At 55.8% G+C, this 57,671-nt stretch carries 45 protein-coding genes, 4 tRNA genes and 1 CRISPR repeat array (2 of these 50 only partly in view); of the genes, 24 read left to right on the top strand and 25 right to left on the bottom strand.

The genetic code is table 11. The features are described from left to right. Together LNA76_RS11625 and LNA76_RS11620 are read left to right on the top strand one after the other, a co-directional pair. Positions 1 to 1,522 carry the 3' portion of an ABC transporter ATP-binding protein gene (locus LNA76_RS11625; protein ID WP_094195879.1) on the top strand. 323 nt of this gene lie to the left of the window's left edge, so the window shows 1,522 of its 1,845 coding nt (coding positions 324–1,845); its start codon lies off the left edge, out of view; the stop codon is at positions 1,520 to 1,522. A gap of 131 nt (positions 1,523 to 1,653) precedes the next feature. Then, on the top strand, positions 1,654 to 2,418 hold the full coding sequence (locus LNA76_RS11620; RefSeq protein WP_094195878.1) for a glucosamine-6-phosphate deaminase: 765 nt from the start codon (positions 1,654 to 1,656) through the stop codon (positions 2,416 to 2,418). Here the strand turns inward: LNA76_RS11620 and LNA76_RS11615 are convergent. The 5 genes from LNA76_RS11615 to LNA76_RS11595 all read right to left on the bottom strand — a co-directional run bounded on the left by LNA76_RS11615 (position 2,371) and on the right by LNA76_RS11595 (position 10,617). Further along, positions 2,371 to 3,801, bottom strand: a complete 1,431-nt coding sequence (locus LNA76_RS11615) for an efflux transporter outer membrane subunit (protein ID WP_230019115.1) — start codon at positions 3,799 to 3,801, stop codon at positions 2,371 to 2,373. The two genes, LNA76_RS11620 and LNA76_RS11615, sit on opposite strands and share 48 nt — an antisense overlap. Before the next feature lie 2 nt (positions 3,802 to 3,803). Further along, positions 3,804 to 5,762, bottom strand: a complete 1,959-nt coding sequence (locus LNA76_RS11610; RefSeq protein ID WP_230019114.1) for an ABC transporter permease — start codon at positions 5,760 to 5,762, stop codon at positions 3,804 to 3,806. Next, complete coding sequence (locus LNA76_RS11605) at positions 5,756 to 6,934, bottom strand: efflux RND transporter periplasmic adaptor subunit (RefSeq protein WP_230019113.1); 1,179 nt, start codon at positions 6,932 to 6,934, stop codon at positions 5,756 to 5,758. Before LNA76_RS11605 ends, LNA76_RS11610 begins: the two co-directional genes overlap by 7 nt. A gap of 362 nt (positions 6,935 to 7,296) precedes the next feature. Beyond that, positions 7,297 to 9,492, bottom strand: coding sequence for a TonB-dependent receptor (locus LNA76_RS11600; protein WP_230019112.1), 2,196 nt, complete (start codon positions 9,490 to 9,492; stop codon positions 7,297 to 7,299). A gap of 12 nt (positions 9,493 to 9,504) precedes the next feature. Further along, entirely contained in the window at positions 9,505 to 10,617 is a 1,113-nt protein-coding gene (locus LNA76_RS11595) for a YncE family protein (RefSeq protein ID WP_230019111.1), read from the bottom strand. Positions 10,618 to 10,835: 218 nt separating this feature from the next. On the opposite strand from LNA76_RS11595, the gene mutS reads away from it, so the two are divergent. The 7 genes from mutS (at position 10,836) to bioD (ending at position 22,125) form a co-directional block, all read left to right on the top strand. Next, entirely contained in the window at positions 10,836 to 13,472 is a 2,637-nt protein-coding gene (gene mutS, locus LNA76_RS11590) for a DNA mismatch repair protein MutS (protein ID WP_230019110.1), read from the top strand. 371 nt (positions 13,473 to 13,843) lie between these two features. Further along, on the top strand, positions 13,844 to 15,034 hold the full coding sequence (locus LNA76_RS11585) for a JmjC domain-containing protein (protein WP_230019109.1): 1,191 nt from the start codon (positions 13,844 to 13,846) through the stop codon (positions 15,032 to 15,034). 466 nt (positions 15,035 to 15,500) lie between these two features. Continuing rightward, the gene (locus LNA76_RS11580) at positions 15,501 to 16,745 is read left to right on the top strand and encodes a benzoate/H(+) symporter BenE family transporter (protein ID WP_230019108.1); all 1,245 of its coding nucleotides are present in this window, start codon (positions 15,501 to 15,503) and stop codon (positions 16,743 to 16,745) included. 254 nt (positions 16,746 to 16,999) lie between these two features. Beyond that, a CRISPR array of direct repeats spans positions 17,000 to 17,387; the repeat unit is 28 nt; unit sequence TTTCTAAGCTGCCTACTCGGCAGCAAAC. Between the two features lie 342 nt (positions 17,388 to 17,729). Next, entirely contained in the window at positions 17,730 to 18,926 is a 1,197-nt protein-coding gene (locus LNA76_RS11575; RefSeq protein ID WP_230019107.1) for a cytochrome P450, read from the top strand. Beyond that, positions 18,923 to 20,089: an aminotransferase class I/II-fold pyridoxal phosphate-dependent enzyme gene (locus LNA76_RS11570; RefSeq protein WP_230019106.1), complete on the top strand. Its 1,167-nt coding sequence runs from the start codon at positions 18,923 to 18,925 to the stop codon at positions 20,087 to 20,089. The genes LNA76_RS11575 and LNA76_RS11570 overlap by 4 nt, the downstream gene beginning before the upstream one ends. A gap of 6 nt (positions 20,090 to 20,095) precedes the next feature. After that, positions 20,096 to 21,436 (top strand): adenosylmethionine--8-amino-7-oxononanoate transaminase, encoded by a 1,341-nt coding sequence (bioA, locus tag LNA76_RS11565; RefSeq protein WP_230019105.1) that lies wholly within the window; start codon positions 20,096 to 20,098, stop codon positions 21,434 to 21,436. Next, positions 21,433 to 22,125, top strand: a complete 693-nt coding sequence (gene bioD / locus LNA76_RS11560) for a dethiobiotin synthase (protein ID WP_094195866.1) — start codon at positions 21,433 to 21,435, stop codon at positions 22,123 to 22,125. Before bioA ends, bioD begins: the two co-directional genes overlap by 4 nt. Before the next feature lie 16 nt (positions 22,126 to 22,141). On the opposite strand, the gene LNA76_RS11555 is transcribed toward bioD, so the two are convergent. From LNA76_RS11555 to LNA76_RS11530, 6 genes are all read right to left on the bottom strand, one after another. Further along, on the bottom strand, positions 22,142 to 22,510 hold the full coding sequence (locus LNA76_RS11555; protein ID WP_159086133.1) for a FecR/PupR family sigma factor regulator: 369 nt from the start codon (positions 22,508 to 22,510) through the stop codon (positions 22,142 to 22,144). A 10-nt stretch (positions 22,511 to 22,520) separates the two neighbouring features. Beyond that, on the bottom strand, positions 22,521 to 22,841 hold the full coding sequence (locus tag LNA76_RS11550) for a sigma factor-like helix-turn-helix DNA-binding protein (protein WP_108727977.1): 321 nt from the start codon (positions 22,839 to 22,841) through the stop codon (positions 22,521 to 22,523). A 430-nt stretch (positions 22,842 to 23,271) separates the two neighbouring features. Continuing rightward, positions 23,272 to 24,405, bottom strand: coding sequence for an outer membrane protein assembly factor BamC (gene bamC, locus LNA76_RS11545; RefSeq protein ID WP_094195863.1), 1,134 nt, complete (start codon positions 24,403 to 24,405; stop codon positions 23,272 to 23,274). After that, on the bottom strand, positions 24,402 to 25,307 hold the full coding sequence (dapA, locus tag LNA76_RS11540; protein ID WP_108727978.1) for a 4-hydroxy-tetrahydrodipicolinate synthase: 906 nt from the start codon (positions 25,305 to 25,307) through the stop codon (positions 24,402 to 24,404). The genes bamC and dapA overlap by 4 nt, the downstream gene beginning before the upstream one ends. Positions 25,308 to 25,386: 79 nt before the next feature. Next, complete coding sequence (locus LNA76_RS11535) at positions 25,387 to 26,037, bottom strand: site-2 protease family protein (RefSeq protein WP_094195861.1); 651 nt, start codon at positions 26,035 to 26,037, stop codon at positions 25,387 to 25,389. A 153-nt stretch (positions 26,038 to 26,190) separates the two neighbouring features. Further along, positions 26,191 to 26,817 (bottom strand): L-threonylcarbamoyladenylate synthase, encoded by a 627-nt coding sequence (locus LNA76_RS11530; RefSeq protein ID WP_094195860.1) that lies wholly within the window; start codon positions 26,815 to 26,817, stop codon positions 26,191 to 26,193. 195 nt (positions 26,818 to 27,012) lie between these two features. On the opposite strand from LNA76_RS11530, the gene LNA76_RS11525 reads away from it, so the two are divergent. The 6 genes from LNA76_RS11525 to paaX all read left to right on the top strand — a co-directional run bounded on the left by LNA76_RS11525 (position 27,013) and on the right by paaX (position 32,440). Further along, positions 27,013 to 27,088 (top strand) — tRNA-His (locus LNA76_RS11525). Between the two features lie 318 nt (positions 27,089 to 27,406). Next, entirely contained in the window at positions 27,407 to 28,063 is a 657-nt protein-coding gene (gene darT / locus LNA76_RS11520) for a type II toxin-antitoxin system toxin DNA ADP-ribosyl transferase DarT (protein WP_230019104.1), read from the top strand. Next, the gene (gene darG, locus LNA76_RS11515) at positions 28,060 to 29,136 is read left to right on the top strand and encodes a type II toxin-antitoxin system antitoxin DNA ADP-ribosyl glycohydrolase DarG (RefSeq protein ID WP_230019103.1); all 1,077 of its coding nucleotides are present in this window, start codon (positions 28,060 to 28,062) and stop codon (positions 29,134 to 29,136) included. Before darT ends, darG begins: the two co-directional genes overlap by 4 nt. Positions 29,137 to 29,616: 480 nt before the next feature. Further along, the gene (locus LNA76_RS11510) at positions 29,617 to 29,847 is read left to right on the top strand and encodes a hypothetical protein (RefSeq protein ID WP_094195859.1); all 231 of its coding nucleotides are present in this window, start codon (positions 29,617 to 29,619) and stop codon (positions 29,845 to 29,847) included. Positions 29,848 to 29,851: 4 nt separating this feature from the next. Further along, positions 29,852 to 31,321, top strand: a complete 1,470-nt coding sequence (locus tag LNA76_RS11505; protein WP_230019102.1) for a phospholipase D-like domain-containing protein — start codon at positions 29,852 to 29,854, stop codon at positions 31,319 to 31,321. Between the two features lie 159 nt (positions 31,322 to 31,480). After that, positions 31,481 to 32,440: a phenylacetic acid degradation operon negative regulatory protein PaaX gene (gene paaX / locus LNA76_RS11500; RefSeq protein ID WP_094198276.1), complete on the top strand. Its 960-nt coding sequence runs from the start codon at positions 31,481 to 31,483 to the stop codon at positions 32,438 to 32,440. Between the two features lie 166 nt (positions 32,441 to 32,606). On the opposite strand, the gene LNA76_RS11495 is transcribed toward paaX, so the two are convergent. The 3 genes from LNA76_RS11495 to LNA76_RS11485 form a co-directional block, all read right to left on the bottom strand. Beyond that, positions 32,607 to 34,325 (bottom strand): cation acetate symporter, encoded by a 1,719-nt coding sequence (locus LNA76_RS11495; protein WP_108727979.1) that lies wholly within the window; start codon positions 34,323 to 34,325, stop codon positions 32,607 to 32,609. Then, on the bottom strand, positions 34,322 to 34,630 hold the full coding sequence (locus tag LNA76_RS11490; RefSeq protein ID WP_108727980.1) for a DUF485 domain-containing protein: 309 nt from the start codon (positions 34,628 to 34,630) through the stop codon (positions 34,322 to 34,324). Before LNA76_RS11490 ends, LNA76_RS11495 begins: the two co-directional genes overlap by 4 nt. Before the next feature lie 214 nt (positions 34,631 to 34,844). Beyond that, positions 34,845 to 34,921: transfer RNA gene (locus tag LNA76_RS11485), tRNA-Arg, on the bottom strand. A gap of 267 nt (positions 34,922 to 35,188) precedes the next feature. On the opposite strand from LNA76_RS11485, the gene LNA76_RS11480 reads away from it, so the two are divergent. After that, positions 35,189 to 36,490, top strand: coding sequence for a phospholipase A (locus LNA76_RS11480; RefSeq protein ID WP_094198275.1), 1,302 nt, complete (start codon positions 35,189 to 35,191; stop codon positions 36,488 to 36,490). A gap of 5 nt (positions 36,491 to 36,495) precedes the next feature. Here LNA76_RS11480 and LNA76_RS11475 read toward each other — a convergent pair whose 3' ends face one another. Then, positions 36,496 to 37,449: a LysR family transcriptional regulator gene (locus LNA76_RS11475; protein ID WP_376913301.1), complete on the bottom strand. Its 954-nt coding sequence runs from the start codon at positions 37,447 to 37,449 to the stop codon at positions 36,496 to 36,498. A gap of 127 nt (positions 37,450 to 37,576) precedes the next feature. On the opposite strand from LNA76_RS11475, the gene LNA76_RS11470 reads away from it, so the two are divergent. The 4 genes from LNA76_RS11470 (at position 37,577) to LNA76_RS11455 (ending at position 43,689) form a co-directional block, all read left to right on the top strand. Then, positions 37,577 to 41,134 carry an indolepyruvate ferredoxin oxidoreductase family protein gene (locus tag LNA76_RS11470; protein WP_230019100.1) on the top strand — a complete coding sequence of 1,186 codons (3,558 nt, stop codon included), beginning with the start codon at positions 37,577 to 37,579 and terminating at the stop codon, positions 41,132 to 41,134. Between the two features lie 241 nt (positions 41,135 to 41,375). Further along, positions 41,376 to 43,265 (top strand): LTA synthase family protein, encoded by a 1,890-nt coding sequence (locus tag LNA76_RS11465; RefSeq protein WP_230019099.1) that lies wholly within the window; start codon positions 41,376 to 41,378, stop codon positions 43,263 to 43,265. A 59-nt stretch (positions 43,266 to 43,324) separates the two neighbouring features. Continuing rightward, positions 43,325 to 43,401: transfer RNA gene (locus LNA76_RS11460), tRNA-Pro, on the top strand. A gap of 211 nt (positions 43,402 to 43,612) precedes the next feature. After that, positions 43,613 to 43,689, top strand: a tRNA-Pro gene (locus LNA76_RS11455). A gap of 88 nt (positions 43,690 to 43,777) precedes the next feature. Here the strand turns inward: LNA76_RS11455 and LNA76_RS11450 are convergent. Next, a complete protein-coding gene (locus LNA76_RS11450) occupies positions 43,778 to 44,215 on the bottom strand; it encodes a PACE efflux transporter (protein WP_230019098.1) in 438 nt (145 codons plus the stop codon). A 98-nt stretch (positions 44,216 to 44,313) separates the two neighbouring features. Between LNA76_RS11450 and LNA76_RS11445 the strand changes: the two genes are divergently transcribed. After that, positions 44,314 to 45,219: a LysR family transcriptional regulator gene (locus LNA76_RS11445; RefSeq protein ID WP_230019097.1), complete on the top strand. Its 906-nt coding sequence runs from the start codon at positions 44,314 to 44,316 to the stop codon at positions 45,217 to 45,219. On the opposite strand, the gene LNA76_RS11440 is transcribed toward LNA76_RS11445, so the two are convergent. Then, positions 45,203 to 45,928: a transporter substrate-binding domain-containing protein gene (locus LNA76_RS11440; RefSeq protein WP_094195850.1), complete on the bottom strand. Its 726-nt coding sequence runs from the start codon at positions 45,926 to 45,928 to the stop codon at positions 45,203 to 45,205. The genes LNA76_RS11445 and LNA76_RS11440 overlap by 17 nt on opposite strands. 82 nt (positions 45,929 to 46,010) lie before the next feature. Here LNA76_RS11440 and LNA76_RS11435 point away from each other — a divergent pair, with 82 nt between their 5' ends. After that, positions 46,011 to 46,412, top strand: a complete 402-nt coding sequence (locus LNA76_RS11435) for a DoxX family protein (RefSeq protein WP_094195849.1) — start codon at positions 46,011 to 46,013, stop codon at positions 46,410 to 46,412. A gap of 173 nt (positions 46,413 to 46,585) precedes the next feature. Here the strand turns inward: LNA76_RS11435 and LNA76_RS11430 are convergent, their stop codons facing one another. From LNA76_RS11430 to LNA76_RS11420, 3 genes are read right to left on the bottom strand one after another with little or no spacing between them, the layout of a single operon-like run. Next, on the bottom strand, positions 46,586 to 47,947 hold the full coding sequence (locus tag LNA76_RS11430; protein WP_108727987.1) for a sensor histidine kinase: 1,362 nt from the start codon (positions 47,945 to 47,947) through the stop codon (positions 46,586 to 46,588). Then, on the bottom strand, positions 47,944 to 48,609 hold the full coding sequence (locus LNA76_RS11425; protein ID WP_094195847.1) for a response regulator transcription factor: 666 nt from the start codon (positions 48,607 to 48,609) through the stop codon (positions 47,944 to 47,946). Before LNA76_RS11425 ends, LNA76_RS11430 begins: the two co-directional genes overlap by 4 nt. A 1-nt stretch (position 48,610) precedes the next feature. Continuing rightward, entirely contained in the window at positions 48,611 to 49,159 is a 549-nt protein-coding gene (locus LNA76_RS11420; protein ID WP_094195846.1) for a PepSY domain-containing protein, read from the bottom strand. Between the two features lie 223 nt (positions 49,160 to 49,382). On the opposite strand from LNA76_RS11420, the gene LNA76_RS11415 reads away from it, so the two are divergent. Then, positions 49,383 to 49,784: a hypothetical protein gene (locus LNA76_RS11415; RefSeq protein WP_094195845.1), complete on the top strand. Its 402-nt coding sequence runs from the start codon at positions 49,383 to 49,385 to the stop codon at positions 49,782 to 49,784. 270 nt (positions 49,785 to 50,054) lie between these two features. Continuing rightward, positions 50,055 to 51,680, top strand: coding sequence for an acyl-CoA synthetase (locus LNA76_RS11410; RefSeq protein WP_230019096.1), 1,626 nt, complete (start codon positions 50,055 to 50,057; stop codon positions 51,678 to 51,680). 354 nt (positions 51,681 to 52,034) lie between these two features. Here LNA76_RS11410 and pstB read toward each other — a convergent pair whose 3' ends face one another. From pstB to ppk1, 5 genes are all read right to left on the bottom strand, one after another. Then, the gene (pstB, locus tag LNA76_RS11405; protein ID WP_009463840.1) at positions 52,035 to 52,814 is read right to left on the bottom strand and encodes a phosphate ABC transporter ATP-binding protein PstB; all 780 of its coding nucleotides are present in this window, start codon (positions 52,812 to 52,814) and stop codon (positions 52,035 to 52,037) included. 33 nt (positions 52,815 to 52,847) lie between these two features. After that, a complete protein-coding gene (gene pstA / locus LNA76_RS11400; protein ID WP_094195843.1) occupies positions 52,848 to 53,711 on the bottom strand; it encodes a phosphate ABC transporter permease PstA in 864 nt (287 codons plus the stop codon). A 12-nt stretch (positions 53,712 to 53,723) separates the two neighbouring features. Then, on the bottom strand, positions 53,724 to 54,662 hold the full coding sequence (pstC, locus tag LNA76_RS11395; protein WP_094195842.1) for a phosphate ABC transporter permease subunit PstC: 939 nt from the start codon (positions 54,660 to 54,662) through the stop codon (positions 53,724 to 53,726). A 220-nt stretch (positions 54,663 to 54,882) separates the two neighbouring features. Continuing rightward, positions 54,883 to 55,926, bottom strand: a complete 1,044-nt coding sequence (gene pstS, locus LNA76_RS11390; RefSeq protein ID WP_108727991.1) for a phosphate ABC transporter substrate-binding protein PstS — start codon at positions 55,924 to 55,926, stop codon at positions 54,883 to 54,885. A 97-nt stretch (positions 55,927 to 56,023) separates the two neighbouring features. Then, positions 56,024 to 57,671: the 3' portion of a polyphosphate kinase 1 gene (gene ppk1, locus LNA76_RS11385; RefSeq protein ID WP_094195840.1), read on the bottom strand. Its footprint extends 425 nt past the window's final position; 1,648 of the gene's 2,073 nt are visible here — the last part of the coding sequence; its start codon lies beyond the right edge, outside the window; its stop codon occupies positions 56,024 to 56,026.

Below are 57,671 nucleotides of genomic sequence, written 5' to 3'. Positions count from 1 at the left end.
GGCCATCAACTTTCCCATGCGTCTGCGCTGGCTGTTTCACAAACTGATGCTGAACCAGAGCATGTCTTTTTACGCCGACGAGTTTGCCGGTCGTATCACCACCAAAATCATGCAAACCGCTCTGGCGGTACGCGAGACCCTGTTCATGGCTGTGGAAGTGGTTGTGGGCATGAGCGCCTACCTGATCGGTATTCTGATCCTGGCCGGCAGCTTTGACCGTTTGCTGATTCTGCCCTTTCTGTTCTGGCTGCTGGGCTACGCATTAGCCTGCGTCTACTTTGTGCCCCGTCTGGGCAAAGTCGGGGCGGAGCAGGCCGATGCCCGCGCCTTGATGACAGGCCGCATTACCGACGCCTACACCAATATCAATACCGTCAAGCTGTTTGCCCACACGCGTCGTGAAGCAGATCACGCCAAGAACGCAATGCGCCGTTTCCAGGAAACTGGCCACGCCCAGATGCGCCTGATCAGCCTGTTTGAAGTGACCAACCACGTCCTGGCCACAGTCTTGCTGATCAGCTCGGCGGGCCTGGCCTTGTATTTGTGGTCGATTGATCAATCCACTGCCGGTGTCGTGGCGGCCGTCATTGCCATGGCATTACGGCTGTCGGGCCATTCCCATTGGCTGATGTGGGAGCTGACCAACCTGTTCGAGAACGTGGGTACGATTCAGGACGGCATCAACACCTTGACGCAAAAACCCACCGTGGTGGATGCACCCGATGCCAAGCCCCTGCAAATCGAGCAAGGCCGTATCGAGTTTCAGGACGTCAGCTTTGCTTACCGCGATAAAAGCCGTCAGGTTATCGACAAACTCAATCTGGTGATCAAACCGGGCGAACGTGTTGGCCTGATTGGCCGTTCAGGCGCGGGCAAATCCACGCTGGTCAATCTGCTGCTGCGTTTCCATGATGTCGATAGCGGCACCATCCGCATTGATGGCCAGGACATTGCCCATGTCACGCAAGACAGTTTGCGTGCTGCCATTGGCATGGTGACGCAGGATACCTCCCTGCTGCACCGTTCCATGCGCGATAACATTCTGTATGGCCGCCCCGATGCCAACGACGAGTTGCTGCATATGGCGGTAGAGCGTGCCGCCGCTGCCGACTTCATCCCGCAACTGCACGACCGCCAGGGCCGTGAAGGTCTGGACGCGCATGTGGGCGAACGTGGTGTGAAACTGTCCGGCGGACAGCGTCAGCGTGTGGCCATTGCCCGCGTCATGCTGAAAGATGCCCCCATCCTGTTACTGGATGAAGCCACCAGCGCACTGGACTCCGAAGTCGAAGCCGCCATTCAGGAAAGCCTGAACACCCTGATGCAAGGCAAGACAGTGATCGCCATTGCCCACCGCCTGTCCACCATTGCGGCACTGGACCGCTTGATTGTGCTGGATCAGGGCCGCATCATCGAGCAAGGCAGCCACCAGCAATTGCTGGAAAAAGGCGGGTTGTATGCCCGTTTGTGGGCTCGTCAAAGCGGCGGATTCCTGGGAGAGACCGGCAAACAAGATGTCTAAGCCGGTGTCACTTGCTTGCAAAAAATACTGACGTTACGCTTTTGTCCCATTAGAATCTCGAAAGATCAAACTTCGCCGTGCTTGCGGCGAAGTTTTTTTTCAACTTATTGAGCCATACGAAGAAAAAAATCATGTTTTTAGTCTTCCCCGATTCCGCCGCCATTGCGACACACCTGAGCGCCCGTCTTCAGGACATTATTCGTCAGGATCCACAAGCGACGCTGGGTCTGGCAACCGGGGGGACCATGGAACCCATTTACGCCCGTTTCGTGCAGGACGTGCGTGACAATGCGCTGGATGTGTCCAAGATCAATAGCTTCAATCTGGACGAGTATGTCGGTTTATCTGCTGAGCACGAGCAAAGCTACGCCTACTACATGCACCAGCACCTGTTCAGCCAATTGCCTTTTGATGCCGCGCGCCTACACTTGCCCAATGGCCTGACCAAAGAACTGGAACAGCACTGCCAGGACTACTCTGCGGCGATTGCTGCCAGCGGTGGTGTCGCCTTGCAACTGCTGGGCGTGGGCACCAACGGCCACATTGGCTTTAACGAACCGGGTACCCCTTTTGACAGCCGCACGCATGTGGTGGCCCTGTCCGAGCGCACCCGTATCGACAACAGCCGCTTTTTTGACTCCATGGACGAAGTGCCAGCATCGGCCATCACCATGGGGATTGCCGATATTCTGAGCGCCCGTGAAATTGCCCTGGTGGTCACCGGCGAGCACAAGGCTCGCACCATGCTCAATTATCAGGAAGGCGGTATCACGCCCGAGCTGCCGTTCACTGCCTTGAAGCAGCACGCCAACACCCACATCCTGCTGGACGAGGCCGCTGCCAGCCTGCTAGACCCCAGCCTGTGCCACCGTCCCCTGATCAGCCAGGCCGCCTGAACCGGCTTGCCAGCCCCCGCCCAGCGCTCTGAACAGCGCCGCGCGGGACTGCAAACGCGACTGCATCAAGCTGACGCGCACATCCTGAGCGGCGTACAAGGTACGCTGCGCATCCAATAAAGACAGCAAGGTTTCCGAGCCGGAGCGATAACGTGCTTCGGCCAGTTGAAACGCTAGCCTGGCTTGCTCCCACTCCAGTTCCATGATCTGCGCCTGAGCATCCAGGCTATGCAGTTGCGCCAGCACGCCTTCCACATCCATATAGGCCTGCACAATGGTCTGACGATACTGCACCAGCCACTCCTGCAAACGGGCGTCGCTCAAATCCTTGCCCGCCTCCAGACGACCCGCATTGAAGATAGGAGCCACCAGTCCACTGATCAGGCTGTAGACCGGATGGCGCAAGCTTTCTTCCCAATGATTGCCCGATGCCCCTGCCCGCGCCCCCAGAGTCAGGCTGGGATACAGGGCAGCGCGCGCCACCCGCACATCGGCATGCGCCGCTGACAATTGGGCCTCGATGCGCGCAATGTCAGGACGTTGCGAAAGCAATTGTGAAGGCAAGCCTGCCTCCAGCTCCGGCACCTGCAAACTGGCAATATCTTCCTGCGGTTCAGGCATGATTTCAGTACGGCCCAACAAGGTCGCCAACTCCACCCGCGTGCGCATGGCCTGCTCTTCAAGCACAAACAGTTTGCGCTGTTGCGAAGCCAGCAATTGACGTTGCTGTGCCAGCTCCAAAGGCGAAGCCGCCCCCGCCTGCAAGCGGGCCTCCAGCAAACTCAACAAGCGTTGTGCAACGGCCAGGTTTTGACGGGCAATGGCGACCCGCTGTTTATCACCCAGAGCCTGCAAGCTTAAATGCACCACCTGCGCCTGCACACTGACACGCAGCACGTCCAGCTCGTAATTCGCCGCCTGAGCCAGGAACACGGCGCTGTCGGCCTGAGCACGATGGCGCCCCCACACATCCAGCTCGTAGCTCATGAATACACCGGCCACATATTGCGAGCGAGAGTCTCCATGCGAGGAAGAAAACGGCGCATCTCTTTGCACAGACAGATTGCCCTGCAATTCCGGCAGCAAACTGGCTCCGGCAATGCGTGCCTGGGCCTGCGCCTGCAAGATCCGAGCCTGAGCCTGACGTAGCACCGCCACATCCTTCAAGGCTTCCTGCATCAGACTGTTCAAAGCGGGACTGTTATAGGCGCGCCACCACTGCGGCTCCACCTGGGCCAGAACCGGCTCAGAAGCCACCTTGCCTTGTTGCTGATAAGCCTGGGGCAGCGTCGGTGCTGTCTTGTCCAGATCAGAGGACAAGGAACTGCACGCTTGCAGCACCAGCGTGCTCATGGCCCCTGCTATCCATCGGTACTGAGCCATGCTTACTCCCCCGCCAAAGCCTGGACAGGGTCCAGCGCGGCCGCCGTCCGTGCGGGCATATAGCCAAAAACCATGCCCGTCACCACGGCGCAGCCAAAGGCGCCCAAAGCAGCCCGCAAGGAAAACACCACATCCACCCCTCCAAAAATCAAACCAATACCTACCACAGCCCCCACCAGCACACCCAGGCAACCACCTGTGATCGTCAACAACACCGCCTCGGTCAGAAACTGGCGCATGATGTCGCTTTGTCGCGCTCCCGTGGCCATACGTATGCCAATTTCCCGCGTGCGCTCACGCACTGTCATCAACATCACGTTCATGACGCCAATACCGCCCACCACCAAAGACACGGCGGCAATCAGGCCCAGCATCATGCTCATGGCCTGACGCGTGGACGCCTCGGCCTGCAAGCGAGCCGCCGCATTGCCGATTGAAAAGTCCTCGCGCCCACCGTGACGTTGTGTCAGCAACTGGCGCATGTCCTGCTCCGCTTCCAGAACGGTCGCGCTGTCCCGCGCATCAATCACCACATAATCGGGTTGCGTCTGAGCCTGATACACACGAGCACGCGCCGCGTGGTAAGGCACAAACACCATATCGTCATAATCCTGTGCGCCTGAGTCGGCACCGCGCTCCTGCATCACCCCGATCACCTCAAAAGGCGAATTACCGATCAGGAGCTGCTGCCCCAAAGGCACATCCCTATCGGGGAAGAAATGCTTGGCGGCACGATGTCCCAGCACAACCAGAGGGGCCAGATCCCGGTCCTCGGCATCGGTGTAGTAACGGCCTTGTGCCAACTGCCAGCGGTGAATATCCGGCATGGTTTCATTGGCGGCAAACACATACACCTGCCGGTCCACACGGCCCCTGCGCACCGTAATGGGATCACCGATCACCGGCATCACACGCCGTATCAGGGGCAGTTCACCGACCGCCTCCAAATCGTCCTCGGTCAGTTGTCCTTTGGGCAAACCATTAGGAGGCGAGGAACTGCTCAAGTACATGATGGTGGTGCCCATCGTGCCCATCTGATCCATCACCCGCTGACGCGCGCCCTCGCCCACGGCCAGCATGACAATGACCGAGGCCACCCCAATAATCACCCCCAGCAAGGTCAAGGCGGTGCGATGCCGGTTGATCAGCATGCTGCGCAAGGCACTACGTGCCGCATCCTTGATTTCCGAGAGCCAGGGCGAGCGGCGATGCGCCGACTCCGTCAAAGGCGGCTTGGCCCTTGTTTCCTGGGCCGCATCGGGGCGGCTATCGGACAAGATGCAGCCATCACGAATCTCGATCACCCGGTCCGCCATCGCAGCCACTTGATGATCGTGCGTAATCAGAATGATCGTGTGCCCGGAATCCGACAGCTCGCGCAACAAAGCCATGACTTCCGCACCGCTACGTGAGTCCAGCGCACCCGTGGGCTCGTCGGCCAGAATGACTCGGCCACCGTTCATCAAGGCACGGGCAATGGACACGCGCTGCTGCTGACCGCCAGACAACTGATTTGGGCGATTGTCCAGCTTGTCCGCCAGTCCCAGACTGCTGAGTAATTCTGCGGCACGTGCAGCACGCGCGTCCTCGTCCAGGCCCGCATAAATGGCGGGCATCTGCACGTTTTCACTGGCCGTTTCGGTAGGTATCAGGTGATAGCCCTGAAACACAAAACCAAAGGTCTCCCGACGCAAGGCAGCCAGCTCATCCGCGCTTAACTGTGCAACATCCCGGCCTTGGAACAGATAAGTGCCGCTGCTGGGTTTGTCCAGACAACCGAGCAGGTTCATCAAAGTCGACTTGCCCGATCCCGACGCCCCCACAATCGCCACAAACTCGCCCGGCTCAATACTCAGGCTGACATCGAACAAAACCTGCACAGCCGGTTTGGTGCTGGGCGGGCCACCATAGATACGGCAGATGTCGCGCAGCTCAATCAAAGACGGTGCAGCCCCTACCATTGCAACCACCGCCAGCCACGCTCAGCCGCCACCACGGCCAGCACCACCTGCTCACCCTTGGTCACCCCATCCAGAACCTGCACCTGGTGTCGATTGCGCACCCCCAGGCTGACCGGTTTTTCCTGCAGCTTGCCTTGCTCCAGCACAGGCACCTTGAAGGCATCGGGACCGCGCTGCGGGTCAGGGCGCAAGGCCGCCAAGGGCACCAGCAAAGCCTGATCGGCACGATCAATTTCAAACAGCACCTGCGCGGTCATCTGCGGCATCAACGCGCCGTCTTTATTGTCCACATCAAACAGCACCGTATACATGATGGCCTTGGTGGCGCTCGGGGTGGCTGCGGCGGTTTCTTCCTGCGCGCTGCCCTCGGGCGCCGGCAGGACCTGCCGCACCGTAGCCTGCCATTGACGCGCCTGTGTCTCGCCCTGCTCACCCAAGGTTGTAAAGGTCACGGCCATACCCGGTTTGATACGGCGGATATCCGCCTCGGACACGCTGGTCCACACCGTCATGGTGCCCAAATCGGCAATACGCAAAATAGTGGGGGTTTGATAAGTGGCATTCAGTGTTTGCCCTTCACGCGCCTGTACACCAATAACGGTGCCACTCATGGGTGCGTAAATGCGCGTGTAGCCCAATCGGACCTCGTCCGCTTTCAGCGTGGCCTGAGTCTGCTCCATCTGCGCTTGCACATGGGCAACACGAGCCTGAGCCGTCGCCAGATTTGCCTGGGCAATTTGTATATCCTCCTGACGGCTGGCCTGCTGGCGTTCCAATTGACGCTGACGAGTCAACTGCTGGCGCGCCAGTACAAGCTGCGCCTGCTGCTCGGCCAACTGAGCGCGATACGCCGCCAACGACGCGCGGCCTGCATCGACCGAGGCCTGTTGCACACTGGGGTCAATTTCCACCAGCAACTGGCCCTGCTCAAGCTGATCGCCCGGCGCAACCGGCAAAGCCGTAATCTGCCCCGACACCTGTGCCCCGACGTCCACATAGCGACTGGGCTTCAAGGTTCCCACCGCCGCAACGGTCGCGCGTATATCGCCTTGCTCTACGGCTACCGTTTCAAATTGCTCTGACGAGCGCCCGGCCTGTGCGGCCAGCGCCCCCAATACCAGCACCGCCACCAGGGCGAACGCCCAGCGACGCTTCACTGCTTTGGACTTCATACATAATCCCGTGGATCTACACCCGCCCGGCTCATGGCGGGCAGGTGATCAAAAAACAATAGTGGTCAAAAAGAAAGGGGCTTGCTCACCCCAACACTGGCTCAACGCTGCTTAACAACGGGCCTAGGGCCCTGGCAAAACGGCGCAACAGGGGGGCAAGGAAAGAGATCCTTTTTCAGGCCTTCCCTATAAAGACGTTTGAGAGCCCATTTTCCGGACATTTATTTTGTAAAAGTTATCGCGGCAGGCTTGGACGAACCGATATAAGGCCGAATCGGATTAGCGGAGAATCGCATTACCTCATTGTCAGGAAAAACCAGGCAGTAAAAAGCTGGCAGGGGAGAACCTCCCCTGCCCCGTCCTTAAAACTCGGCGGACATACTCAACATGAAGGTGCGTGGCTGCGATAAGACCAGATAGCCATTATTGGGATAACCGCCTACCGAAGCCCAATACGTCGTATCGGCGACATTCTCGACACTGGCCCTGAACGTCATCGGCACACCGGAGATCTTGCGCTGGTAGCTGGCCCCCAGGTCCCAGCGTACCCAGCCTGGCACACGGATTGCATTGGCCGAATCCGCGTAACGGGCACCAGTGGCCAATAGCTGTGTATCCAGCGACAAGCCCGTCACCTGCGGCACATCCCAGGTCAAACCCAGACTGCCTTGCCAGCGCGGCACGCCAATCACTCGCTGGCCTTCGCTAAGCGGATCACCCGTGTTTTTCTGCTTGGTGTCCAGGGCAGTCACACCACCGAGAATGCGCAAGGAATCGGTCAACTGACCGTAAAAGCTTAACTCCAGCCCGTTATGGCGGTCCTTGCCCGCTTCCACAAAACGCAGATCGTCATTGACCACGCCACGCGGTTTGGTCGTGGTAAAGAAAGTTAGCCCGCCGCCCAGAGAACCGTTGTCGTACTTGATCCCCAGCTCTTTTTGCTTGGCCACAAAGGCCGACAAGCGCTGCCCGGCGTTTTGAACCGGCTGGTTATTAAAGCGAGTCGGTGCCAGATCACCTTGTGCCAGGCTTTCCGTGTAGTTGCCGTACAAGGCCCATTCATCCGTCAGCTTGAAAACCACACCCGCTGCAGGGCTGGTATGTTGCTGACGGTCTTTGCGCTGCAAGGCTTGGGTGCCGTAGTCATAGCTGCGCGTTTCCATAATTTGATGGCGCAAGCCCAGCATCACTTCCAACCGATCATCCCAGAGGTACATCAAATCACCCAGGGTATAACTGGTCAATTTGGTGCGCCCTACCAACGCCGGAGACCCCAGATCACCACCTGTAAAGGCGATGGGCGACAAGGCCTGGTTCACGGGATCATAAAGATTGCTGTCCTGCTTGCTGCCCATGGCCCAGGCGTTTTTCTCCTTGTGGTCATACAAGGAGGCGGCGGCCACCAGTTCATGCAGCACAGGCCCGGTTTCAAAACGGGCCCGCAAACCCAATTCGCCTGTTTTCACATCATCGCGTCGGGAATTGTTGAAACGTGAGAAAGTGGTTTTGCCAGATACCGCATCCGTGACCGTCTGAGTCGCAAGCTGATTATCTTCCTTGCCATGTTTCATGCCATAGGCAGCCCACAGGGTAATGGAATCATTCAGATCATATTCCCCGCGTAGGGTGCCGAAAACGGTTTCCTCATTGGAGTACGTCCAGGGTTGAGCGAAGTTACGCTTATGTGAAGGCAAGTCCGGCAAGGCGGACAGGCCCGCCTTTAACGCCACATTAGGCCGGACTTCACGCAGCTTATGCTCCTGATAGCCCAGATCCGCCGACAACCGTACGCGCTCACCACGCCAATCCATCCCCACTGTGTACAGATCCAGACGGGTATGTTCATTGTCGACAGCCGTATCGCCACTACGCCTGATGGCATTGACGCGAATACCGGCCGCATCATCGGCAAAACGGCGCGACATATCCACCTTGATCTGGCTTTGCCCGCCACTGCCATAACCCACACCAAGCTTGGTCAGCGGGTTCTCACCGGCACGTTTGGGCAGCACGTTAATCGTGCCGCCAACACCACCGCCAGAGGGCGCGGCACCATACAGAAACCCCCCTGCTCCATGCAGCACTTCAATGCGCTCGGCCAGTTCCGCAGCCGTCGCTTGTCGGGGCAGCAGTCCAAACAGGCCGTTGTAGGCAATATCATCGGAAGCCGTCAAAAAGCCCCGGATGAAAAAACTTTCCTGGAAGTTGCCAAAACCACGGGCCACACCCACAGAAGGATCATGGCGCACCACATCGGCTACCGTGGACGCCTGCAGTTGCTCGATATAGCGGCTGGTATAGCTATTGACGCTAAAGGGCGAGTCCATATTGTCCAGGGAACCCAGTATCCCAACCCGGCCTCCGCTGGCGACCTGGCCGCCAGCATACTCCGGCAGCAAACCCTGACGCGACGCATCGGCACTGGCATTGACGGTAATGGTGGACAACTCCTGCGTCTGGGCACGATTGACATTGTCTTGGGCCTGAGCCTGAACATGAAGCGCAAACAAGGACAAGACCAAGGTGCGTCCCAGGCAAGGTTTGAATAAAGAAGTCATCACGATTACCTATCAACCCTTGATGTTCTTCAGATCAATGCGCACCACACTTTCACGCTTGCTGGCCTTGTACTGCGGGGTAGAAGGCGCCTTAACGGTTACGTACAACTGGCTGTCCGGACCCAGTTCCAGGCTGTTGGGGTTATCAGGCAAGTTGTATTGCGCCTTGACCGCATAGCTGGCGCCATCCAACACGGATACCTTGCCTTGCTCACGATGCGTCAAGTACAACTCATCACGATCGGCGTTGTACAAGATATCCATCGCGTCGCCCACCGGCAGTGTCTGCAGCAATTTGCCGTCTCGGGCATCCAGCACATACACGGTTTTCTGGTCCTTGGTCTCTGTCACATAGAGACGATTGCGGCTGGAGTCCAGCGCAAAATTCAAGAGCAAGGCGGGTTTGACGCCCGCCGGTTTCCAGCGCTGTTCAATCTGATTGGTTTGGGTATTCACCACCATCACCTCACCATCACCATTGGCGGCATACAGACGATGCGAGGCCGAATCTACCAAGAGCCCCGTGACCCATTTGCCAGCGTTTTCAATGGTATCGATCAGTTCCAGAGTGCGATCATCCAACACCCAGATCACGGCAGGCGCGCCTACGGCTCCCACATAGATACGACCTTGCTGAGGATCGTGACGAATCGTGCGCGGACCCATTTTGGTGTCATCAAAACTCTTATTGTTGAAGTGGACGCGCTCTATGTTTCCGTCCTCCTTTAGCCCTACTTTGGAGACGGCAGCAGCCAGACTATTGGTCACGTACAACGTATCGCCCGAGGCGTTCCTTGCCAGGCCGAAATTGCTCTGGTCGGTATACATGGTCCCCTTCACATCCAGAGTGATGGGGTCCAGCTTATAGATCACGCCGCCACGAACCGACGGCGCCCGCTCTGCCGAGGCCACATACAAGGAATTATCAAAGGGGCTGTAAACCGCTTGATAAATCCCGTAGGCCAGATCCTTGCGCAAGGCTCCTTCTGCCGTAATCGAGGTTTTTTGTGCCAGCTCCGGCGTCAAGGGCAGCGAGACAAGCTCTGACGGCTGGGCGTGAGCAAGCGATCCGGCACTGAGCAAAGCGGCAGACAAGACAGACAAAGCAAGACAACGTGTGAACATGGGCATATCCTGTTTTCGAAATAGAAGTGATTATCATTTCTATTATTGCATTAAGCACCTCTATGCTCAAAACCGGGATATCCCTGCTCCGTAAGGGGAAACACGCGGGACTAAATCAGCCGCTTCCCTCCCCCCCGCTTGACTGCCCTCGCTACAATATCGACTCAGCCGCCTTCTGGGCGGCCTTGTTGTTGAATTCCCTGACCTGTAACTGTGCTATGACTTCTGCTGCCGATCTGTCCGCCCACACGCCCATGATGCGTCAATACCTTCAGCTCAAAGCGGAGGCCGGCTCGCATCTGCTGTTCTATCGGATGGGGGACTTCTATGAGATGTTCTACGCCGATGCCGAGCGCGGCGCGCGCCTGCTAAACCTGACACTGACCAAGCGCGGGTCCTCCAACGGCGAGCCCATCCCGATGGCAGGTGTGCCTTTTCATGCCATGGAAGGGTATCTGGCGCGTTTAGTCGCTTTGGGCGAATCCGTCGCCATCTGTGAGCAAGTCGGTGACCCGGCTACCAGCAAAGGACCGGTCGAGCGCAAGATCATGCGCGTAGTCACCCCCGGCACGCTGACCGATGATGCCTTGCTGCCTCCCAAGGCAGATCGCCTGATCGCCGCATGCACGCTCATCAAAGTACAACGCCAGGAAATGGTCGGACTGGCCTGGATGAACCTGGCCAGTGGCGAGTTTCTGGTCAGCCAGTGCGAGCCGGACATGCTGGACACGGAACTGAACCGTATCGGCCCCGTCGAGCTGGTCTACCCCGAATCGCTGCGCCCTGCCCCGGAACTGCCGCAAGCCAGTTGCCACACCTTGCCGGACTGGCACTTTGCTCAAGACGGTTCACGCGAAACCCTGCTGGACCATTTCGATCTGGACTCTTTGGCCAGCTTTGGTCTGGACGATCTGCCTGCGGCTACGGCAGCAGCCGGAGCCTTGCTGCGTTATGTCGGCAGCACGCAATCCCAATCCCTGGTTCACATCACGGCTATCCGTGTTCAGCATAGTTCGGACTTTCTGGTGCTGGATGCGGTCACGCGCAAGAATCTGGAAATTACCGAAACCATTAGCGGTGAAACCAGCACGACGCTGTTCTCTACGCTGGATCATTGCCAGACCCCCATGGGCAGCCGTTTGCTGCGTCGCTGGCTGCACCATCCCTTGCGTCTGAACCACGCCGTCCAGCAACGTCAGGATGTGGTGTCCCTATTTTTCCAAACCCAGCAAAGCGCCAGCTTGAATGCAGGCGATCCTTTGGGTGTGCTGCGCCATGCCCTGCGTCGTTTTCCAGACCTGGAGCGTATTGCCACGCGTATTTCCTTACGCAGCGTGCGTCCACGGGAACTGGCCAGTTTGCGCGATGCGCTGGCAACGCTACCCGAGCTGCGTCAGGAACTAGAACACAACTTTGCTCAGTCTGAACATTTGTATGGGCATTTGTTAAACCTGGCGCTGGACCCAGAGCTGGCCTCTTTGCTGCAGGCCGCTATCGCCCCCGAGCCTGCCTTGCTCGTACGGGATGGGGGTGTCATTGCCGATGGCTACGATGCCGACCTGGACGAATTGCGCAGCTTGGCCAGCGACAGCGGCGATGTGTTGGTCAAGATCGAAGCCCGGGAGCGCGAGCGTACCGGCATCGCCACCCTACGCGTCGAATACAACCGTGTGCATGGTTTCTTTATTGAGGTCAGCCGGGGTCAGGCCGACAAAGTCCCCGACGATTACCGCCGCCGCCAGACACTAAAAAATGCCGAACGCTTCATCACACCTGAGCTAAAAGAATGGGAGGACAAAGTCCTGTCCGCCAAGGATCGCAGCCTGAGCCGCGAGAAGTTCCTGTTCGATCAATTGCTGGACAAGCTGCAAAGCTACGCGGGTCCCTTGGCCCTGTGCTCCAGCGCCCTGGCGGAACTGGATACCCTGTCCTCACTGGCGCTGCATGCACTAGACAATAACTGGGTCGCCCCCGAACTAAGCGAGCAAGCTGGCATCTGGATCGAAGCGGGTCGTCATCCCGTGGTGGAACACAGTATCGAGCGCTTCACACCCAACCATTGTGAGATGCATGCACAACGCCGCATGTTGCTGATTACCGGCCCGAATATGGGTGGTAAGTCCACCTATATGCGACAGGTTGCCTTGATTGCCTTATTGGCCCGCATCGGTAGCTTTGTGCCGGCCAACACAGCCCGCATTGGTCAGATCGATCGCATCTTTACCCGTATCGGCGCGGCTGATGACCTGGCCGGTGGCCGCTCCACCTTCATGATGGAAATGACCGAAGCGGCCGCGATTCTGGCCGGCGCCACCCCCTACAGCCTGGTGCTGATGGATGAGATTGGCCGTGGGACATCCACCTACGATGGTCTGGCCCTGGCCTGGTCCATCGCGCATCGCCTGCTCAGCCACAATCAGGCATTGACCTTATTTGCCACGCACTACTTTGAAATCACGCGTTTGCCTAACGAATTGCCTGCGGCTGCCAATGTGCATCTGGCCGCCGCAGAATCGGCTTCGGGCATTGTGTTCCTGCACGAAGTTCAGGAAGGTCCGGCCAGTCGCAGTTACGGGATTCAGGTTGCGCAACGTGCCGGTATCCCCTCTGCGGTCATCCGTCAGGCCAGCCGTGAACTGAGCCGTCTGGAAGCACAAAATGATCCTAGTGCACAACTGGATCTGTTCAATGCAGGTAGTGCGCCTGAAGCCACGGCGACAGAGTCTGACCCGATCACGGAACAGGCACTGGAACTGCTGGATCAGTTCAAGCAACTGGATGTGGATGACTTGAGCGCACGCGATGCCCTGGATCTGCTGTATCGCTGGAAAAAAGAGATGAAATCCGCTGGGTAGACAAAGCCTAGGGAGCCTGGGCGGCTCCCTTTTCAGGCCGTTCTTTCAGCCTGCTCTCTGGATGCCAATCTGACGACCTTTGCTTGCTCTGTGTCATTGACACCAAAGACCCCACGGCATCAGCAAAAGTCTAGCCAGTCTACCTACCAGGCCCCTAGGGAGAAACCTGAGCATCGGCGTACCTGTCTAGATTGCCTGATTGCCTGATTGCCTGATTGCCAATCATCCCTGCCCAAACGCGAACACAGCATTTTGTCCCCATTTTTCTGCTTTCTTTGCGCTATACACGTCTTATCAGCTGACTGCGCCCAAGCCGTGACAGGCCGGATCAGTTAAGCTACGGGCTAATTTAATTCTTGTTCGGGCAGTCCATGACTATCGATCAGCCATTGACCCTTTTGGGCGGCATCAGCGCGCATGAGTTCATGCAAACCTACTGGCAACGCAAACCGTTATTGATACGCGGCGCCATCCCTAATTTCAAGCACTCGCTGAGCATAGACAATATCCGCGAGCTGGTAACGCGCGAAGAAGTCGAGTCGCGCCTGATCATCCATGACGGCGACGACTGGGAAATGGAAACCGGGCCGTTTGACGAGCTGCCGCCAGCCTCGCAGCCCAACTGGACCGCCCTGGCACAAAGCGTAGATCTGCACGACGACAATACCGCTGCCCTGATGCGTCAGTTCCGCTTCATTGGCGATGCCCGTCTGGACGACGCCATGATCAGTATTGCCTCTGACGGCGGTGGCGTAGGCCCGCACTTCGACAGCTACGACGTGTTCTTGCTGCAAGCCCACGGCAAGCGTCACTGGCGCATCAGCCAGCAAAAAGACTTGAGTCTGGTGCCTGATCTGCCCTTGAAGATTTTGCGCAATTTTCAGGTAGAGGAAGAGTTCACCCTGGAACCCGGCGATATGCTGTATCTGCCCCCGCACGTAGCACATGACGGGATTGCGATTGGCGACTGCATGACGATTTCCATCGGCTTTCGCTCGCCCACCCAGGCAACGCTGGCTCGGGGTTTAATGGATGCCGCCTCAGATCAACTGGCCGCCGCCAGTGGTGAAGGCTTTGGTCTGTATGCCGACCCGCCAATACCCATGCCCGAGTCCATGCAACAGCGCTACACCGACCCGGACGCACAGGCCAGCACCACACCTGCCGCCTTGCCGGAAAACCTGATTCAAAAGTCGCTGGATGCCTTGAATGCCATTCGTTTTGATGAGGCACTGGCCTCTCGCTTCCTGGGTGTCTGGCTGACCGAATTGCCCAGCAATAGCTGGTTCGACATTGCCGAAGATCCGGTTGATTTGCACGACCCCGACTTGCCCGAAGGCCGCTTGGCGTTGGACCGCTGCTCGCGCATGATGTACCGAGGCGATGAGCTGTATATCAATGGTGAAGTGGCCCCCTGCCCGGCCAGCCCGGCGCTGAAATTGTTGGCTGACCAGCGTCAGCTCTCAATCCCCGGCGAGCATTTTGAAGCCCTGGATGAAGACGAACGTGAAATGCTCAATGCCTGGCTGGACGACGGCTGGCTGCAATTCAAGGAAAACTGAGCACCGAGCCACTAACTCTGGCGAGTTCAGCAAAAAAGCGAGGCAGCCTGCAAGCTGCCCCGCTTTCTTATTTCTAGCCCGCCAAGAATCAAAAGTCCGATATATTTGTTGGTTGAGGTTGCGGTTGCGGTTGCGGTTGCGGTTGCGGTTGCGGTTGCGGTTGCGGTTGCGGTTGCGGCAGCATTATTCACGCCGTGCAGCAATAAAAAGTACTATCATGAAAAACGCGATTCACAAGACGAGCAACTCGTCATAAAGCCACCATTAGTGGCTTTGCAGCCCAGCTTTAATCCAGTTCGGGCCACCCTCAAAAATCACGTAGCCACCCCACTCAATATAGTCAGGCACCTACTTAATTCAAAAGTGGTCTGCCCTACACCAGAAAAGCGTCCTATCAGACCAGTCCATTTAGTCGCTATAACTAGTGCTCGTTTGTCATCTCTCCTTTTGGAAAGCGCAGAGCACTATGTCTACCTCTCGATCATCCTCATCCTATTTAGTCAGCGATCTGATCCCGCCTATCGTGGCCGGCCTCATCTCGGTCATCGTTAACTACGGTGGCACCTTTATTCTGGTTTTCCAGGCCGCCAAGGTCGCCGGGCTCAGCCCCGAGCTGACTGCGTCCTGGGTCTGGTCGATCTCGATTGGCGTCGGCGTTACCGGCCTGCTCTTGAGCTGGGTCTCGCGCGAGCCCATCATCACCGCCTGGTCGACCCCGGCCGCCGCCTTCCTGGTAACAGCGCTGGCCACCACGCCGTATGAAGAAGCCATCGGCGCCTACTTGATCTCGGCAGCAGCCTTCGTCGCCCTGGGGCTGTCCTCCTACTTCGAGCGCCTGATCCGCCTGATTCCCAACGGCATCGCCGCCGGCTTGCTGGCCGGGATTCTGCTGCAATTTGGCATTGGGGCATTTGGCAGCATGACACTGGACCCGAAACTGGCAGGCTTGCTGATTCTGGCCTACCTGATCATCAAACGCTTTTCCGCACGCTATGCTGTGGTGGGCATTCTGATCCTGGGCCTGAGCTTTTTGCTGTTGGAGCATCGCGTCGACCTCAGTGGCCTGAAACTGGAACTGGCCGCGCCGGTGTTCACCATGCCGGTGTTTACGCTCAATGCCCTGCTGAGCGTGGCCTTGCCTTTGTTTCTGATTACGCTAACTGGCCAATACATGCCAGGCATGCTGGTCCTGCGTAACGACGGTTTTCGTACCAGCGCCAACCCGATTGTGTGGGTAACCGGTCTGGGCTCGCTGATCATGGCTCCTTTTGGCTCTCACGCCATGAATGTAGCGGCCATTACCGCTGCCATTTGCACCGGGCCAGAAGCGCACCAGGATCCCTCCAAACGCTGGGTTGCCGGAATTGCAGCCGGCGTGTTCTACATTCTTGTCGGTGTTTTTGGCCTGACGCTGGCCGCCGTGTTCATGGCCTTCCCCGCAACCTTCATCACCACCCTGGCGGGCTTGGCGCTACTGGGAACCATTGGTGGCAGCCTGGCCGGCGCCATGGCAGACGTCAAATCGCGTGAAGCAGCCTTGATTACATTCCTGGCCTCGGCTGCCAATATCACGCTATTCGGGATTGGCGGGGCCTTCTGGGGACTGGTGATTGGTCTGTTGGCGTACTTTATTTTGAACGGGAAGTTGCCGCAGCGTAAAACCGAAAAACTAAGTAATGATGGACTGCCAGCAGCATCTGATGCCCGGTGATTAGTTGGAATAAATAGCAGACTAGGGCGGTAGTCCTAGCCTGCCATTGCTGCAGGGCCGCTACCAGCACTGGCCTTGCCACTAGATAGGCGATGGCCTACGACAAAAAGCTAGCTGGGCATCCGAAATTTAAACCTTTTCAGCGGCCTCTATCGCAGCAAACCTTATCTGCGCACGATACAAACCCAGAAGCTTTTCTCAACTGCTTACGACGCGCCACACTTAACGCCTAGCAAAAAGCACAGCCCATACTTTCTCTGAACTGCCTACTCGGCAGCAAACTGTAACGGTCAGACGTAGACATTGGTGTTTTCTTTCTAAGCTGCCTACTCGGCAGCAAACTAGCGTGAGACAAGTCCGTGCCTATTACTAATTTTCTAAGCTGCCTACTCGGCAGCAAACCGCTCAGGCCGGACGTTCTACTACTACGATGTTTTCTAAGCTGCCTACTCGGCAGCAAACAATCCTTCATGTAGGTTTCACGTTTGGCTCTTTTTCTAAGCTGCCTACTCGGCAGCAAACAATTACTTTCTTTGCAATGGGGGACATACGAATTTCTAAGCTGCCTACTCGGCAGCAAACCCAAATTTCCAAGCCCCCAGAATCAGCAGGATTTTCTAAGCTGCCTACTCGGCAGCAAACTAGAGCATTCATCCCTGAACGCCAATCAGGCTCTATCTTATGGCTTTTTTTGCGACTAAAACCCTTTTTTCACACCACCCCATAAGCATCTGATTTTAAACAAAATTTTAAATCATAGGAAAAAAGGGTTTCTGCAAAGAAAAGACCATCACCTCGAATTCGCTCATCAATTTTATTGTAAAAAACAGTCACACAAAAACAGCTAACAGTAGTCATAAACGGCAAATAACTCATTAATTAGCTCAAAACACCCTGAAAGAATTAATAGACACAATCTCCTGACTGCCTCTTCCCGGCTCAAGTGCTAGCCTGCGCTGGCTTTGATCTTCAGGAAACAGTGTCATGTTTGGCGATTTCAATCTTGCGTCTCCCTATCCGGCTTATGCCCGCCTTCGCCAGGGGCCACCTTTGGTGTGGGATGCGGATTTCTGTGGTGGGGCGTGGCTGGTCCACAGGCACGGCGATGTCCAAGCCGCCCTGCGGCATCCCGATTTAAGTGTGCGGCGTGTTGGTGGGTGGGTGTCTCAAGCAGTTGCTAACCCCTCCCCGCGTCTGCAAACCTTCAAGGGCTTGATGGCCAGGACACTGGTGTTTCTGGATCGTCCCCGTCACACCCGTGTCCGGCGAGTGGTGAATGCCGCCTTTAGCGCAAAGGCCTTGGACACCCTACACGGCACCATTGAAAAGCGCGTTGCGCAAATCCATCTTGGTTTGGAAGACAAGCTGCGGCATGGTCCTGCAGATCTGGTTGATGAGGTCTGTCGTCCGCTCCCCGCCTTGGTCATGATGGATGTACTCGGTTTGCAGCAGCTACCCTTATCTGTTTTTCAGGCCTGGTCAGAGCAACTGGCGCGTTTTATTGGACAAGCGACACCAGATCAGCCCTTGTTGATGGACACGCAGGACGCCTTGTTGGATATGGCCGACTTTCTGGGGAACAGCGCCAACCTACAAGAAGGTGGCTTGGCTTGGCGGCTTTTGCATGACGAGCAGCTCTCTCTTCAAGGCAGGCGCGAGCGTTTGGCGCAGTCCTGTATGTTGCTCTTTGCCGGCTATGAGACCTCCCGGCATCTGCTTAGCGCCCTGTTTCAAACACTGCTTGCCGCCCCCACAACGCTGCAGGACTTGCTATCGAATCCGCAGAAAATTCCTGCCGCGATCAAAGAGGTGCTGCGTCACGACAGCCCGATTCAGTACACGGCCAGACGTTTGATGCATGACCAGCACTGGCATGGTCAGCATTTGCGCAAAGGACAGTTGCTGCTTTTGCTCTTGGGCGCTGCCAACCGCGATCCGGCGGTGTTTACCAATCCTGACGATCTGGACTTCAGCCGCAACAATCAGGCCGAGCTATCCATGGGACACGGAATTCATCATTGCCTGGGAGCCGGTTTGGTTCAGCTGGAAGCCAAGCTCGTACTTGACCAGTTCCTGCCTTTGCTCCCTCGCCTGCAATTGACGCAAGGTGAACGTATTCGGCTCCCCGCCTATCGGGGCTGGAACCGCTTGCCAGTTCAATACCGGGCGGCACAGTCATGAGTGCTTTTCTCGCTCATCTGGATCAACAACTGGAGACTTTGAAGACCAGGAAACTGTGGCGGCAAAGAGCAATCAGCCGCCCCTTGCCGAACGCCCATATCGAACGCAATGGCCAGGTCTTGCTGAATTTCGCCAGCAATGACTATCTGGGCCTTAGCCAACATCCACAACTCAAACTGCTGGAAGCACAAGACGTCGCCGGGGCGACGGCATCCCCGCTGATTTGTGGGCATCATGCGCTGGCTCAAGCACTGGAGCAGGAGCTGGCAGACTGGAGTGGCTTCGAGGCCAGCCGTCTTTTTGTCAGTGGCTATCAAGCTAGCTTGGGCGTGATTCCCACGCTGGTCGGCACGGGCGACACGATCTTTTGTGACAGGCTGAACCACGCCAGCCTGATTGATGCCAGCCGCCTATCCGGCGCTCGTTTACGTGTGTATCCCCATAGGGATATGACACGGCTGGATGATTTGCTCGGCAGGCCAGCGCCGGGCTTCAAGCTGGTGATCTCGGACAGCCTGTTCAGCATGGACGGCACGATTGCCCCGGTCGATGAGCTGATCGCCTTATGCGAACGCCACGATGCTTTGCTGTATCTGGACGATGCACATGGCCTGGGAATTTTGGGCGAAAACGGACGTGGAGCGCCTGAGCTATTCCAGCTTACGACCACGCAACGTCGGTGTCTGATTTACCTGGGGACTTTTGGCAAGGCGGCCGGTCAGGGTGGTGCATTTGTTGCCTGCTCCCACAAGCTGGCCGACTGGTTCACGCAATCCGCCCGCAGCTATGTGTACAGCACCGGCTTGGCCCCGGCGCATTGCGCGTCCTTGCTGGCCTGTCTACAACTGATCAAACAAGCCCAGCCCCAGCGGGCCCTGTTGAAAGAGCATATCCAGACGCTGCAAACCTTGAGCCAGGATCTGCCCTGGCGTCTGGCTCCCTCCGATACGCCCGTGCAAAGCCTGTTGATTGGCGAGGTAGAGCCTGCTTTGCAACTGGCCGAAACCCTCCTGCAAAAAGGTATTTGGGCACCGGCCATACGCCCGCCTACCGTTCCCCGCCATCAAGCCCGATTACGCATATCCCTGTCTGCCGCCCACCGGCAACAGGACATTGAAAAACTGGTCCAGGCACTACATGAAGCCACCCACTCTTTACGGTGATTTGCCATGAACTCAAACTCCTTTCCCCTTTTGGCCCAACGCAGCCTGCAAGCGGTCTGGCATCCTTGCACTCAGATGCAGCATCACGATCAAGGCGTGCCGCTACTGGCAATCAAACGCGCCCAAGGCGCCTGGCTTCATGATGCCAACGGCAACGCCTATCTGGACGCTATCAGCTCCTGGTGGGTGAATCTGTTTGGCCATAGCCACCCGCATCTGGTGCAAGCCATTAGCGATCAGGTTCAGCAACTGGATCACATCATGCTCTGCGGACTGACCCATGAGCCGGTTGTGCAGCTTTCCGAACGATTGGCCGCCTTGAGCAGCCATCGTTTAGGCCATGCTTTTTATGCCAGCGACGGTGCTTCCGCGGTAGAGATTGCCCTGAAGCTGAGCGTGCACTACTGGCGCAATCAAGGCCAGGAACACAAGCACCGCTTTGTAGGCATCGCACAGGGATACCACGGCGAAACAATAGGTGCCTTGGCCGTGACCGATGTGCCCTTGTTTCGGGAAAACTACGGCACACAGCTGGGCCAGCAATACACCGCAGCCAGCCCCGATCTGCGTCAAGCCACTAGCCCGGACGAACACAGGCAGGTCACCGAAAGCGCACTCCAATCGCTGGAGCAGATTCTGGATGGTCATCAGGACATTGCCGCCGTCATTCTGGAGCCGCTAGTGCAATGTGCGGCGGGCATGCACATGCATTCCCCCGACTATCTGCGCGGTGTGCGCGAGCTGTGCGACCGCTATCAGGTGCATTTGATTCTGGACGAGATTGCCGTGGGTTGCGGCCGTACCGGCACGTTCTTTGCCTGTGAGCAGGCCGGTATCTGGCCTGATCTGCTGTGTCTGTCCAAGGGAATTACGGGCGGCACGCTGCCCTTGTCCGTAGTGCTATCCAGCCCTACGATTTATCAAGGGTTTTATGACCAGGACTTGCGTCGGGGCTTTTTGCATTCCCATTCCTACACCGGCAATCCTTTGGCCTGCCGAGCCGCGCTGGCCACTCTGGACTTGTTCCAGCAATACCCCGTCTACGAGCTGCAAAAAACGCTCGGACAAGCACTCGATGAAGGTTTACATAGACTGAACCGGCAGTATCCCAAGGTGCAGCATCTGCGCCGCTGCGGGGTAATCTGGGCCTTTGATCTGGATACGGGCCCAGCTCGCTACGATCACCAGGGCTTTGCCCGGCGCTTTTACCGCTCTGCTTTGCAACAGGGACTGATGCTGCGCCCTATCGGCAATACGGTGTACCTGATGCCGGGCTATCTCTGGGGCACAAAAGAGGTGGAGCATTTGCTGAATGGTCTGGGTCGTCTGCTGAAGGAATACGCATGAGGGCCTGCTTTGTGACGGGCACCGATACGGAAATTGGCAAAACGCTGGTCAGCTCGGCGTTGCTCCACGTGCTGAACCAAAGCGGCGCAAGCACGCTAGGCATCAAACCCATTGCATCTGGAGCGGAAGAAATAAATGGCCGTCTACACAACGAGGATGTGAATGCCCTGGCGCGGCACTCCAGCCTGAACGCTGCCCCGGAAACGCTGACACCGTACCTGTTTAAACCGGCTGCGGCCCCTCATATTCTGGCTGAGCAAGCAGGCATCGAATTGGAACCGACCCTGATTCAAAAGACGGTTCAAGCAGCGGTGAAATCAGCGGACTATGTCGTCGTCGAAGGGGTGGGTGGCTTCATGCTGCCCTTGGGCCAAGGTCGGACAGGCGTCGATCTGGCGCAGGCTTTGCAGCTACCAGTGGTCTTGGTTGTTGGTTTACGTTTGGGGGCCTTGAATCATGCTTTGCTGACGGCTCAAGCCATACGCACCAGTGGTTTGCACTTGCTGGGCTGGGTCGCCAACCACATCGCCCCGGAGATGAGTTATGCCAAGGAGAACCTGCAAACGCTGCATGACTATCTGCCCGGCCCTTGTCTGGGTGTCATTCCAAGACTGAATGCCACCACACTGGATGATCGTATTCAGCAAGCGGCGCACTATCTACGTTCACCCTGGGAAGATAAAGACTAAGCGCTTTTTATGGAGCTTAAAGAAAGTAGCTGCCGACGCTACCTAGAAACGCCACGCCCAGCAGCAGACACACCGCGCCGCCCAAGGCAAAACGCAAAGCGGGGTTGGCAGACCAGACGTCCACGCAGCGATTTAGCACGCGTTGACGCCATGTTCCCTGCCCTGCTGCGGCTTGCCGGGATGTTGCACGCAAATTGGTCAGTTGCTCCTGGCTGATTCCATCCATCGCTTCCCACTCCAGCTTCCAACGCAAGAAAGCAGCCTGGTGCTGGGGATCAATGGACAGCCAGGCACGGAACGCGGACTGGCTGCGGGCATCGTTCCGGTGTTTGGGATCATGATGTTTAAGCAGCCAGCTCAAGGCCTGCTCATCAATGTGCTGCATGTGCTCGTCCTTAGACATACGAACCAGCCGGACGCGGCACGACCCCATCCACCCGATTGGCCTGTGCCGGATTGTGACGGCACGCCAGCATAGCCATGCGGATATAGTGCTCAACCACTCGGGGGCTGGTGCCCATGCGAGTCGCAATTTCTTTGTAGTTCAGCCCCTCGAAGCGATGCAGCACAAAAGCTTCGCGACGACGACGAGGCAAGGCCTCGATCATCGCCAACACACGAGCCCCCGGTTCTGAAGGAGCATGAACAGAGGCTTGTGAGCCACGCAGCATGCGCAGGCAAAAACGTAAACCGTTACGGTAAAACGATTTCAGCATGGGCCACTCCCTAAAACACACTAAATGATAATAGTTCCTATTATCTTTACTGTTTTGGAGAAAGTCCAGCCCTGCTCGATAAAGATTTACTCTGCTCAGAAAATAAAAGGTGCTCTCTCTCAAACCCCTGCCAGAAAAAGGCCTTGCGCCACTTTCAGGGGCAACAGCAATACAGACACTACCAACAAAGCCCAGCGTAGCCTGAAAAAAGTACTGCGTCCTTTCAGGAAAAGGCCGTCAAGTGCCTCTTCTTCTGTAAAGGGAAAACAAGCGCTAATCACCTTGACCTCATAGTATTCCTTGCCCCTGTTAGCTCTTCTTCGATAAGAGAAAAAGAGCAAGGTCACGCAGTACGGGGCAAAGACATAAAAAAAGCCCTGGCACGAAACCAGGGCTTTTTCCAGGCGACCCGCAGGCCAGCTTACAACAATCAGCTACCGGGGCGCAGATTGGTGGACAGCACATTAATAATGCGCTTGGCTGTCGCTGTCGTCTGTTCCTGGCCTTGCTGATCCAGCACCGTTACGCGAGTGCCTGCACCTTGAGCACTGAGCTTGATGCGGAACGGAGTGGCTTCGGCGGTGTTGCGGCTGCCGAAGAGGCGACCAATAATGTTTTGCTGTTCGATCTTCTCGCCGGTATCCGAATCCAGATAGCGGATAAAGAATTCACCAGCGGAACGATCACGATCTTCAACCGAGAAGCCGGCGGAGTCGATGGCCACGCCAACACGACGCCATGCACGATCAAAGGACTCGTTCAGCATCAATTCGGCCTGATCACCCTTGTCTGAGGTCTGGACTTGAACGCCAGCAGGATCCTTGGTGGCATTGGCCACTTGTTCACGTGCGGTTTCAATATCCGAGCCCAAAAACACCATCATGCGAGCCAGCATGGCGGCATTCAGACCGGGATCTTCTTTGGCAAACACCCACTTAAAGGCGGTGCCGTCTGCCGTCGGTGTCTCTTCCATATGCTGGTGAGACACATAGATTTCGGTCTTGTTGCCGACACGCTCAAAGCGGGTGCGGAAGCGGTCACGTTCGCCGCTGTCAAAGACCTGGTCGATGATGGAACCCAAGGCGCTGCGAATCCAGCTTTCTGGAATCTTGGCACGGTTTTCAGCCCAATCGGTCTGGATCAAACCAGCACGAGGATCTTGAGACTGAATGGTAAAACCATGATCACCCCAGAATTCGATAATACGGGGGAACAGGTCTTCCACGGGCCGGTCTACAACCAGCCAACGCAGATCACCGTCACGCATCACCTTGATGGCGTCGGACTGAGGCAGGATATCATCTGCCCCGCCTTTGAGTTGCTGCGCATTCTGGCCTTGCGAGTAGACCGAATAAGACGTAACACCTTCTGGCGCACGGTAATGTGCGTCGCGGTTAGCCTGGGTCAGATCCGGCGGAATGCTCAATGGATCGCCTGCAACCGTACTCTTGTAATTCACCGACTCGCCCTGACCCATTATCTGGTCCATTGTCGAGCAGCCCGACAGTACCAATAGGCTCAAAGACAGCCCTATCAGGCTTTTATTAACTGGCTTAGCAATCATGGAAGAAGATCCGCAAGTTTCAAGGATTGACGCAGCAATTCGTGATGCTGTGCACTTAACGGCGTCAATGGTAAACGATATCCCAGCTGAGTAAGGCCCATTTCTGCAACGGCCCATTTCACGGGAATGGGGTTAGCCTCAATAAACAGGTTCTTATTCAAACCTGCCAGATAGGCATTCAAACGGCGTACCGTCGGTACGTCCATATCCAGAGCAGCCTGACACAACTGGCTCATCAGGCGTGGGGCCACGTTGGCCGTCACGGAAATATTGCCTTTGGCGCCCAATAAGATATACGCAGCAGCGGTAGGATCATCACCGCTGACCACAATAAAGTCTTCCGGCGCATCGCGCAGCAGCAAGCCACCACGAGCCAAGTCGCCCGTTGCGTCCTTGATACCGATGATGTTGGGGATTTGAGCCAGACGCAGCACGGTATCGTTCTGCAAATCGGCGACCGTGCGGCCTGGCACGTTGTACAGAAACTGGGGCAGGCTCACCGCTTCGGCAATAGCGCGAAAGTGCTGGTACATGCCTTCCTGGGTGGGACGGTTGTAGTAAGGCACCACCGACAAGCCGGCATCTGCACCCACTTGCTGGGCGTGACGCGACAGCTCAATGGCCTCACGGGTGGAGTTGCCACCCACACCAGCAATCACCGGAACACGACCGGCGGCGTGCTCAACGGCAATCTTGATCAGTTCAGCGTGTTCATCAACCGACACCGTAGGCGATTCGCCCGAGGTCCCAACAACCACCAGCACACGCGTTCCTTCCTGAATGTGCCAGTCGATCAGCTTTCGGTAAGCGGCAAAATCCAGACCCCCATTGGGATCCATGGGTGTAACAAGGGCAACCATACTGCCCTGAAAATTGGAAATAGCAGAGTCCGAACTTGCCATGATGAGAAGAATCTCCGGGTTTAAGGCCCTATAGCCCAAAAAAAATATGACTCACAAGTTTAACGGATAAGCCGTTAAATCATAAGAACCATTTCAATATGCCTTCACCCAGTGCAATCAAAGGACTCATCAGGGTCCAGAGCACACCGGTAAACATCAGCAAGATCAGAATGATCATGCCATAAGGCTCGATACGAGAATAATGATAGGCCCAACGATTAGGCAATAGACTAAATACAATGCGCCCACCGTCCAAAGGCGGCAAAGGCAGTAGATTCAGTGCCATCAACACCAGGTTGACCTGTACGCCAGCCACTGCCATCCCCATCCAGAAGCGGCTGTCACCCTGCCCCAGCTTGACCATCAAATGGGCATAAAGGACCCACAAAATAGCCATCAGCATATTGGAGGCCGGGCCGGCCAAGGCAACCCAGAGCATGTCGCGTTTGGGATTGCGCAAACGTCCCCAATCCACTGGCACAGGTTTGGCCCAGCCAAACAAAATGCCCCCCATGCCCATCATGGCGCTGGAGAGCAACAGAACCGCAGGCACCACAATGGTGCCGATAGGGTCAATGTGGCGCAGTGGGTTCAGGCTGATACGACCGGCCAGCATCGCCGTGGGGTCGCCAAACATACGCGCGACGTAGCCATGGGCGGCTTCATGTAGCGTAATGCCGAAAATGACAGGCAAAGCATAGACCGTCAAGGTCTGTATAAAAGAGTCCATGGTGATCCTTGGGTCCGGGCCGCGGGGCTATCCACTCACAAAGGATAAGCCACCTACACGCGGCCCGTCTGATTGGGACAGCGAGTGCTGCCCCAAGGTTCAGAATTGAAACACGGATACGCACTTGGACGCGAGTTTTGTGTCAGTCAGGGATCAAGACAGGCCCAGCGTAGACGGATCACCCGACCCGCGACGTAACACTTCGGGCGTTGGGCCCGTCAAATCAATGACAGTAGTGGCCTGCAAGGGGCACGGTCCACCATCGACAACCGCCGCCAGTTGATGAGCATAACGGTCCAGAATTTCCTGGGCATCGTTCAAGGGCTCGTCTTCACCGTCGGGAATCAGGGTGGTGGAGATCAGGGGGCTGCCCACTTGCTCCATCAAAGCCAGGGCCACTTTCTGGTCGGGCACCCGAATACCAATGGTTTTGCGCGAAGGATGCGACACGCGGCGCGGCACTTCCTTGGTAGCTTCCAGAATAAAGGTCCACGGACCGGGGGTGGCCATTTTCAGCAGGCGATACTGCGGGTTGTCCACTTTGGCAAAGTGGCTGATCTCGGCCAGATCACGACACAGCAAGGTCAGATGATGACGGTCATCCAAGCCACGCAAACGACGCAGGTTGTCAGCGGCCGACTTGTCGTCCAGACGAGCGACAACGGCATAACTGGAATCGGTAGGAATGGCGAGCAGCCCTCCTTTAGCCAATAATTCGGCTGCTTGAGCCAATGCGCGGGGTTGGGGGTTTTCGGGATGAACGACGAATAATTGAGACATTTCGCGCTTCCTTGCTATTACGAGGGGAAATCATTAAACCTGAGCCACACCGTGACCGGCAAGACCGGAGCAGGACTCAGGGTCGGCGTATTCGTGCATGAGTGTTGCATTTTTTAAAAAAAGCATGCTAGAATACATTTTTTACTTCACAGCCCACCCTAAAAGTAGGCCTGAGGCAAAAAGCAGTAAACAGTGGTGACCGTAGCTCAGTTGGTAGAGTCCCGGATTGTGATTCCGGTTGTCGTGGGTTCGAGCCCCATCGGTCACCCCAGAATTTTTTAATTTTCATGTGTAAAAAAAAACTACCGGCATGTGAGAATTAGAGTAAAAACTCTCTTTTAGAGACAGAGACCGCTACTAGCGGTCTTTTTTCGTTTTCAATAGCAAGAACCAATATTACAGGGACTTGCTGACCCAAAATGCACCCTATACTATTATGACTAACTGGGTGTATTGGAGCAGTCGATTTAGCACCGTCTTCCAAAAAACTCGAAACCTCACCCCAAAAAGCTAGCATTGCCAACGCACTACCGTCTTGGTTGAGAGCATACCAGTCTGGCCTGCGAGCAACTTATGATTAGGAGCGCGTATGGCATACGACTACAGCAAAACGCTAAACCCTCAAAAAGCCCTTATTTGGCGTATTGTGCACCGAGACAACATACCGTGGATCCTTGGGAATAATTTACATTGCGGCAACAGCTCAGCACAAGCCACTAGCTGGGTAACCATCGGTAATACTGAGCTTATTGGTAAGCGTGGTGAGCGCGAGGTACCTATAGCCCCAGGTGGTGTTTTGAATGACTATATTCCATTCTATTTCACCCCCTTCTCACCAATGATGATAAATATTCATAGCGGAAGGGGTGGAGTTCAACGCCGACCCAATGAGGAAATCGTAATTCTTGTTTCCGACTTGCACCGCATCAGTGCACAAAGAATACCTTTCGTTTATACCGACAAGCATGCTTATTATGGATGGGCTAATTTTTATACTGACATTCAACACCTTCATAATATTGATTGGAAAATTCTACAAACCAGAGACTTTAGGCGAGACCCTAATGACTTAGAGAAGTTTGAACGCTATCAAGCAGAAGCTTTGATTCATCAAATGCTGCCAGTATCTGCATTATTGGGAATGATTTGCTATACAGACGATACTAAGACCACCATAGAAAGATGGCTTCAAAAGCAGAAAATTAACATACCAGTTCACACTCGACCAGGATGGTACTTCCAATGATTAACTACACCAAAGGCAATTTACTTACCGCCGATGTTGAGGCGTTAGTCAATACAGTTAATACTGTCGGCGTAATGGGAAAAGGTATTGCCCTAATGTTTAAAGAGCGTTTCCCTAAAAACATGGCTGAATATGCACTTGCATGTAAAGAAAACCGCGTCACAACAGGGAAAATGTTTATCACTAGAACTGGGGAACTGAGCGGCGTTAAGTGGATTGTTAACTTCCCAACTAAGCAACATTGGCGCGCCAAGTCAAAAATCGAGTGGATAATCGATGGTTTAAAGGATCTACGCCTGTTTATAGAACAGAATGACATTAAATCCATCGCTATCCCTCCTCTTGGGGCTGGTAATGGAGGGTTAGATTGGAATGATGTTAAACCCCTTATAGAAGAAGCCCTTGGTGACCTTCAAAACACTGAAATTCAGGTCTATGAACCAACGTCTAAATATCAAAATATCGCCAAAAACACAGGGGTAAAAAAACTAACGCCAGCAAGAGCAATGATTGCAGAGCTCATCCGCCGATACTGGATTCTTGGCATGGAATGCAGCCTGCTTGAAATTCAAAAACTATCCTGGTTCCTGCAGCGCGTTATCGAAGTTAACAATTTAAAAAATGAGCTCAATTTAAGATTTCAAGCCAAAAACTATGGCCCTTATGCTAGTAACTTGGGGCATCTATTAAATGCGCTTGATGGAAGCTACCTATCTTCTGACAAAAGGATTCCTGACTGCGACCCGCTTGATGTCATAGCTTTCAATGACCCACAAAAAGAATATATACAAGCCTACCTTGCAAGTGAAGGAAAAATCTATTTACCTGCAATAGAAAAAGCAAGTGAAATAATCAACGGATTTGAATCACCTTTTGGTATGGAGCTACTGTCTACTGTTGACTGGTTACTTAGCACGGGAAGCAGTGAACCATCTCTTGATTCGATTAAAGAAGGCATAAAAAACTGGCCTGCGGGTGAACGATGGGCTCAGCGAAAACTAGCCATTTTCAATGATGAAAGTTTAAGCCTTGCTTTAAAACATATTACCTCAACTAGCTTTCGATACAATTGAGTCATATAAAACCCATAGTTCTAATTGTCATTCTTACGCATATAATTCGTTGACTTTAAACAAGCCTTAGAATCGTATTTCATATAGACCGGAGTCGCAGTTTTCGTGGACTCAAATCCCATCGACCACCCCTATATTTACTGAGTTTCACCTTTGTCATATTTCTTAAAACAATGACAAACCCAAGCACGCCAAAAAATTAAGAGCCCGCAAACAAGCAGGCTCTTTTGCGTTTTCTTCTCTTACGAGTTTGGCACATTGGCTCCGCCCTGCATGCGTGCGAACTCTGTTCGGATGTGAACCCCTACCCCCACCCACCCTTCTGTCTAGGACGCTGCTGTTTAGCGGGCAAACAGCCACTGTCAAAGCCCTACTCTCGGAATAATCTCTGGCACAAGACAGAACTTCTTTGTAATAGAAACTGGCACAAAACCACACTTTCTTATACTCTAATCTGTCCCATTTTCTGGAAGTTTGCTGATGACACTCGGTTTCCCCTGCTGGGATCAGGCACCCGCCCATTGGGATTGGCTGGCACAAGATGAAGACGGCCAATGGTTTTGGTATGGCGTCCAACCGTCGCCCGGCATAGGAGGTGGCGTCTGGCGTTCCCCCTCGCGTCTACAGCAATTTGCTGCCCGAGGTGAGCCGAACCCTTCCTGGATGCACAGTCTTTACCAACGTCCTGACCTACCCGACCGTAGCAATTGACCCCATGCAAGAGCATCTGATCCATCTGCGCTCCCTGCTGCACGATTACTGGCCGCATCTGGCTCTGGCGCTCAGCGTGATACTGGGCGCATCGGCAGCCATTCACGCCGCCATGACCAAGAACGATGTGCGCGCAGCCATCAGTTGGGTGGGCGTCATCATCATGTCTCCGCTGCTGGGGCCATTTCTGTATTTAATTGCGGGAATCAACCGCGTACGCAGACAAAGCCGCCTGGAACAAAGTGCGGACGTATTCTATGAGCAGGTCACTTACCTGCATCCCCCCGTCTCGGACATTGGCGCCCTGGTCGGCGCACCGTTTCGCTCTTTACAGATTCTGGGCGATCGCGTCAGCCGCAGCCAATTACGCAACGGCAATAATGTACGCGTTCTGGTCGGTGGCGATCAGACCTATCCCGCCATGCTGCAGGCCATTGAGCAGGCTCACAACACCATTGCCTTGCAAAGCTATATCTTCGATAGCGACCGCCTGGGGCGCGAGTTCGTCAGTGCTCTGTCACGAGCCCATCAACGTGGCGTGCAGATTCGTGTGCTGGTCGATGCCATTGGAGCGAAATACTCGCGCACGCCGATTGTGCGATTGCTGCGCCGCGAAGGCATACGGTGCGCTCTGTTCATGACCAACCCGCTGGGCTTTTTACGCATGCCCTACGCCAATCTTCGCAGTCACCGCAAGCTACTGATTGTGGATGGCACAGTAGGCTTTACCGGCGGCATGAATTTGCGTGAATCCTTTATGGCGCAGTACAGCGAGGGCAAACCATCCCAGGACACACACTTTCGCCTGGAGGGCCCGGCTGTCATGCAGTTGCTGGCCTCTTTCCGGCACGACTGGCAGTTCACCACGCGCGAGGACCTGTCCCCCGCCTATTGGCATGCCAGCTCCACGCCCGCGCCTCGGCCTCATGTGCCCGCCCGTTGCATTGCCTCTGGACCTGACCGCTTCATGGCCAGCACCCACCATATGCTGCAAGGTGCGTTTGCCATTGCCCAGCGCCATATCCGTATTCAATCGCCCTACTTTCTGCCCGACCAGATCCTGCTAGGGGCCTTGAATACCGCCGCCCGCCGTGGCGTTCAGGTCGATATCGTCATCCCCGGACAAAACAATCTGCGTCTGGTCAATTACGCCATGACAGCCCAACTGGATCAGGTTCTACGCGCCGGCTGCCGGGTCTGGCGCGCGCGCGGCCCCTTCAACCACTCCAAGCTCATGACCATTGACGGCGCCTGGTCCTATATTGGTTCATCCAATCTGGACCCGCGCAGCTTGCGTTTGAACTTCGAGCTGGACGTGGAAATTTACAGCCGCGATACGGCCCGCCAAATCCAGAACCTGATTGATCTGGAGATTGAAGAGGCCGAGGCCGTCAGCCTGGAGTCCTTAAGTTCGATTGGTTTTGGTAAACGCTTGCGTAACCGCCTAATCTGGCTGGCCAGCCCCTATCTATAGGGTGTGCGTCGATGACACGACAGCAAGCCTAAGGAAAGCCCTTGGCTTGCACAATCTTTCAATCCGCTTGCGCACCCACCCCGTATAATCAAGCGCTTAAACGGTCAACACAGACAGGCGTGCCGTTCCCATACAGCCATGAGCGCCTTTAAAAAAACAATGTCCGAGCTTTCTTATTCCGACCTGGCCCAATGGGCCGCCCACCACCTTGAACACCGCCCACCCCGTGCCAAGTCCCTGGTCATGACCTTGTTTGGGGACGTGATTCGCCCTCATGGCGGCAAACTCTGGCTGGGAAGCCTGATTCAGTTGCTGGCCCCCTTCGGGATCAGCGACCGGCTGGTGCGCACCAGCGTATACCGGCTGGCCGAAGAAGGTTGGCTAAGCGCACAACGCGAGGGCCGACGCAGTCAATACACTTTGCGTCCCGAAGCCAGCCAACGCTTCGAGCATGCCTATCAACGCATCTACACCCCCACTTACCTAGCCTGGGATGGTCAATGGACACTGATCTTCAGCATGCCCACCCTGATGATGAATTCCAAACAACGCGCCGACCTGCGCAAGGAACTGCTGTGGGAAGGGTTTTGCGCCCTGTCACCCACCGCTTTCCTGCACCCGAACCCGGATCACACCATTCTGGATTACATCCTGCAGGCTACCCAGGCTCAGTCACTGGTTTATGTCGCTAAGCTGGAGCCCTCCCAACTTCCCCAAACCCGTCCCCTGTCTCAACTGATTCAGGACAGTTGGGATCTGGCCCAGGTAGCCAGCGGCTACGGGCAGTTCATCCGGCGTTTTGCGCCTGCTCTGGCCATGCTGGAGGCAGGACAGGATTACAACGACGAGCTGGCCTTTGTGATTCGCACCCTGTTGATTCACGAGTTTCGCCGTATTCAGTTGCATGACCCCCAACTGCCCATTGAGCTATTGCCAGCGGGCTGGGCCGGCAAACAGGCCTATGAGCTGTGTCGGGACGTGTATCGCCTGGTGTGCGCCAAGGCCGAGCGCTATATTCTGTCCACCTTGCGGGCCGAAGACGAGCAGGCACCTGAAGCAGCAGCCTACTTTTATGAACGCTTTGACGGTCTGCCGGTTCCATCCGAGAGCCAAGCCTAAGCCCGACGCCTGAGCTTGCGGACTGACGCAGGGACTGACGCAGGGACTGACGCAGGGACTGACGCAGGGACACATAAAAAACCCCGGTGTGATCTGAATCACACCGGGGTTTTTATACGTTTTCAGGATCAGGCTCGGGCGCTCAGGCCCGGCCTGTCAGAGCAGATTAGTGTGCAGACGCCGCTGCAGCACCCACACCCGTCTCGGAACGCACAGACTGAGCCTCAAAACCGGCACGATCAATCTCGGCGCGAGCACTACGATCAGTGATCGAGAAGAACCAGATCGCCAGGAACGCCAACGGCATGGAGAACAGCGCCGCCGACGCATACGGGAATGGAGCCGTGCCAGCCGGATTACCCAACGTGGCTTCCCACACCGATGGCGAGAGCAAGGTCAGCAGCAACGCCACGATCAGACCCAGGAAGCCGCCAATTGTCGCGCCACGCGTCGTGCAACCCTTCCACATAATGGACAGAAACAGAACCGGGAAGTTAGCCGAGGCCGCAATCGCGAAGGCCAGTGACACCATGAAGGCAATATTCTGTTTCTCGAAAAGAATACCCAGCAACACGGCAATCACCCCCAGGACCAAGGTAGTCGTACGCGATACACGCATGACTTCCTCGTTCGTGGCCTCGCCTTTTTTGATCAGCGTGGAGTACAGGTCATGCGACACAGCCGACGTACCGGAGAGAGTCAAGCCGGCCACCACAGCCAAAATCGTGGCAAAAGCAACCGCCGACATAAAGCCCAGGAACACGTCGCCACCCACGGCATCAGCCAAGTGCACAGCGGCCATATTGGTACCACCAATCAACACTCCGCCATCTTCAAGGAAGCGAGGGTTGGTGGACACCAGCACGATAGCGCCAAAGCCAATGATGAAGGTCAGGATGTAGAAATAGCCAATCCAGGTGGTTGCCCAAAACACGGATTTACGTGCTTCTTTTGCATCAGGCACCGTGAAAAAGCGCATCAGGATGTGTGGCAAACCAGCGGTACCGAACATCAAGGCCATACCGAAGGAAATAGCGCTGATCGGATCCTTGATGAAGTTACCCGGTCCCATGATGGCCTGACCAATTGTGGAGGCCTGAACCGCATCTTTACCGGCAGCGATAGCAGCATCGGTCTTGACCTGTACTGCCGCCGCAAACAGTTTTTCCGGCGAAAAACCATATTGCGCCAGTACCATGATGGCCATGAAAGAGGCACCGAACAGCAATAGCCCAGCCTTGATGATCTGCACCCAGGTAGTGGCGGTCATGCCACCGAACAGCACATAGACCATCATCAACACACCCACCAGCACCACGGCCACCCAGTATTCCAGACCAAACAGCAGCTTGATCAACTGGCCCGCACCTACCATCTGTGCGATCAGGTAAAACAGAACGACCACCAGCGTGCCCGAAGCCGCAAAGGCGCGGATAGGACCTTGGCGAAAGCGATACGCAGCCACGTCAGCAAAAGTGAACTTACCCAGATTACGCAGCTTTTCTGCCAACAGGAACGTAATGATCGGCCAGCCAACCAAAAAGCCGATGGAGTAGATCAGGCCGTCGTAGCCATTGATCATCACCGCAGCGGAAATACCCAAAAAGGAAGCCGCAGACATATAGTCACCGGCAATGGCCAGGCCGTTTTGAAAGCCTGTAATACCGCCACCTGCCGTGTAGAAGTCAGAGACCGACTTGGTGCGGGCAGCCGCCCATTTGGTAATCCACAAGGTCGCCAACACAAAGGCCGCGAACATGCCAATAGCAGTCCAGTTGGTTGGCTGCTTTTGCAGCTCGCCCAGATCGCCACCTGCCGCCAACAAGACGGGGCTGGTCAGCATCAAACCCAGAACCAGCCCGAAACGAAGGTAGGAACGTTTCATTTACGCACCTCCTCAAGGACTTCCTTGGCCATCTGGTCGAACTTGGTATTGGCACGCCAGACATAAATACCTGTAATCACAACCGCCAAAACAATGACGCCAAAACCAATAGGAATACCCAGGGTCATGACGCCTTCACCCAAGCGCATTGCAAACAACTCCTTGTCGAAAGCAATAATGCCGATGTAACTGTAATAGGCCACCAGCATGATGATGGTGAGTGTCCAACCCAACCGCAACCGGGTCTTGACCAGATTCTGATAGCGAGGATTGGCCGTTATCCGACCTACAAGGGGGTCTTGCATAGTTTGTCTCCGCATTGTTCTGAACGCCTTGTTCGCTGGCGTATCTTATTGAACCGGCCCAGCCCTCACAGGCTGAAAACGGCGTTATGAAGACGCCTGCCGACGTCTATGCGGTGAACATTAGAGCTCGACACTTACACCATACTTACTAATTGTGCCGCCTCAGGGTTATGCCTAGGAGCACAAAAATCGCACGCAAAAAGGGGAGTAAGGTTGGCGCGGGTGGAGGGGTTCGAACCCCCGGCCCCAGGCTTAGAAGGCCTGTGCTCTATCCAACTGAGCTACACCCGCCAGGTGATGATGGCATCGTCAAAACTGCCGACAATGCAAGGTCCTGATGCAAAGGTCCGGCAAGCGCCGGGACCCGTTTCAAGGTTTTTTCGTAACAAAACGAACTTGAAAAGGACAATCGAATATTCTAGCCTGAAAAGTCGTTTTCGATAAGCTGCAAGCGAGTCAGAGTGTCAATACTGTAAGAAAAATAATTATAGAGAGCATTTTGAATCGCAAATGGTACAGTCTTGTACGAATCAACTTGTTTTCCTGGATTTTGTCTCCATGCCGACCAAGAAGAAACTAAGTAAGCACTCTTTAATACTATCGGCCCCCCTTCTTATCTTGAGCGCAGTCCTGAGCACCGCACAGGCCGGTATTAGCTATCAATTGCGCCAAGTACAGGCCAGTTCGGGCGAAAGCGTCAACATTGATGCCATCGTCTATAACGACACAGGCAGCTTGATGAGCTGGACTGCCCCGCAAAACCTGGTTTTGCAGTGGCGCGACACCAACGGTAACGTCATCCGCAGTCTGGCCGAACTGGTTACTTCCCGGCCACGTGCGTCTATCCCCACCAACAATTTCACCGCCTATAGCTGGCGAGCCGTGGTCCCCAACGGGTTGACCGGCCTGCAAGCCGTCAATATTGAAGGCGAGCGTGTGATGTTGGCACTGGATACCAACCCGCAAGGCCAAAGCCCGATTACCTCTTTGCCTGCCACCGCACCGGTTGTGAATGCCGGAGCAGGCCGTGATCCTGGCGTCATCGATCCCGAGCTGCCCTATGCTCAGGCAGTGGCCGCTGGCGCTCAGCCAGAAGGTCCAGCCGTCAATAGCGGAGAGGGCTTGCGCCCGGCAACCTCCAGCTTTGAGAACTTCAGTAACGCCATCTCGGCACACGACCCAACCTACTTTATTGGTGGCAGTAAAGGCGGGACAAACGCTCGCTTCCAGTTAAGCTTCAAGTACCGTTTGCACTCGCCACAAGATCCCAGCCATCCGAAGTTCTACGATCACTTCTACATTGGCTATACGCAAACTGCGCTGTGGGATCTGCACGCCGACTCCAAGCCCTTTGTCGACACCACGTACCGTCCCAGTTTTTTCTGGCGCAAGGACTCCATCTGGGAATCCGAGCAAAAACGTCTGTTCATGGGTCTGGCTACTGGCTATGAGCACGCCTCCAACGGCAAGGCCGGTGAGGACTCCCGCTCCATGAACGAGGTCTTTATCCAGCCCGAGTTCAACTATCGCTTTGATCACGGAGCCACACTGACGTTTGCCCCACGTATCAAGCACTATGTGTTCATGGGCGAGAATGCAGACTGGGCTCACTACCGAGGCCGTTACGACTGGAAGATCCGCTACGCTCAGGACAACGGTCTGGTGCTCTCTGGCATGTATAACAAGGGCGCTGGCAGCCGCAACACGCACGAGTTCTCGATTGCCTGGCCGCTCAAACGCACCCCCTTGAACATGAATGGCTACCTCTACGGCCAGTACTTCTCGGGCTACGCGGAAACCATGCTGGGTTACCGCGATCGTTCTTCGCAATTCCGTATCGGTCTGGCCCTGGTGCCATAAGCCCGCTACAGCAAGCCCCCACCGCGCCGGCTTCCCATGCCGGCGCGGGCCATATCATGATCACAGGCCTGGATCAGAAAACGCTGGAACAAGGCCACCAGACCTTGCGGCTCACGTTCTTTGGGCCACAACAAGCCCACCTCGACAGACTCCACCGTATCGGTAATGCCGATCGCGTGAATGCGCTTGCCTTCCAAAGACCAGGGCCGATAAACCATATCGGACAGAATCGTCACGCCAAAGCCGTAAGCCACCAGACCACGTACCGCCTCCAGGGACCGCGTCCGCATGGCCACACGCTCCGGAAAACCGGGCCTGCCCCAATGCCGCATGGCCGCCGTATCCGCGTCGTCCACCGTCAAGAAGATGTAGGGATAATGATTGATCTGCTCCAAAGACACACTGGACTCACTGGCCAGTGCGTGTTGATCTGACACCCATAAGCGCCGGCGGGAACTGCTCAGGCGGTGGTGCCCAAACATGGCCAAATCGGTAATATTCGACAAAAGAGCAACACCCAGGTCGATGCGCTCACTTTGCAAGGCCGCCTCCATGTCGGGGCGCTCCATATCCACCAGTTCGATGTCGATATTGGGATAACTGTGCTTGAAACGGCTGATCAGGTCGGGCAAGAAATAGCCCAGAACCGTATAGCCAGCCGCCACCCGAATTTGCCCTTCGATATTTTGTCGGCGCAAATCAGCGTGATTCAGTGCGTCACTGACCGCGTCAATCACGTGATGCGCATGGTGAAAAAACGCCTGCCCCTGTGGCGTTAGCTCCACGCCGTGGGGCAGGCGTTCAAACAAGGCCACATTCAGTTGACGCTCCAGACTTTGCACCGCATTGCTGATAGCCGACTGCGAGACATTCTCCGCCTGGGCCGCCGCAGAGAACTGTCCGCTGACCGCCGCCGCAATGAAATAACGGAACTGTCTCAAGGTCACTTCGTGTTTCATAGCCATCCGTTTTTCAGATATCAGGTACACGTAAATTTGATTTTACGATAACAAAAAGCTGCCCTAGACTAAAGAACAAACGACAACAACTTGCACGAAAACAATCCTTCTTGCAGGAGACAAACTCATGAATGCCCCACTCAACAAACCTTACAAGGCCATGTTGGAATCGGTGTCCCTGGATGACAAATACACGGTCACCAAGGGCCGCGCCTATATGAGCGGCACCCAGGCTCTGGTGCGCTTGCCCATGTTGCAAAAAGAGCGGGACCGGCGCGCAGGTCTGAATACGGCCGGCTTTATCTCTGGCTACCGGGGTTCCCCACTAGGGAGCGTAGACCAGGCTCTGTGGCAAGCCAGCAAACACCTGAAAGAGCACGACATCGTGTTCAAACCCGGTCTGAACGAAGATCTGGCCGCTACCGCCGTCTGGGGTAGCCAACAAACCAATCTGTATCCCAGTGCCCGTTTCGACGGCACGTTTGCTATGTGGTACGGCAAAGGACCGGGCGTGGATCGCTCCATGGACGTGTTCAAGCACGCCAACTCGGCTGGCAGCTCCCGCCACGGTGGTGTGCTGGTGCTGGCGGGCGATGACCACGGCGCCAAATCCTCCACCGTTGCCCACCAGTCCGATCACGTTTTCGCCGCCGCCGGTATCCCCGTGCTGTATCCGGCCAACGTGCAGGAATACCTGGACTTCGGCCAACACGGCTGGGCCATGAGCCGTTTCTCCGGCCTGTGGGTGGCCTTGAAGTGCGTCACCGAGGTCGTGGAGTCCAATGCCTCGGTAGACCTGGACCCGGACAGCCTGAACATCGTCCTGCCCGAGATCGAGGACATGCCCGCCGATGGCCTGAACATCCGCTGGCCAGACCCGCCACTGGCACAAGAAGCTCGCATGATGAACCACAAGTGGTACGCCGCTTTGGCTTATGTGCGCGCCAACAAACTGAACCGCATCGAGATTGATTCCCCCGAGGCGCGCTTTGGCATCATGACGGCCGGTAAGGCCTATCTGGACACCCGTCAGGCGCTGGCTGACCTGGGCCTGTCCGACGAACTCTGTGCCGAGCTGGGCATCCGACTTTTCAAAGTGGGCTGTATCTGGCCTCTGGACGGGCAAGACGCCCGCCAGTTCGCCACCGGACTGACCGAAATCCTGGTGGTGGAGGAAAAACGCCAGATTCTGGAATACGCCCTTAAAGAAGAACTGTACAACTGGCGCGATGATGTACGTCCCAAGGTCTACGGCAAGTTTGACGAGACCGAACACGGGGGTGGCGAATGGTCGTTGTCACGCTCTCCCTGGTTGCTGCCGCCCCAAGGTGAACTGTCCCCTGCAATTATTGCGCGCGCCATTGCCCGCCGCCTGTGCACCATGGACATTTCCGAGGAACTGCTGGCCCGCATCCAGGCTCGTCTGGCCATTCTGGACGCCAAGGATCGTGAAGCTCGGATGCCACGCGTCAGCGTGGAGCGCAAACCCTGGTTCTGTTCGGGCTGTCCGCACAATACCTCGACTCGCGTGCCCGAGGGTTCCCGCGCCATGGCGGGGATTGGCTGTCACTACATGACCGTCTGGATGGATCGCAGCACCTCCACCTTCAGCCATATGGGTGGCGAAGGCGTGGCCTGGATTGGTCAGCAACCCTTTACCGACGAGAAACACGTCTTTGCCAATCTGGGCGATGGCACGTACTTCCACTCGGGGATTTTGGCAATTCGCGCTTCGATCGCCGCCAACTCCAATATCACCTACAAGATTCTGTATAACGATGCCGTCGCCATGACAGGCGGCCAGCCCGTAGACGGGATATTGAAAGTCACCGACGTCATTGCCCAGGTTCACGCCGAGGGTGCCCGCAAGATTGTGGTGGTTACCGACGAGCCCGAGAAATTCAAGGGCATGACCCTGGCGGGCAATCCGCCTGTCTACCACCGCGACGAGCTGGACCGCGTACAGCGCGAGCTACGTGAAGTGCCCGGCACCACAATCCTGGTCTATGACCAGACCTGCGCCACAGAAAAACGTCGCCGTCGCAAGAAAGGGACTTACCCGGATCCGGCCCTGCGCGCCTTTATCAATGACACGGTCTGTGAAGGCTGCGGAGATTGCTCGGTCAAGTCCAACTGCCTGTCCGTCGAGCCGCTGGATACCCCTATGGGCTCCAAGCGCCGCATCAACCAGTCATCCTGTAACAAGGATTTTTCCTGTGTTAACGGCTTCTGCCCCAGCTTTGTCACCCTGAAAGGGGCTCAAGTACGCAAGCCAGAAGCGAAAGGCCGTTCGCTGGAATCCTTCCATCTGGCCGATCTACCGCTGCCCAAACTACCGGACCTGGACAAGACCTACGGTATTTTGATCGCCGGTATTGGTGGCACCGGCGTGGTAACAGTGGGCGGCTTGCTGGGCATGGCCGCTCATATCGAACAAAAAGGCGTCAGCGTCCTGGATATGGCCGGCCTGGCTCAGAAAGGCGGTGCCGTGCTGAGCCATGTGCAAATTGCACGCCAGCCCGATCTGCTGCATGCCACTCGTGTCCCAACCGGAGAGGCTTCCCTGCTGATTGGCAGCGACGCCCTGGTCAGCGCTTCCACGGACGTACTGAGCCGTGTCAGCCGCGACCGCACGCACACCATTATCAATACTGCTGCCAGCCCGACCTCGGACCTGATCGGTAACGCACACTGGAAATTCCCGCTGCAAACAGCCTGCACGGATATTGAAAATGCCGTCGGCAAGGAAATCCGCTATCTGGATGCCAATGCACTGGCGGTCCATGTCATGGGCGACGCTCTGTACGCCAACCCCATCTTGCTGGGTTACGCTTTCCAGCGCGGCTGGATTCCCCTGCACATGGACAGCCTGCTGCGCGCCATTGAGCTGAACGGAGTAGCCGTCAAAGCCAACCGCGAAGCTTTCCAATGGGGCCGTCTGGCTGCTGAAAAAGGTATCGAAACCTTGATGGAAGGGGCCACACCCAAGGCCCGCGCAGTCTCTTTCCCGGAAAGCGTGCAGTCTCTGATCAAGCGTATGGAAGAGCACCTGACAGCCTATCAGAACCCAGCCTGGGCCAAACGCTATCGCGATGCCATCAACAAGATCATGGAACGCGAATCGCGTCTGGATCAGGACAAGACGCTACCCCTGACTCGCATCGCTGCTACGCAACTGGCCAAGCTGATGAGCTACAAAGACGAGTACGAAGTCGCCCGCCTGTATACCGACCCGGCCTTCCTGGACAAGCTGCGCGCCCAGTTTGCGGGTGAACCCGGCAAGGACTACCAGATTGAATACCACCTGGCTCCGCCCCTGCTCGGTCGCAAGAACAGCCAGGGCCAGCCCACCAAGAGCAAGTTTGGTCCTTCGACCCGCCACTTGTTCAAGATTCTGGCCGGTCTGCGCGGTTTACGTGGTGGTGCTCTGGATATCTTTGGCTACACCCAGGAGCGCCGTCAAGAACAGCAGAATATTGAAGACTATCTGGCCGACCTGAATGAAGTCAGCGCCCACCTGGATGCGGACAATATGGAAGTAGCCCTGCGTTGGCTGAACTACCCGGATCTGATCCGTGGCTACGGCCATGTCAAGGATGCGGGCCATGTCAAAGCCTACGCCCAGCGTGAACAACAACGCAGCCAGTTCCGCTCCCGTACCGAACCCAGCCAACGCGTTGCCTGAACCGACCGCCAGCCCTGAACACCGGGCTGGCTTCCCCTAGCTCCTTCTTAACAGCAGGCTGTCTTTCCAAGCGGCCTGCTTTTTTTTCGTCTTTAAACCCTGCACCTGTCACAACCCGGTTCTCTGCGACAACCACCGTCGCTTAGCGACACAGTTTGCTCCGCAAACTGACATACAATCGTGCAATTCGATGCCAGTGCCACCATCCGTGGCAATCAGGTCGACCCAGGACCACTTTCTTATGCGCCATCTTGTTTACGTTTTTATTCCTTCAGCCCTGATTTTGCTGACCGCGTTCAGGCTGGCTTTTGCCTTGTGGCAATGGCCCCGTGTGCGTCAGGCCGGAGGTCTGCTGCCCATTCTGATTGGCGGCCTGCGTATCGACGCGCTGATAATTGCCGCCTTGAGCGCCCCCGTTGTCTTGCTGGCCCCCTGGGTGGGACACTACCCGGTGATGACGACAGTAGCCGCCCTCTGGTTTACCTTCACCTGGTTTTTGCTGACCTTGCTGGAAGTCTCCACGCCCCAGTTCATTATTGAATACGACACTCGTCCAAACCGGCTGTATGTGGACTACCTGAAACATCCTCAGGAAGTGGTGGGCATGCTCTGGAAAGGCTATCGACTGATGATCGGCATCGCCCTGATCGGACTGGGCCTGATTGTGTATTCAGGCTGGGCTATCTTTGGGCAGGTCTCCCCCGATCCGGTAATGAGCTGGTGGCTGCGTCCCATCTGGATGCTGGTGGGAGCCGCCCTGTGCGCACTGGCGATACGGGGCACCTTGGCCCACCGCCCCATCAACCCTTCCTCGGTGGCCTGGAGCAGCGACAGCATGCTCAACACACTGCCACTCAATTCGCTGTACAACGTAGCCTACGCTATCTACAGCATGAAAAACGAGCGTTCTGCCCAGGACATTTACGGTGGCATGGATGCCGCCGAAATGAACCAGATCGTGCGCGATGCGGCCACTTTGCCTGCCGGCCCTGACACATTACCCACCCTGCACCGTCAAACGCCCGCACAACAACGCGAGCGCAAACCCAATCTGGTCCTGATCGTGGAGGAGAGCCTGGGCGCCCAATATGTCAGCAATCTGGGCGGCGCCAATCTGACCCCCGAGCTGGACAAGCTGGCCCAAACAGGCTGGAATTTTCGCCGTGCTTATGCCACCGGCACCCGCTCGGTGCGCGGTCTGGAAGCGGTTTCCGCCGGCTTTCCTCCCACCGTGGCCGATGCGGTGCTGCGACTGCCCGGCTCGCAAACCCGCTTTTTTACTCTGGCCCAATTACTCAAAGAGCAAGGTTACCGTTCGCGCTTTATCTATGGCGGCGAAGCCCACTTTGACAATATGAAGAGCTTTTTCCTGGGCAATGGCTTTGATGAGCTGTATGAACAATCCAGCTTTGAGTCCCCCGAGTTCGTCGGCACCTGGGGCGCCAGCGACGAGGATATGTTCAACAAGCTGCACCATTTACTTAGCCAGGACAAGGAGCAGCCTACCCTGACACTGGCCTTCTCCGTCAGCAATCACTCGCCCTGGGAGTACCCGGCTGGTCGTATCCAGGTCGAAGGCGACCCTGCCACCGTAGAGAACACCGTGCGTTACGCGGACTGGGCCATTGGGGACTTCTTCAAAAAAGCCCGCCAATCCGACTATTGGGACAACACGGTATTTTTGATTGTGGCCGACCACGACTCGCGCGTGGGTGGGGCCAATCTGGTGCCTTTACGCCACTTCCATATTCCCGCCCTGATTCTGGGCGGGGGTGTGCCCAGCCGCCAGGACGAACGCATTATCAGCCAGATCGATCTGGCTCCCACCCTGCTATCCCTGATGGGGATTGAAAGCGAGCACCCCATGATCGGGCGCGACCTGACCCAGCAAGACAGCGACCGAGCCATGATGCAATATTTCGAGAACTACGGATATCTAAAGGGCGATATCCTGACCGTGCTGATGCCCCACCAGTCGCCTTGCCAATATCGCTATACCGCACCGGACAAGTACGAGCCGCTGGAGCAGATAGACGACGTATTGGCCAAGGAGGCACTGGCCCACGTGCTCTGGCCTAGCTGGGCATACCACGAACAGGCTTACACCCTGCCCCACCTGCAAAAACGCTGAAACCGAGAGCACAGGGCTTGACGAAGCCCTTAATTCGCTCTATTATGCTTGTCTTTAGTCGGGGCGTAGCGCAGCCTGGTAGCGCATCTGGTTTGGGACCAGAGGGTCGCGAGTTCGAATCCCGCCGCCCCGACCATTAAAGAATTAAAGGCTTAGTTCATTGCACAGTGAACTAAGCCTTTTTCTTTGCCTACCCCTTGAACGTTAGTCTATTTGCATGGTGTGTTTTGCCTTGGGCAGTGAAAAATTGGCCCTTAGCCCTGATGCATCAATGCGTTCAAGCCCCCTTTTTAATGAGGCATACGCTTGCCAAGTTAACAAGGACAGGATATAATTTTTTGCTTAGTCGGGGCGTAGCGCAGCCTGGTAGCGCATCTGGTTTGGGACCAGAGGGTCGTAGGTTCGAATCCTATCGCCCCGACCAAAAAATTCAAAGGCCTTGCAGATTGCTCTGCAAGGTCTTTTTGTTTTGCTGACTCATTGAACCATGCACGCCAGCAACGCCACGGCGTTTAACTTTGGCTTGGGCTTACCCCCACCGAATTGGGCAAACCAAAAATCGCATCAAATGCCCAGTTATAAATAAAGGCGAAGATGGGAAAGAAGGCCAGCAATACCGCCTCCATCAAAAAAGCCTTCCACAAACTGATATCCAGCCACCACGCGATCAGCGGAACCAGCCAAGACACCAGCACGATCTGAAAACCGGCCACATGCAGCACCCGGTGCCAGAAGGTGCGCGTCTGAATCTGGCGGCGGCGCTCCCAGGCCTCAAACAGCATGTTATAGAACAGGTTCACCGACACCGCACACGTGCTGATCATGAAAGACAACATACCACTTTGCATCGCCCCCGCCCCGCTCAAGTGCCCCAATACGGTTGCCGCTACCATCATGCCCAACAGCTCGAACATCCCCACATAGACAACTCTTCTTTTCCACCCCTGCACGATAAATATCCTTGATAAAAATGCTGAAAAGCATGATTATCCGCAGTAATTCTTTTAGAAAAAGTCAGATTCCATCAGTTTTACTTATAAGTTGAATCATGCTTACCAGCGATCATCTGGAGCTATTGTTGGCCGTGGTCGAACACGGCTCTTTTTCCTCTGCAGCACGGGCCTTGCGACGGACGCAATCGGCCGTCAGCATGGCCGTAGCCAATCTGGAGGCCGAGCTGGACCTGACGCTATTTGATCGCAGCCGCCGTGAACCCGTACCGACTGCCGAACTGCTGGCCATGCTGCCCGAGGCCAAACTGATCGCCAGCCGCTTGCAGGGTTTGCGGCTGCATTTGCAGGAATTGTCAGGGGGACTGGAAAGTCATTTGCGACTGGGTATCGTCTGCGACGTTGATCCCAAACCGGCTTTGATTGCCTTGCAGGCTCTGGAGCAACGCTATCCCGGCCTGGACATAGAGCTGCGAACCGCGCCGCAAGACACACTGGTCGAGGCCCTGAAAAAACGCGAGCTGGATCTGTGCATTGCCTACGGCGGACTGGAACTGGAAAGCGTGGGGATCATCCAGTCCTTGTGGACCGAAACCATTAGCGCCGTCGCCGCGCCTGACCATCCCTTGGTGCGAGGTGGCCCGCGCCCCCTGGAGGACTTGAAAGCCTACCGGCAGATTGTCATTACCAGCCCCGACAATGATCTCAACAAAGACCGCTCCATGCTCAGCCTGCGTCAGTGGAAAACGGACAACTTGTCCCTGACGCTGGAACTGGTGGAGCGGGGTTTAGGCTGGGCAAATCTGCCCTTGTCGTGCTTGCGGCCCTCACTGGAGTCTGGCCGTTTGCACCGTATCCAGTTCTCTACCGGCAGCAACGGGCTGGACTTGCCCATTTATCTACTGCAATCCAAGGGGCAGAATGTGGGCAAAGCGCAGGCCCTGTTCAGACAGGCCCTGCAAGACGAGCTAAATAACCGCGTCCTCCCTACTCCGGCACCGTGACATTGGCCTGACCACTATCGGCCAGGAACTGGGCCACCATCCCCTCTTTCTTCTGCCGGGCAATAAAAGCCTCGACCCAAGCGTGAGCCAAGGTACGTTCCGAAGGCACCGCCATGGCCTGACGAATCACGGTAAAACTGTCGGGCAGCACACGCAAACCGCTGCGGGAACTCGCATAACGCTCCAGAGGCTGACGCACACCGGCAGCGGCATCCAGCTCCTCTTCTACAAACAGATCGATGGCATCAGCAGAGGTGGTTGCCCGCACCAGATCGGCATGTTTCAAATGACGGCTCAGGAACAGGTCGTAGGCCGCGCCCTTACCAACCGCAATGCACAGGCCTGGCCGATCCAGTTGATCCACGGTCTGAAAGGCAGATTCCTCGCGTACCAGATACGTACCTTCAATGTGTACATAGGCTTCACTGAAGCGGATCTTCTCCGCACGCTTGGGATCAATCGCCAAAAAAGCCAAATCCCACTCATCCCGATACACTGCCTCCACCACGGCCTGAGCCGCATCGTAGCCACGAAATTGCACGCTCAAGCCCAGCTCTTGCGCCACACTGTGAGCCAGATCGGCCGACACCCCTTTGGGCGACTGTTCATTGGCACCGCGTTGGGCCAGGACGGGGTTGCCGTAATTCATGGCAACACGCAACACCCCGCTGGGGGCCAGTTCTGCTGCGACAGCCTGCTTTTGTGTCATGTAAATGCTCCGTCATACTTTTAAGAACCCGGTCTTCTACAATAACGCACCTTCCTGTCCCACTACATAATGGAGCGCCTCTATGTCTCGTGATGATCTTGGAAAACTCTTGCTGCGTGTCACGGTCGGTGTGTTGATTCTGCTGCACGGCATCGCCAAGATACGTTATGGCATCGGCGGCATTGAACGAATGCTGATCGCCAACAATATGCCCGGCTTTCTGGCCTGGGGTGTCTACATAGGCGAAGTAATTGCTCCGGTCCTGATGATTCTGGGCTTTTACGCCCGTGCTGGCGGTTTGATTGTAGCCATGAACATGGTCATTGCCTTGTTGCTGGCCCACAGCAACCAGATCAGCAGTTTCAATGCCCAAGGCATTTGGGCTTTGGAGTTGCAAGGGATGTTCCTGATTGGTGCGCTGACCGTAGGCTTGATTGGTGCCGGACGCTACAGCCTGGGTGGTGATGGCGGCCCCTGGAACTAAGGCTGGCCCCAACCCTGTGCTAAAAGAACGCCCGCCTCGCCGGGCGTTTTTCATGGATGATCAAGCCACTACCACCACCTGACCCTGTTAGCACCAGCCACTCAATCTGCCAGCCCCAGACGCCTCTACCCTCAACGACACTGGTGTTGGTGTTGGCACCCAAGCTTCCTACCTTAACTCGCCAAGGTCAAATCCAGGCGCAAACCACCTTTCTCCGACACACTGGCCTGCACCTTGCCCTGATAGCTGCGCGCAAGCTCACGCACAATGTCCAACCCCAAACCAAAGCCAGGGTGCCGCTCATCCGCACGCTGACCTCGGCCAAACACACGCTCAAGCTGCTCCGGGTCCAGGCCAGGGCCATCATCTTCCACCACCAGATGCAGCACATTGTCCTGCTGCCACACCTGACACCACACATTTTGTGTGGCCCATTTGCAGGCGTTGTCCAAGAGATTACCGGCCATCTCCTGCAAATCCTGCTCTTCGCCTTTAAAGACCAATTCCTGCTCGGACACATCCAGATGAATCTGCTTATCCTTGTGCAAACGTCCCATCACCCGGCACAGGGACTGCAGACAGGCAGACACATCGGTACGCACGCCAATGGCTCTTACCGCCATGGCCCGTGCACGAGACAAGTGGTGATCAACCTGACGCTGGGCCAAGGCCACCTGCTCGCTAACCACAGCCGCCAAATGCGGATCTTCTGCCTGGGCTGCATTACCCATAATCGTTAGCGGGGTTTTGACGGCATGGGCCAGATTTCCAGCCTGCGCCCGCGCACGATCCACCATGCCCGCATTGGCACTAAGCACCGCATTGAAATCATCCACCAAGGGCTGAATTTCGCTGGGAAAACTACCACCAACTTGCGGCTCACGGCCTTCTTGCACGTCCAGCAAACGGCGTCGCAACAGATGCAAAGGATACAAGGCCAGCACCACTTGCAAGATCGCCGCCAGAATCAGACCCACGGCCAAACCGCCCAGAGACAGGAACAGAATCCGCTCAAAACGGGCCAAGGGCTCGGCCAACAGCTCCCGCTTGCCCGCCACCATGATCTGCAAGCTTTGGCCCTTGTCGTTAACCTCGTCCAGCTCCTGACGCAGCACCACCAGTCGCTGCTTTTCCGGGCCGGTCAGTGACAGAACGCCACTGGGCGTATCAGGCGCATTCACATCCAGGGCTTCGTCCCACAAAGAAGTTGACCGCAAAACGACGCTCCACTGATCGCTGCCCACCTCCTGGCGGGCAATCTGCCAGTACATGCCGGAATACGGTTGTTCAAATAAAGGATCACTCAGACGCGATTGCAGGGTAACGCCATCCGCATTGTCCAGATTCACATCCGCCATGATCTGGTCCAGATGAGTTTGCAAACGCTGCTCGAACTGACGATAAACATGGTCTTGAAACAGGCGATTCAAGCCCAAGCCGGCCAGCACAATACTGATCAGAATCCAGGCCAAGGTCCCCAGCAGCAAGCGGCCACGCAAGGAACCCAAAATGGAGTGACCCCGCCAGGCAATCATGCTTCGGGGTCCACCAGACGGTAGCCCATGCCTCGCACCGTTTCGATGTAGCCGGGGGGCAGCTTTTTGCGCAAACGACCGATAAACACCTCGATGGTATTGGAGTCACGCTCGAAGTCTTGCGAGTAAATATGTTCAGTCAACTGGGTACGTGACAAAACCTGACCGGGGTGATGCATCATAAATGCCAACAAGCGGTATTCATGACTGGTCAGAGACAGAACCATGCCCGCACAACTGATCGAGGACGAGCGCGCATCCAGCTCCAATTTACCCAACTGCAAACGCGGGTTCGCCTGCCCCGCCGCACGGCGCAGCAGGGCCCGCATACGGGCCAGCAACTCTTCCATGTGAAAGGGCTTGGCCACGTAGTCGTCAGCACCGGCATCCATGCCTTCAACCTTGTCGTGCCAGTCATTGCGGGCCGTCAGAATCAGCACCGGCATATTAATGTCCGAAGCGCGCCAGCGACGCAATACCGATACCCCGTCCATGCCTGGCAAGCCCAGATCCAGCACGACTGCGTCAAAGGCTTCAACCTCGCCCTGGTAATGCCCCTGCTCGCCATCATGAGCGACTTGAACGGCATAGCCCGCCCGCTCCAGCGCCTGTTGCAATTGCGCTGCCAAGGTAGGTTCGTCTTCAACAACCAGTATCCGCATATCAATGTCCTCGGGAGTGTGAACGTTTCACGCCACGCACACGCAGCACCTTGCCGGTCAAAGCATCCACTTTCAGGCGCAGGAGGCGGTTGTCGTCAACCAGCATGCGTAACTCATACACCCACAGCTCAACGCGTTCGTCATATTCAAACTGCACACGCAGCACTCGACCGGGATACGTTTCCCTCACCCGTTTCAACACCTCCCGCAGCGGCAAGGCTTCCCCACGGCGCACGGCCTCACGGGCCTGATCGTGGCCACGGTAGGCCGGCCCTGGAGGCCAGTACGGACTGGGGCCGAAACGCTCGTTAGGTGGGGGAGGTTCGGGCGGAGGTGGTAGCGGGGGTAGGCGACGAAAACAGTCATCATCCCCGACGTAATCATGTCCCGACCAATCCGAACGCTGATCCCTGTCCCACGACGAATCGCCCCGCTGCTTTTTGCTGCCGCAGTCAGGAGAATCATGGGAATGGGCAAATGCCAATGGCATCACCGCCGTCAGAACGGCGGCCAAACTCATCAGCAATGCGGATTGTTTAATGGACGTCATGAGAATCGGTAGGTGCAAACAAAAAAGAGGGATCAAACGACCACGCCCCCTTATATAGCAAGCTGCGGATGAACATAACATGAACAGCGGCTTCAGTTTAGATTCAGAGCCACCTATCCATAATGGGCACCAGGCTGACAGGACAAATCAACCTTCCCATCTCAAAAGGAAGCTACCCAGGAATCTGACAGCACCACTTTTTGATTACATGAAGGAGCTATACATGAAACGCACTTCCCTCTTTTCTGCCTTGGTAGTGAGCGCAAGCCTGTTGGGTGGCACTGCTGCCATTGCACAGGACGCCACAAGCACAGCCCAAACACAAACTACCCAAAAACAGACCCGTCAGGCCCGTGACCATAAACCACTGACCGCGAACGACGTCACCGATATTGGCCCAGCCTACCAGCGTCTGAAAGAGGCAGGCTACAGCAAGGTCGGCAGCCTGCATCAGCGCGGCGACCGCATCATGGCCATGGTGGTGGATAAGGACGGCAAGGTCGTTCGTGTCCGCTCCGAAGGCGAAAACGGTGCCTTTACAGTCGTCGAACGTAAAACCGACGGTCAACATCGTCGCGGCCACCGCGACGGACACCGTGACGGTACCAGCAGGGAAGCCAAATAAGTTTTGTATCCCGGCTTATCCGTATCACTTTCCCCTAAGCCGTTGCTGTTCGCAATCAGTCGTTTGAAGTGACAAGCCCTTGTTGTTTTAACAGTCAAAGTCGGTAGCTGGACCTTGCCGCTCCCATCAAGGCAGTGGCAAGCAAGCAGGACGAAAAACGGCGCATCCCCTGGCGCCGTTTTTCTTTTTCTACTGGCTAGCCCGGATAGGGACATCCCGCATAAGGGGTTAGGATGAAAGTCTATTTCACCTTTGGGAAACGTGTCTCTCATGCTGTCTGCTGATTCTGTTTACTCGCAAAGCTACTCGGAATTTCACTGGTCCATCCCCGAACACTACAACATCGCTCACGATGTTTGCGACAAGTGGGCCGACGGATCTGGACGTCTTGCCCTGATCCAGCAAGGGCCTGATGGCCAGGTCAAACGCTACACCTTCGATCAACTCAAAGCCTGGTCCGACTCGCTGGCTGCCGCCTGGCAAGCCCAAGGAATACAGGCAGGTGACCGTATCGCCATTTTTTTGGCGCAGGGGCTGGAAACCGCTCTAGCCCATTTGGCAACCTACAAGATTGGCGCTATTGCCATGCCCTTGTTCACCCTGTTCGGCACGGATGCGCTGCGCTATCGCCTGAATGACTCCGGCGCCAGCACCTTGATTACCGATCAACAAGGACTGGGGACGCTGCTGCCACTGCGTGAGCATCTGCCGCAACTCAAATATCTTTATCAAAGTGACAGCCAGCAGGATCAGGAACAGGCGCTGTCCCTGTGGCAAGCCATTGCCGCCCACCCGGAACCGGCACCACGCACCCTGAACACCCGAGCAGACGACCCCGCCGTGCTGATCTATACCTCCGGCACCACCGGCTCGGCCAAAGGCGCGCTGCATGCCCACCGTGTGCTGCTGGGGCACCTGCCGGGCGTGGAGATGTCGCACAACTTTCTGCCCACCGGCGAAGGCCTGATGTGGACCCCTGCCGATTGGGCCTGGATTGGCGGCCTGCTGGATGTACTGCTACCCGCCTGGCATCACGGCATTCCCGTACTGGCCTACCGCTTTCCCAAATTCGATGCCGAAGCCACCTGGAAGCTGATGTCTGAACACGGCGTCACGCATACTTTTCTGCCGCCCACGGCACTGAAAATGCTGCGTCGCAGCCAATGGTCACGCGAGCAATGGCCCCTGAAGCTGCAATCCATTGCCAGCGGCGGGGAATCTTTGGGTGCGCAGCTACTGGATTGGGCAAAACAGGAACTGGGCATCACCATCAACGAGTTCTACGGACAAACCGAGTGCAATATGATCGTGTCCTCTTGTTCGGCCTGGTTTCCTGGTCAGGCCGGCAAGATCGGCAAGGCCGTACCCGGCCACAAAGTCGCCATTGTGGATGATCAGGGGCAGATTCAGAGAACCGGTGTTGAAGGCCATATTGCCGTGCAAGCCCCCGATCCGGTCATGTTTCTGGGCTATTGGCAAAAACCGGACGCCACCCGCGAAAAGTTTGTGGGAGACTGGCTGCTGACCGGCGATAAAGGCATGCAGGACGAGGACGGCTATATCCAGTTCGTAGGCCGGGATGATGATGTGATCACCAGCTCCGGCTACCGGATTGGCCCCGGCCCGATTGAAGATGGCCTGATGGGGCATTCCTCTGTGGCGATGGCAGCAGTCATAGGGGTGCCCGATCCGGAGCGCACTGAAGTGGTGAAAGCCTTTATTGTGCTCAAAGAAGGGGTCGAACCCTCCCAAGCGCTGGTCAAAGAGATTCAGGAGCACATCAAGCGCCGGGTCGCGGCACATGAATACCCACGGCAGATTGAGTTTGTGGATGCCCTGCCCATGACCACCACGGGCAAAGTCATACGTCATGCTTTGCGCAAGTTAAGTCAGTAGCGATTCAGCTATCGCCCAACAAAGAGGTGGGATCAGCGCGGCAATCAGCCCAGATGCTGAACGTAGGAGTGTATGGTGCTTCAGTGAGCGCCATACTCCCATCGACCAAGTACAGAGCAAGGCTCAAGCACTGCTTGTCCGTGCCGCCCCCATCACGCGGCACATGAGTAAACCCGTACGGATTGGAGCAATCTTGTTTTTGACTATCCCGGACAACAAAACACCCTAATCCTTAGATTTCTGTCCAAGGATTAGGGTGTTGTCATACGGAAACGGTAATTCCGTACCAGGGTATAGCTGGCTACCAGACTCCAGACAAAGCCCCATAAGACAGCTTTGCCTGCATCCGTCTGATTAACCGAAACGACCGGTAATGTAGTCTTCGGTTTCTTTGCGAGCCGGTTTCACGAAAATCTGGTCAGTTTCACCAAACTCCATCAGCTCGCCCAGATACATATAAGCGGTGTAATCCGAGCAACGTGCTGCTTGCTGCATGTTGTGGGTCACGATCACCACGGTGTAGTCCGCTTTTAGCTCAGCAATCAGCTCTTCGATCTTGGCGGTGGAAATCGGATCCAGCGCCGAGCAAGGCTCGTCCAGCAGCAGAACTTCAGGTTTGATCGCCACACCACGGGCAATACACAGACGCTGTTGCTGACCACCGGACAAGCCGTTACCGCTTTGGTGCAGCTTGTCTTTCACTTCATTCCACAGCGCGGCTTTGGACAGGGCCCATTCCACACGCTCGTCCATTTCACCTTTACTCAGGCGCTCGAACAAACGCACGCCAAAGGCCACGTTGTCGTAAATACTCATGGGAAACGGTGTCGGTTTCTGAAACACCATACCCACTTTGGCGCGGATCAAGGAAATGTCCTGCTTGGACGTCAGCAGGTTTTCATTGTCCAGCAGGATTTCACCCTCAGCACGTTGGCCGGGGTACAGCTCGTACATGCGGTTCAGCGTGCGCAGCAAGGTGGATTTACCGCAACCGGAAGGTCCGATAAAGGCCGTAACCTTCTTTTCCTTGATAGACATGTTCACATTGCGCAGGGCATGGAATTTGCCATAGAAGAAATTCAGGTTACGGATTTCAATCTTGGTCGATTCGTCGGAGGTAATAATTTGACTCATAGCGTTGGCCGACTAGGGCGCTCCGTGAAAACGTTATTTTTGGCGGAAAAGGCTGCGAGCCAGGATATTGATACCCAAGACCAGCAAGGTAATCAGCACCGCACCTGCCCAGGCCAGACGGTTCCAGTCCTCAAAGGGGCTGGCAGCATATTGGAAAATCACCACAGGCAAGTTGGCCAGCGGCGCGTTCATGTTCAGGGACATGAACTGGTTGTTCAAGGCGGTGAACAACAAGGGAGCCGTTTCACCAGCAATACGAGCCACGGCCAGCAGAACACCCGTCACGATACCGGGCAAGGCTGCACGGTAGGAGATGGACATCACAATCTTCCACTTGGGGCAGCCCAAAGCGGCCGCTGCTTCACGCAGGCCATTGGGGACCAACATCAGCATATTGTCGGTAGAACGCACGACCACCGGGATCACCAAAATGGCCAGAGCCAGCGCACCGGCCCAACCCGAATAGTGTCCCACCTGGGCCACATACACGGCGTAGATGAACAGACCAATAATGATGGACGGGGCCGACAGCAGCACGTCATTCAGAAAGCGGGTTGCTGGTGCCAGCCAGCCGCGCTGACCGTACTCGGCCAGATAGGTCCCGGCCAGAATGCCGATAGGCGTACCAATCAGGGTACCAACGCCCGCCATCATGACACTGCCAACGATGGCGTTCAACAAACCACCCTGGCCACCTGGAGGCGGTGTGCTTTCAAACAGCAAGGACCAGGCCATGGCACTACTGCCCTTTTCAATCAAGGTCCAGATGATCCAGAACAGCCAGAACAGGCCAAAGATCAAAGCAGCAAAAGACACCCCCAGCATCAGGCGGTTGAACACCTGCCTGCGTTTGTAGATCGGGTTGCTCAGACTAATTGCGGATTTTTTATCAAACATGGTAGGTGATCCTTAGCGCGACGTGCCTTCGTTCTTGGCCAGACGCAACAAGAGCAACTTGGAGATCGCCAATACAACCGTGGTGATCAGGAACAGGATCAGACCCAGCTCCAGCAAGGCGGATTTCTGCATGCCACCGGCCTCGTTAAACTCGTTGGCCAGGGCCGACGCAATCGAGTTCGACGGCGAGAACAGCGAACTTGGCAAGTTAAAGGAGTTACCAATCACAAAAGTGACGGCCATGGTTTCACCCAAGGCACGCCCCAAACCCAGCATGATCCCGCCAATGACCCCGTTCTTGGTGAAAGGCAGAACCACACGCCACATCACTTCCCAGGTCGTGCTGCCCAAACCGTAGGCAGACTCTTTGAGCATGGGAGGGACCAGCTCGAACACGTCGCGCATCACGGCCGTAATGAAGGGGATCACCATGATGGACAGAATCAGACCGGCGGTAAACACACCAATCCCGAAGGGAGGGCCTGCAAAGATCTGACCCAGCACGGGCACCCCATCAAAAAAGGAGATCAGGCTGGGCTGCACATAGCGCTGGAACAGGGGCACGAAAACAAACAAGCCCCACATACCGTAAATAATGGAGGGAATCGCGGCCAGCATTTCAATGGCCGTACCCAGAGGGCGACGCAGCCAGGCAGGCGAGAGCTCCGTCAGGAACATGGCAATCCCGAAAGAGACCGGCACTGCAATACAGAGCGCAATCAGCGAGGTGAGCAAGGTACCGGCAATGGGCACCAATGCGCCATATTCGTTATTGACCGGATCCCAGTTATTCGTCCAGAGAAAAGAGAAACCGTATTCGGCAATGGATTCCCGGCTTCCATAGATCAGGGAAATAGAGATGGCAGCCAGCAATATGAACACGAGAAACGCAAACGAGCGCGTCATGTTCTTGAAAATGCCGTCCATAAAGGCGTTCTGATTTGATTTCATGTAGACAGATGAAGGGTCAGGCCGGAATGGGACAAACGCACTGCAATCGATTTATGGATTCTGTAACAGCCAAGGCACGTTCAGGTCCAGCAAAACGATCGGGGCACGCGCGGTGCGTCCAAGACAAAACCGTAATTTTTACATAATAAAGACGGCACCACCTAGTGGTGGGCCGTCTCGCAAGATCAATTTACAACTGACCTGTATTTGAACACGAATCTTACTTCCAGACCGCAGCGCCGTCTTTGGACTTGATCTCAGCAGCCCAGACCGCTTTGATCTTGTCGGTCACGTCTTTAGGCAAAGCCACGTAATCGAGCTCTTCAGCAGATTTGGCACCGTTCTCGAAGGCCCAGTTAAAGAAGTTCAGCACTTCTTTACCGCTCTCAGGCTTGTCCTGCACCTTGTGCATCAAGATAAAGGTCGCTGCTGTGATAGGCCAGGATTGAGCACCAGGCTCTTCGGTCAAAATCACACCCATGCCAGGCGTACCCGCCCAGTCTGCGTTCGCAGCGGCGGCGGCAAAGCTTTCCTGACCTGGCTGGACGAACTGACCGTCCTTGTTCTTCAACTGAGTCCAGGACAGCTTGTTTTGCTTGGCGTAAGCGTACTCAACATAACCGATCGAGTTCTGCAGTTGACGGACGTAAGCGGCCACGCCTTCATTACCCTTGCCACCTTGACCAGTAGGCCACTTTACCGCCTTGCCTTCACCAACCTGGGATTTCCAGTCTGGAGACACTTTGGACAGGTAGTTGGTCCAACCAAAGGTGGTGCCCGAACCGTCGGAGCGGTGAACCACCACGATGTCCTTGTTAGGCAGGGTCAGCTCGGGGTTCAGCTCTTTGATCGCTGCGTCATCCCACTTGGTGATCTTGGCCAGGTAGATATCGCCCAGTACTTTACCGGACAGTTTCAGTTGGCCAGGCTCAATGCCTTCCACATTGATCACAGGCACCACACCACCGATCACGGCGGGGAACTGCAACAGGTTTTCTTTTTCCAGCGTCTCGACCTTCATTGGATCGTCCGAAGCGCCGAAATCCACGGTCTTGGCAATAATCTGCTGTTGACCACCACCCGAACCGATCGACTGGTAGTTAACACGGTTGTTCGTTTGTTTGGCGTATTCAGCCGCCCACTTGGCATAAATAGGGTAAGGGAACGACGCACCCGCACCGGTTACGTCTGCAGCTGTGGCAGTGGCCGCAAAAGCGCTGAACGCCAGAGCAATACTTACCTTGTTGAATACACGTTTTAACATCGAGAAATCCTCTTGATGATAGTCAGATGACAGGCCCACCCTGTATGTGAAGACATAGTAAACAGGCTATGTGACATGTTCATGACAGTCTTATTTTTCACACACCACCGAGGCGCTGCATCAAATGCTGATGCAAATTGAACGGTGCACCACGACTTCGGATGCGATTATACGTACCATCCGGACTGGCTTTCCAGGACAACTGGTTATCCCGCAAGGCATAGGTAAAGGCTTCGGCAATGACCCGCCTTTTCAGGCTGCGATCCAGGACCGGCACTCCCAACTCCACCCGACGAAAGAAGTTGCGATCCATCCAGTCTGCCGAGGAGATAAAAACCTCTTCCTGGCCACCATTGTAGAAATAGAAAACACGCGAGTGTTCCAGAAAGCGCCCGATAATCGAACGAACCTGAATATTTTCCGATAGGCCCGGCACTCCGGCACGCAAGGCGCAAGCACCACGCACAATCAGATCCACCCTGACCCCGGCCTGGCTGGCATCGTACAAGGCCTGAATAATCTTGGGCTCGAGCAAGGAGTTCATCTTGGCCATGATCCGGGCCTTTTGACCCGCTAAAGCACGCTCGGTCTCGGCCTGAATCCGATCCATCATGCTGTCATGCAAAGTAAAGGGTGATTGCAATAGTTGCTTTAACGGTCGCCAGGCTCCCAGGCCCGTCAACATGGAAAACACCTTATCCATGTCCTCGCATACTTCCTGATTAGCAGTCAGCAGCCCGAAATCCGTATACAAGCGGGCCGTGCGTGGATGATAGTTACCAGTGCCCAAATGTCCATAACGGCGAATGACACCGGCTTCACGGCGCAGGACCAACACCATTTTCGCGTGAGTCTTGTGGCCAACCACCCCATAACTGACATGAGCGCCCACCTCTTCCAGCTTGGCCGCCCAGTTGATATTGGTCTGCTCATCAAAACGGGCCATCAGCTCGACAACGACCGTCACTTCCTTGCCAGCCCGCGCTGCCGACAAAAGAATATTCATCAACTCCGAATCCTCACCGGTGCGATAAATGGTCTGTTTGATACCCACCACCGCTGGATCGGCCGCCGCTGCACGCAAAAAGCTCAAGACCGGTTGAAAAGACTGATAAGGGTGATGCAGCAATTGGTCCTTGCGTGCAATCGTGTCAAAAAACTGAGCAGGTGATTCAAAGGACGAATCAAAAGGGGCAGGAATGGGGGCTCGGTAATCCGCAAACAGCAAGTCAGGGCGATCGGGAACATTGCACAACTGCATCAAACGCGACAAATTCACTGGGCCACTCACCCGATAGGTGTCGGGTGCCTCCAGCGAAAACTCACTTTGCAAAAAGCGTTCCAGACGCTCGGGCATGGAATGGTCGATTTCCAGACGGACAGCGGCACCAAAATTACGTTGAGACAACTCGCCTTGCAAGGCGGCACGCAAATTAGTGACCTCTTCCTCGTCCACAAACAAATCGCTGTTGCGGGTAACACGCCACTGGTAGCACCCCTTCACATCCATACCAGGGAACAACTCCTGCACGAAAACACTGATCAATGAGGTCAGTAGCATGTAACCCTGGGGAATGCCGGCAATATCGTCAGGTACCCGGATCACACGCGGCAAGGCACGCGGTGCCTGCACAATAGCAATCGTGCCGGTACGACCAAAAGCGTCCTCGCCACTGAGTTCAACAATGTAATTCAGGCTTTTGTTGTAGACACGAGGAAAAGGATGGGCCGGGTCCAGGCCAATG

It is taken from the genome of Alcaligenes sp. MMA, from assembly GCF_020907215.1.
Taxonomy (GTDB): domain Bacteria; phylum Pseudomonadota; class Gammaproteobacteria; order Burkholderiales; family Burkholderiaceae_B; genus Alcaligenes; species Alcaligenes aquatilis.
The sequence above is the reverse complement of the archived record's forward strand: the minus strand, read 5'-3'. Positions and strand labels throughout refer to the sequence as shown.

What these genes read in the sequence shown, in the direction of transcription:
- LNA76_RS11620 (WP_094195878.1), top strand. Translation starts at nt 1,654, where the DNA reads ATGTTTTTAGTCTTCCCCGATTCCGCCGCCATTGCGACACACCTGAGC.
- LNA76_RS11615 (WP_230019115.1), bottom strand. Translation starts at nt 3,801, where the DNA reads ATGGCTCAGTACCGATGGATAGCAGGGGCCATGAGCACGCTGGTGCTG.
- LNA76_RS11610 (WP_230019114.1), bottom strand. Translation starts at nt 5,762, where the DNA reads ATGGTAGGGGCTGCACCGTCTTTGATTGAGCTGCGCGACATCTGCCGT.
- LNA76_RS11605 (WP_230019113.1), bottom strand. Translation starts at nt 6,934, where the DNA reads ATGAAGTCCAAAGCAGTGAAGCGTCGCTGGGCGTTCGCCCTGGTGGCG.
- LNA76_RS11600 (WP_230019112.1), bottom strand. Translation starts at nt 9,492, where the DNA reads ATGACTTCTTTATTCAAACCTTGCCTGGGACGCACCTTGGTCTTGTCC.
- LNA76_RS11595 (WP_230019111.1), bottom strand. Translation starts at nt 10,617, where the DNA reads ATGTTCACACGTTGTCTTGCTTTGTCTGTCTTGTCTGCCGCTTTGCTC.
- mutS (WP_230019110.1), top strand. Translation starts at nt 10,836, where the DNA reads ATGACTTCTGCTGCCGATCTGTCCGCCCACACGCCCATGATGCGTCAA.
- LNA76_RS11585 (WP_230019109.1), top strand. Translation starts at nt 13,844, where the DNA reads ATGACTATCGATCAGCCATTGACCCTTTTGGGCGGCATCAGCGCGCAT.
- LNA76_RS11580 (WP_230019108.1), top strand. Translation starts at nt 15,501, where the DNA reads ATGTCTACCTCTCGATCATCCTCATCCTATTTAGTCAGCGATCTGATC.
- LNA76_RS11575 (WP_230019107.1), top strand. Translation starts at nt 17,730, where the DNA reads ATGTTTGGCGATTTCAATCTTGCGTCTCCCTATCCGGCTTATGCCCGC.
- LNA76_RS11570 (WP_230019106.1), top strand. Translation starts at nt 18,923, where the DNA reads ATGAGTGCTTTTCTCGCTCATCTGGATCAACAACTGGAGACTTTGAAG.
- bioA (WP_230019105.1), top strand. Translation starts at nt 20,096, where the DNA reads ATGAACTCAAACTCCTTTCCCCTTTTGGCCCAACGCAGCCTGCAAGCG.
- bioD (WP_094195866.1), top strand. Translation starts at nt 21,433, where the DNA reads ATGAGGGCCTGCTTTGTGACGGGCACCGATACGGAAATTGGCAAAACG.
- LNA76_RS11555 (WP_159086133.1), bottom strand. Translation starts at nt 22,510, where the DNA reads ATGCAGCACATTGATGAGCAGGCCTTGAGCTGGCTGCTTAAACATCAT.
- LNA76_RS11550 (WP_108727977.1), bottom strand. Translation starts at nt 22,841, where the DNA reads ATGCTGAAATCGTTTTACCGTAACGGTTTACGTTTTTGCCTGCGCATG.
- bamC (WP_094195863.1), bottom strand. Translation starts at nt 24,405, where the DNA reads ATGATTGCTAAGCCAGTTAATAAAAGCCTGATAGGGCTGTCTTTGAGC.
- dapA (WP_108727978.1), bottom strand. Translation starts at nt 25,307, where the DNA reads ATGGCAAGTTCGGACTCTGCTATTTCCAATTTTCAGGGCAGTATGGTT.
- LNA76_RS11535 (WP_094195861.1), bottom strand. Translation starts at nt 26,037, where the DNA reads ATGGACTCTTTTATACAGACCTTGACGGTCTATGCTTTGCCTGTCATT.
- LNA76_RS11530 (WP_094195860.1), bottom strand. Translation starts at nt 26,817, where the DNA reads ATGTCTCAATTATTCGTCGTTCATCCCGAAAACCCCCAACCCCGCGCA.
- darT (WP_230019104.1), top strand. Translation starts at nt 27,407, where the DNA reads ATGGCATACGACTACAGCAAAACGCTAAACCCTCAAAAAGCCCTTATT.
- darG (WP_230019103.1), top strand. Translation starts at nt 28,060, where the DNA reads ATGATTAACTACACCAAAGGCAATTTACTTACCGCCGATGTTGAGGCG.
- LNA76_RS11510 (WP_094195859.1), top strand. Translation starts at nt 29,617, where the DNA reads ATGACACTCGGTTTCCCCTGCTGGGATCAGGCACCCGCCCATTGGGAT.
- LNA76_RS11505 (WP_230019102.1), top strand. Translation starts at nt 29,852, where the DNA reads ATGCAAGAGCATCTGATCCATCTGCGCTCCCTGCTGCACGATTACTGG.
- paaX (WP_094198276.1), top strand. Translation starts at nt 31,481, where the DNA reads ATGTCCGAGCTTTCTTATTCCGACCTGGCCCAATGGGCCGCCCACCAC.
- LNA76_RS11495 (WP_108727979.1), bottom strand. Translation starts at nt 34,325, where the DNA reads ATGAAACGTTCCTACCTTCGTTTCGGGCTGGTTCTGGGTTTGATGCTG.
- LNA76_RS11490 (WP_108727980.1), bottom strand. Translation starts at nt 34,630, where the DNA reads ATGCAAGACCCCCTTGTAGGTCGGATAACGGCCAATCCTCGCTATCAG.
- LNA76_RS11480 (WP_094198275.1), top strand. Translation starts at nt 35,189, where the DNA reads ATGCCGACCAAGAAGAAACTAAGTAAGCACTCTTTAATACTATCGGCC.
- LNA76_RS11475 (WP_376913301.1), bottom strand. Translation starts at nt 37,449, where the DNA reads ATGAAACACGAAGTGACCTTGAGACAGTTCCGTTATTTCATTGCGGCG.
- LNA76_RS11470 (WP_230019100.1), top strand. Translation starts at nt 37,577, where the DNA reads ATGAATGCCCCACTCAACAAACCTTACAAGGCCATGTTGGAATCGGTG.
- LNA76_RS11465 (WP_230019099.1), top strand. Translation starts at nt 41,376, where the DNA reads ATGCGCCATCTTGTTTACGTTTTTATTCCTTCAGCCCTGATTTTGCTG.
- LNA76_RS11445 (WP_230019097.1), top strand. Translation starts at nt 44,314, where the DNA reads ATGCTTACCAGCGATCATCTGGAGCTATTGTTGGCCGTGGTCGAACAC.
- LNA76_RS11440 (WP_094195850.1), bottom strand. Translation starts at nt 45,928, where the DNA reads ATGACACAAAAGCAGGCTGTCGCAGCAGAACTGGCCCCCAGCGGGGTG.
- LNA76_RS11435 (WP_094195849.1), top strand. Translation starts at nt 46,011, where the DNA reads ATGTCTCGTGATGATCTTGGAAAACTCTTGCTGCGTGTCACGGTCGGT.
- LNA76_RS11430 (WP_108727987.1), bottom strand. Translation starts at nt 47,947, where the DNA reads ATGATTGCCTGGCGGGGTCACTCCATTTTGGGTTCCTTGCGTGGCCGC.
- LNA76_RS11425 (WP_094195847.1), bottom strand. Translation starts at nt 48,609, where the DNA reads ATGCGGATACTGGTTGTTGAAGACGAACCTACCTTGGCAGCGCAATTG.
- LNA76_RS11420 (WP_094195846.1), bottom strand. Translation starts at nt 49,159, where the DNA reads ATGACGTCCATTAAACAATCCGCATTGCTGATGAGTTTGGCCGCCGTT.
- LNA76_RS11415 (WP_094195845.1), top strand. Translation starts at nt 49,383, where the DNA reads ATGAAACGCACTTCCCTCTTTTCTGCCTTGGTAGTGAGCGCAAGCCTG.
- LNA76_RS11410 (WP_230019096.1), top strand. Translation starts at nt 50,055, where the DNA reads ATGCTGTCTGCTGATTCTGTTTACTCGCAAAGCTACTCGGAATTTCAC.
- pstB (WP_009463840.1), bottom strand. Translation starts at nt 52,814, where the DNA reads ATGAGTCAAATTATTACCTCCGACGAATCGACCAAGATTGAAATCCGT.
- pstA (WP_094195843.1), bottom strand. Translation starts at nt 53,711, where the DNA reads ATGTTTGATAAAAAATCCGCAATTAGTCTGAGCAACCCGATCTACAAA.
- pstC (WP_094195842.1), bottom strand. Translation starts at nt 54,662, where the DNA reads ATGAAATCAAATCAGAACGCCTTTATGGACGGCATTTTCAAGAACATG.
- pstS (WP_108727991.1), bottom strand. Translation starts at nt 55,926, where the DNA reads ATGTTAAAACGTGTATTCAACAAGGTAAGTATTGCTCTGGCGTTCAGC.